This window comes from Paraburkholderia acidipaludis NBRC 101816, from assembly GCF_000684975.1.
Lineage (GTDB): Bacteria > Pseudomonadota > Gammaproteobacteria > Burkholderiales > Burkholderiaceae > Paraburkholderia > Paraburkholderia acidipaludis.
On record NZ_BAXZ01000034.1, the window covers coordinates 1 to 56,036 of the forward strand.

Consider the following 56,036-nt stretch of genomic DNA (forward strand, 5'->3'; position numbering starts at 1 on the left):
GAGCCGGTACGCGCGGCGGGCGCGCGGCGCGTCGGAGGCGCCCGCGCCGCGCACGTCGTATGCGATCACGCGGTAGCGCGTTTCCAGCTCGCGGCGCAGCGGCGTCCAGACCGCCGCCGAGTCGGGGTAGCCGTGCACGAGGATCACGGGCGGCGCGCCGGCGGGACCGCTCGCGTAGACCGCGAGCCGCGCATCGTCGGACTGCACCGCGAAGGTCTCGCACGCTGGGCGCAGGGTGCTGCTCATGCGGGCTTCGCGTTCGCGGCCGGATGCAGCGGCACGCGGCGCGGCGCGGCCTTCGCCGCGTATTGCGCGTTGGTCGCGTCGATCTGCGCGATCAGGCCGTCGAGGCGTGCGAGATGGCGCCGGTTGTCCTGATCCCACGGATGGAAGCCCGGCTTGAAAAAGCGCAGCCATTCCAGCGCGATGCCGGGAAACACGCCATGACGCGGACCGTAGAGGAACTTGATGAGCCGCCACTTGCCGGGCACTTTGCCCTGGCGGCGGCCATGCGCGCGCATCAGCGCCGTGTGGTAGTCGAACACGATGACCCAGAACAGCATCGTGGTCGCGAGCATCGTGCCCGTGCGCATCAGATAGCGCTTCAGGCCCGGCTTGATGGAGGCATTCCAGACATCGAACGAAACGGCCTTGTGCTCGGTTTCTTCGAGCGCGTGCCACAGCCACATCTGCTTGTAGCCTTCCACCGAGCCTTCGATATGGCGCGCCGTATCGCTGAGCAGCATGTCGGCCAGCATGGCCGTGTAGTGCTCGAGCGCCACCGTCTGCGCGAGCTGCAGCGAAGGCGGCAGCACCCTGCGGCCGAAGTTCAGGATGGCCCACAGGCGCTTGTCGAGCTTGTGGGCGGGCAGGCCCGCGGCCTGCAGCAGATCGTTGTATTCGATGTGCTCGCGCGTGTGCATGGCCTCCTGGCCGATGAAGCCCAGCACCTGCTTCTTGAGATCGGGGTCGACGATGCCGTCGCGGTAGTGCCGCACGGCGTCCATGAAAAAGCGCTCGCCCGCCGGAAAGAGGAGCGAAAGCGCATTGAAGAAGTGGGTGACTGCCACGCCCTCGGCGTGCCAGTCACAAGCCCGGTCGGGCGGTAGTGCGAAACGTATGTCGCGCCGTATCGGCATCATGTTGGTTTCTCCCTGATTTGCCTGCGTCGTTATGCGTTGCGTTTTGCGCTGCGATCGTGTGCCATGCCCGCGCCGCCGGCTCTACGCCGCGCCTTCGCGGCCTCGCGGCGCGCGCTCATCACCACCAGCGCCTGGTAGGCCGCGGGCAGCGTGCGCGCGAGCCAGTCGGCGGCGCGCGCATCGCGCCCGATCAGCACGCGCCGGCTGTTGCGGCGCACGCCGCGCAGGATGGTGCGCGCGGCGTCCTCGGCGGTCGTGATGAAGAATTTTTCGAAGTCGTCCTTACCTTGCTGCTCGCTCGCCACCATGAAGCCGACCATGTTCGAAGCGATGCGGCTCGACTGCGCGATGTTCGTGCGGATGCCGCCCGGGTGCACGCAGGTGGCGGAGACGCCGCACCGCATCATGTCGAGCTCCTGGCGCAGCGATTCGGTGAAGCCGCGCACCGCGTACTTGGTGGCGTTGTAGGCGCTCATGCCGGGCTGCGCGAAGATGCCGAAGATGCTCGACGTATTGACGATGTGGCCTTCGCCCGCGGCCTTCAGATGCGGCAGGAAGGCCTTGGTGCCGTGCACGACGCCCCAGAAGTTGATGTTGACGATCCATTCGAGGTCGGCATAGGCCATGCCTTCGATCGTGCTCGAGAGCGCGACGCCGGCGTTGTTGAACACGAGGTTCACGCGGCCGTGCGCGGCGGCGGTTTCGTCGGCCCAGGCGTGTACCGCCTCGCGGTCGGCCACGTCCAGCACGCGTGTCGTCACGCGCACCGCCGGGGCGAGCGTGCGCACGATGCGCTCGGTTTCCGCGAGACCCGTGGCGTTGCGGTCGGCGAGCGAGAGATGGCAGCCGGCCTCGGCGAGCTGCACGGCGAGCGCGCGGCCCATGCCCGAGCCGGCTCCGGTGATGGCGGCGACCTTGTTGTCGAAGTGTTTCATGCAGGGTTCCTCGTGCGGGTGCCGGGCGGCTCAGGCCGGCTCGGTGGATTGCGTCGCCATGGCGATGGGCGCGGCGGCAGGCTCGGGCTGCCGCACGCGATACACCTGGTAGTCGGCGAGCGAGAAGTGCGCCGTCGCCTGCCGGAAGCGCCACGTGAAGCCCGGCCACAGCGTGGTGTTCTTGCCGTTGCGCGGATCGAGATACCAGCTCTTGCAGCCGCCCACCGACCAGATCGCGCGATCGAGCTTCTTCTGGATGCGCTCGTTGTAGCGGGACTCGACGTAAGGGCGCACCTCGATGGCGTCCGCGCCGTCGCGGCGCATGGCGTTCAGCGCGCCGAGGATGTACTCGATCTGCGACTCGATCATGAACACCATCGAGTTGTGGCCGAGCCCCGTGTTCGGGCCGACGATCATGAAAAAGTTGGGATAACCAGGCAAGGACGTGCCGAGGTACGCGTGCGCGCCGTTGCGCCAGGTCTCGATGATATCCACGCCGCCGCGCCCCACGACGGTTCCGGGCGGGAACGGATCGGCCACCTGGAAACCGGTGCCGTAAATGAGGCAGTCCACCTCGTGATGCACGCCGTCGGCGGTGACGACGCCCGTGGCGTCCACACGCTCGATGGCGCTCGTCACGACGCTCACGTTCTTGCGCGAGAGCGCCGGATAGTAGTCGTTCGAGATCAGCACGCGCTTGCAGCCGATCGTGTAGTCGGGCGTGACGGCCGCGCGCAGCGCGGGGTCCGGCACCTGGCGGCGGATATGGCGCAGCGCGAGCTTCTGCACGTTCTTCATCAGCGCAGGATGGATCGCGAAGCCCAGCACGCGCGATTCGAGCATCCAGTAAAGGCCCGCGCGCGCGAGCTTCTGCGTGAACGGCAGCGTGCGGAACATCCACTGCTCGAATGTCGAGAGCGCGCGGTCGGGCTTGGGCATGATCCAGGGCGGCGTGCGCTGGAAGAGCGCGAGGCCGGCCACGCGCGGGGCGATCTGCGGCAGGAACTGGATTGCGCTGGCGCCGGTGCCGATCACGGCCACGCGCTTGCCGTCGAGCGCGTAGCCGTGGTCCCAATGCTGCGAATGGAATGCCTTGCCCGTGAAAGTCTCGACGCCGGGAATGTCGGGCAGGGCCGCGCGCGAGAGGCCGCCCATGCCGGAGACCAGCACGCGCGCGGCAAGCCGCTTGCCGTTGGCGAACGCGAGGCGCCAGCAGTGTGCGTTCTCGTCGTAGGTGGCGCTCGTGAGTGCGTGGCCGAAACGCAGGTAGGGCGCGAGGCGAAAGCGGCTCACGCAATGATCGAGATACGCGCGGATTTCCGGCTGCGGCGCGAACATGCGCGTCCAGCGCGGGTTGGGTGCGAAGGAGAACGAATAGACGTGCGATTGCACGTCGCAGGCGCACCCGGGGTAATGGTTGTCGCGCCAGGTGCCGCCCGCCGAGTCGGCCTTCTCGAACACGGCAAAGCGCGTGTTGCCGGTTTGCAGCAGGCGGATCGCCATGCCGAGGCCGGCGAACCCCGTGCCGATGATGGCGATGTCGATGGCCTCTTGCGCGAGGTCGTCGCCTGCCGGGTCGAAAGACCGGGTGCGTGCGTTCATCCGGAGCGTCTCCCTATGGTTCATTTTTAACTGTGACATTGATGGATGTAAACATAGGGCGGTTCGGGCCGGAACGCAAGTGTCTAGATGTGGCGCTCTAGGGGACGCGTATGGTCGGGGGAAAAGACGGCGCGCAGCGCAGAACCCCCATCTGGCGGGGTGTTCGGGCGTTCTGGCAGAGCCGCGCGAGGGCTCGCGCGGCTAAAGATATGAGGAAAGAGAGGGGCGTGGGCGGCGCGCCTAGGTGGTGCCCGACCTGCGCGTCGTGCGGATCGGCTTGGCTGCGGGCCGCGGCGTTTTGCGGGCCGGAGCGAGCGCAACGGGTGCCTTTTTGGCCGCCTTCGTCGCCGCCGTCTTGCGCGCGGCGCGCGGCGCTTCCTGCGGCTCTTTTGTCGCTTGTCCGCCGAGCTTCTTGTCGAGGATCGTCGCCACGCGGCCGCCCAGGTAGTCGCTCGACTGCTCTTCCAGCGCGCGCAGGATCTCGTTTTCGACGAACACGTTGGAGAGCGGCCGCAGCCGCCAGATCGCATCCACGAGCGCCGGCATGTCGGTGGGCGGCGGCAGCGCGCCCGCGTCGTAGCGGTCCAGATGCCGCACGACCATCTCGACGAGCAGCTTCGCGATGGCGTCGAAGTGCGGCCGTGCTTCCTCCAGCACCTTCAGCAGGTCGCGAGCGGGAATGCCTTCGCGGACCGTCGCCGCCGCGGCGTCGAGCACGGCGGGATTGCGTGCGACGAACGAGAGGCCGCGCCGCTCCAGCAGCCCGAGTTCCCCGAGACGCGTGAGCTGGCCCGGCGCCTGCGGCCCGAACATCTTGACGAGCTGGCGGATCGTAAAGGTCTTCGGGCGGGCGCTGGTCCAGCGCCCGCCAATCGCATTTTCGAGGCCGAGGATCGAGCGCAGGTCGCCGCCGTCGTCGATGGCCTTGATGAGATCCTGAATGTTCGAGAGCGTGTAGCCGCGCGCGAGCAGATGATTGATGAGCTTCAGCCGCGCGACGTGCGAATCGTTGTAGATGCCCACGCGGCCGCGCTTCTCGGGCGGCATGAGCAGGTCCCGGTCCTGATAGGCGCGCACGTTGCGCACCGTGGTCGCGGCCACGCGCGCGAGTTCGTCGACCGTGTATTCGTTCTCGGTCGCGCGGTCGGGCCTGGCTTCGGCGCTGGAGGGTTTGGGCGATTTCGGCATGCGCCGATTTTAACGCGAGCCGCTCGACCGGCGCGAGAAGGGCGTGCTGCAATAGCGTGCGCTCGCCCACGGTCGCACGGCGGATCATGGCCGCGTGTCAGAAGCGGTAAGAGACGGCAAGGAACGAAATGATCGGGTCTGCAGAAAGATCCGATTTGCTCACGGCGAGCTCGGTGCCGTCCGCGGCCTTCACGATCACCGACGAGGTGGTCTTCAGCGGAATGTACGTGATCGAGGCGACGAGCCCGAGATGCGCCGTGATGTTGTATTCCGCGCCGGCGTTGAACACCGGCTGCCACGACGCCGACGCCTTCGCGCTCACCTGTGTCGGTCCCGGCTTGCCGGCGCCGGCGGCGAGCACGGAGCCGAGATCGTTCTGCGTGGCGCTGACGAAGTTCGGATTGAGCTGGACGTCCGAGAACCAGTTGTACGACACGCCCACGCCCAGGAACGGCCGGAATTTCGCGCTGGCGTCGCGGAAGTAGTACTGGAAGAGCAGCGCCGGGCTCCACTGACGCACGCTCGTGACGATCGGATTGGTCGAAGGATCCGAAAGGTTCTGGCTGCCGAGCGCGCCCGCCGGGCCCGGCGGCTTGATCGTGCCGTGGCCGTAGAGCTTGAAGGTGGGCGGCACGCCCGCCACGGTCGTGATCGCTATGTGGTCGGTCAGGAAGTGGCTGAAAGTGAGGCCGACCGTGTCCGCGTTCGTGGTCGAGAGGCCCGTGCCCGGCGACGTGAAGCTGTTCGGCAGGCGCAACGGCGTGTTGATCGGCACGGGCGCGACGTTGGTCGTGAGCGGCGTGCTCGAGCCCTGCGGCGCCACATGGAACCAGCCCAGCACGGCCACGTTGTCGCCCGCCTGCTGCGCGTGGGCGCTCATGGAAAGTCCGGCGGTCAGCGCCGCCATGACGATGCGTCTCATTGTGTCCTCCCAGGTTCGGGTGTGCCTGCCCGCGCGCGGCATGCGGCTCTTTGCCGGCCTGCCAGTCCTTGCGCGCCTTCCGGTACGGCCGCCGCATTGCGCGGCGGCCGTCGGGCGGCCACCTCGTCAGCACGGACCCCGAAGAACCGGGGTCTCTTCTGTACTGCTTATTGAACGAATGCGCCGGCCGTGAAGTACGGCGCAGACGGGGTGTTCATGTCGAGGAAACCGAACACGCCGCCCGTGAAGATCATCTTGCCGGTGGGCGTCGAGCCGGTCGAGGCGCCGACGTGCGTGGTGGTCACGACGCCGGGCACGGTCTCCGTGAAGCTGAGATCGAGTGCCGTGGCGAGCGACGCCTGCGAAGCATTGAACGGGTCGAGCAGCGTGGCCTCGGTGCCTTCGAGCGCCGTGGTGCGATAGTCGAACTGGCTGTCCACGCCGATGTATTCGCCGTCCTGCGAGTCCACCGCGATGGCCGACTGCGGCGCGAGCACCGAGATGCCGGACTCGTCGTCCGCGACCGGGCCCGTCGCGCCGCTTTGCGGATCGGTGCCGATGTACGGATACGCCACGCCCCGGCGCACGAGTACCGGCACGAGCTGGCCGCGCAGTTTGCCGACGATCATGAAGCCCTTCGCGGCCGGTTGTCCCGTGACGAGCGTCGGCTTGGCCTGGCCGAGGAAGTGGTCGGTTTCGAATGCGCCGCTGCCGTCGGCCGATTGCGCGAGGTTCGTGCCGGGCTGCTGGCACGTATTGGCGTTGACGCCGGTGTTGTCGCACTCGGTCCAGCTACCGTCCGCGTTGATGGTGATCTTTGCGTCGACGGGCACCGGCAGGAAGTTCTGCGACGGCACCTGGTGATAGCCGAGCTGATTCCAGACGCCCGCGACGTCGGCAATGTTGGTATCGATCGACGAGAAGCCGATGAACGGGTAGTAGGGGAATTTCGTGTCGGGCACGACGCCCACGCCGCCCGTGCCCGCATAGGCGATCTCGGCGCCGGGAATCGTGCCGCCCGCCACGCCCTCGCCGATGAACACGCGCGCAAGACGGGTGGGGTCGAGGCTCGCGCCGTTGAGCTGGTAGGCGCACTGGTTGAGCTTCTGCGTGGGCAGCCCCGTTTCCTGGGTGAGCGTGCCCGTGGCGACCTGGCCCTGGCGTGTGGGCGTGACCGTGCCGGTGGTTTGCGGGATCGGCGACTCGACGTAGGTGATCTGCCAGGTCATTTTGGTCGTGTCGAGCTGCAGTTTCACGAGTTCGCCGTCGCCGCCGCCGCCGGTGTAGACCGTGCTGTAGTCGAGCGTGGTCGGGCACAGGGCGGCCGCCACCGGCGCCGGGCTGCTGCTGCCGCCCCCACCGCCGCCGCCGCCGCATGCGGCAAAGAGCGGTGCCGAGATGATGAGCGCCGCAAAAATTTTGGTGTCCATACTGCCTCTCCAGATCGTTTTTTGTGTTCGAGGACCGGCCCCCACCGGCCGGTCGTCCTCCCAGGTTCTCTGCCCTCAGTGGCTTCGTAGGCCGAAGCGCATGCTATTGCGGCTGGATCAGCGCACCCACGCCGAAGTAAGGCGAATTCTGGGTGGTGCTGTTCGCGGAACTCGGCGTGACGCCGCCGTTCTCCTCGCCGTTGATGAAGACGCCGTAGAGGCCGCCCACGGCAATGAGACTGCCCGCGTTGCCCTGCGAGTCCGTCACGCCGATCAGGCCCGGATGCGTCTGGGTGTAATCGAGCGCGAAGGTGCTCTCGGTCGTCATCGTCGAGGGCTTGAGGAAGCCGCCTTGCTGATCGTTGATGAGCGCCGCCGTGTAGGCGAAGTTCGAGTCGGCGCCGATGTAGCTGCCGTTGAACGCGCCCGACTTGAGCGCCGTGGCGGGTGCGAGCAGCGCAATGCCCGATTCGTCGTCGATCTGCGGGATGAGGTTGGTGGCGCTGATTTCCGCCACATGGCCCGTGCGGACGACCACCGGCACGACGGCCCCATTCAGCTTGCCGAGAATGAGGTGCGCGCTGGCCGTCGGGCTGCCGAACAGGGCGTTGGACGGCGTTTCGATCTGCGGGGCGTCGGTGCTCGTGAAGTAGCTGCCGTTCGGGTCGGCGGTCCAGGGATTCGCGGCGGTTTCGCAGCTCGTGTTGGTCGCGCCGCTCGGCACGCTGCAGTTTCCGCTGCTGTCATAGGACTCCTGAGCGACCTTGGCAGCGGCGGAAAATTCGCTTGACGGCACGATGTGATAGAGCAGCGTGTTATACGAGCCCGCGAGATCGGTCAGGCTCGTGCTGACCGTGGAAAAGCCGATGAACGGATAGAAGTCGAAAGTGCGCGCGGGCTGGTTCGGGAACAGCAGATTTGCCTGGGAATCCCCATCGATATCGACCGTCGCGCCCGGTATGCCGCCGCCCGCCACGCCGAAACCGACATAGATGGTGGGCGGATTCTGGGCGTTGTACGCGGTCGTATAGCTCGTGCCGTTGAGCGTGCCGGTGCCGGCCTGGAGCTGGAACGCGCAGGCGATCTGCGAAGCCGAGGGCAGCGAGCCCGAAGGCGGATGCTGCACGGCGCCCGTGATGGTGAGGCCGGTGCGCGTGTTCTGCACCGAACTCGACGCGAGCGGTATGGGCGACGCAAGCCACGTGAGCTTGTACGTCATGGTGGTCGGGTTGATGTTGAGGCTCACGACTTCGCCGCTGCCGGCGCCGCCGAGATAGGTGTTGGCCGCGATCTGCGCATCGGTGGGGCACAAGGCCGTGGCGGCCGGCGCGCTCGCAGGCGGCCCCTGGTTGGAACATGTCGAGCCCGAGCATTGCGCGGGCGAGATGGGACCTGGGTTACTCGCGTTGCCACCTCCGCACGCGAGCAGCAAAGGACTGGCGACCATGGCTAGCGCCACGCCGCGGATCTTATCCAACATGCGTTGCCTCCCTGTCTCTTATTTATGCGAAAGAGAGTGAATCATGACATCAGCGGCTGTCAATTGAACGAACCGTCTAAATCCGGGTGCCCTGTCTGAAGGGCTTGTCCCGTCTTGGTTTGCGAACAAGACACCGGGGTTTGTCCCGATGTGCCGCTTCGATATCAAGGAGACCGAAGCGGCGCAGAGCAAACGGTGTTCCCGAGCGCACGAAACGGTGCGAATCGACAGCGAATTGAAAGAAGTTGCGCATTTAATGAGAGGTGCGGCGCAACCTCGTTGGGCCTGCGGGAGCCATCATGCAAAACCTGATTGCAATATCGGCCGTTGGATTGTGCGTGTTGCTGCCGTCGGCCACGGCATACGCGCGAACCGACGTATGCAGGAAGGCCAGCGAGCAGGACATCGCTGCGCTGTTCGACCGCTGGAACGCGTCGCTTCGGACGGGCGATCCGGACAAGGTCGTGGCGAACTACGCGACGCGCTCGATTCTGCTGCCCACGGTGTCGAACGAACCGCGGCTCACGCCGGAAACCAAACGCGATTATTTCGTCGTATTCCTGAAGAAGAAGCCGGTGGGCAAGATCGACTCGAACTGGATCGAGATCGACTGCAATACGGCCATCGACGCCGGGCTCTATACGTTCACGTTCGGCGACGGGTCGATCGTGCATGCGCGATATACGTTCACGTATCGCTGGAACGGCAAGCGCTGGCTGATCACGAGTCATCATTCGTCGGCGATGCCCGAATCGCAGTGACCGGCCCTGCGCATGCAGGGTGAGGACATTCGGGATGCGCCGGCTCACGGTCGGCGAGCCTGGGTGAGAACTTTCGGGAGCCGTTTGTGCAGGCGCACACCGCCTGGCCCGATGCGGTTCGCGTGAAAGCCGGCTCGTCGGCTGCGGCCTTTTCGAATTCTCAAGGTGAGAATCTGCGGGAGCAGTTTCTTCACTGCAGTGCGCGAACGCGCGTTGGACGCCGAACGGTTAGCCATTTTTCGCAATCCACGTCACCTTCGCCGACCTGCCGGAAAATTCAAAGGTGAGCTTTTTCGGGACCAACCCGTGCGATCGCGATCATTCGGCGATTCGCGCTATAGTCGCTCGTGCTGCGACGCAGCAGACGCGTTGCGCGGCGGCCCGATCGCCGTCGTGCCGGCGCGCCCGGTTCCTGGCCGCGCTGCGCGGCCCGCCATGGAGTCCTGAGATGGGCATCTTCGACCGACTTTGGCGTCCACGCGCCAAGGCGCCTCCCGTCACGCCGCAGATTCGCGCGCTGATCGAACGTTTGCTGGTGCTGAGCCCCTCGCTGAAGCTGGCGGACCGTTTTCGCGAGCGCCTGACGCCCGCGCTGGCGTGCTCGGTCGACTACGTGAGCCAGATCGTGCTCGGCCTGCCGCCGGCGCACGAAGCCAGCGCGTCGAACTGGCTCGGCGACCCCTATATTCATGCGTTCTTCGCGGCGCCGGACGAAATCGGGCGCGTGCTGAGCCGTTCGGCGGAACTGCACGCGTGGTTCAAGGCGCATCCGCTTGCGCACGAAACCTGGGCAGTGCTGAGCATGGCGATGACCGAGCGGCGCGTGCTCGGCGTGGAGCAGATGGGCGACACCGTGCATGCGGACGTCGCCCGGACGACGCTGAGTTTCGACGATCATCAGGTGCGCCTGTGCGGCGAAACGGAAAGCGGCCTGCGCGACCAGATCGTGCAGCGTGTGGTCGAGCAGATTGCGCTGGAGGGGCTCGCGCAGATCAGTGCCGACGAGTCGCGCCGCGATGCGCTGGTCGAAGAGCGCGCGCTGCTGAAGACGCGCCTGCAACTGCTCAGGCGCCACGGAGCGGGTACGCACCGGATGCTGGGCGAAGGCGATGCCGGCGATGCCGCGGAATTCGTCAGGCTGGAGGCCGAAATCGCGGAGAACGAGCGCGCGCTGGGCGAACTCGGTTTGAGGACCGATGCGCTCGCGCGCGAACTCGACGTGATTTGCGATGTGCTCGACCATCCCGCGCAGCATACGCATGTCGAGATGAAGCATGTGTGCCTGAATCCGATGAACGTGGTGATCGACGCGAATGCGGCTCCGGGCGGCGCGGAAATCGTGTTCCCGCTTGCGCGCCTGCCGGCCAGCCCGCAGGGCGAGCGCGCGTTTTCGCTCATCCGTTTTGCTCGCATCGACCTCGTGCAGTCGTCCCCCGTGCTGAAGGAAAACAGCCGCTTCGTGATCTGAGGTGAGCTTTTTCGGGGGGCGGTGACGCCGATGGCAAGATGCGCCTGCGCCTGCGCCGGGGCACGATCTTGCCCCGCGATGGGAAGAATTTCCTGGCAGTCCCAGGTTCGTCGAAGGGAATTTTGCCGATCGGGACGCCTGACGGCGAGATTCGTCGCGTCGTGACGTGTCGGCGGCTATAGGTGAGTTTTTTCGGGAGCATGCCCCGCTGCGTCAAAGGTGAGCCTTTTCAGGAACGCCGCATGGCCCATGCCGTCACGCCCTCGCGGTCGATCGAAAAACGCTGCATGTCTTCCGTCGTGCGCGGCGCGTCTTCGTCGGCGAGGTCGAAACGCTCGTTGCCGATCTCGATCGTGACATAGCGGTCGCCATGCCGCAGCGCGTGGCCGGCCGGTGTTCCGGTCCATGCGCCGTCGTTCGCCGTGCGCAGCGCGCGCGGCGACACCCGCCACATCACGCGCGTGCCCACGGCGAGCGAGGCGTCGCCGCACGGCAGGCGCAGGCCCTTGACCGTTTCGATCTCGCCCGGCGCCCGCACGATGCCTTCGCCGACGTTGTGCAGGCCGAGCAGCTCGGCCACGCGCAGCGTAGCGGGTCGGGCGAAGACTTCGTCGATGGGGCCCGCCTGCAGTACGCGGCCTTGTTCGATCACGAGCACTTCGTCGGCAAGCAGCGCGGCTTCGTCGGGATCGTGCGTGACGATCACCGTCACCGCGTCGATCTCGCGCTGCAGCTCGCGCAACGATTGCTGGAGGCGCCGGCGTCGCGGCGTGTCGAGCGCGGCGAACGGCTCGTCGAAGAGCAGCAGCTGGCTGTGGCGCGTGAGCGCGCGAGCAAGCGCGACGCGCTGGCGCTGGCCGAACGAGAGCTCGCGCGGCAAGCGGCCCGTGAGCGTGCCGAGGCCCAGATGCGCGAGCCAGTAGCGCGCGCTGGCGGCGTCCGCGCCCACCGGAAACGCAAGTTGCTGCGCGACCGTCATGTGCGGGAAGAGGCCGTAGTCCTGCGGCATGTAGCCAATCTGGCGGCGCTCGGGCGGCAGCGCGCCCAGGTCGGCGCCGCCCAGCGTGACCGATCCCGCGTCGTTGGGCTCGAGGCCCGCGATGATACGCAGTGCGAGCGATTTGCCCGAGCCCGACGGCCCGATGATGGCGAGCCGCCGCGTGACCGGGCGCCACGCCACGTCGAGACTGAACGCGCCGAGACGCCGCTCCACCTCGAACGCAAGGCGCAGGGCGGCTGCCACGCGCACGGGCGCGGCCGGCGCAAAGCTGGCGGGCTCGTCGCCGTTGTCGGGCGAGGCCGCGAGCGCCGTGCGCACGCCACGGCTATAGACCGAGAGCGCGGCGCAGACGATCGCGATGACGAGCGTCGGCAGCAGCAGCGGCATCATCGCAGGCAGCCCCTGGCCGCCGAACACGACGTAGGTATAAACGGGCAGCGAATAAGGGTGATACGCAACCATCACGGTGGCGCCGAACTCGCCGAATGCGCGCAGCCAGGCGAGCGCGAGCCCGGCGCGAATCGCGGGCCATGCGATGGGCAGCGTGACGCGAAGGAAGCGGCTGCCTGCGTGATGGCCGAGCGTGGCGGCCACGTCGTCGTAGACGGGATCGACGGCCGCGAACGCGGAACGCGCGGCGATGATCAGAAACGGCGCGGCGACGAAAGTTTCGGCGAGCACGATGCCCGTGAAGGAGTCGGTGAGCGTCCCGCCGAAGAGCTGGCCGATCGCGCTATACGGACCGACCAGAAAGAGCAGCAGCACGCCGCTCGTGAGCGGCGGCAGCGCGAGCGGCAACTGCACGACGAAGCCGAGCAGCGCCACCGCACGCGAGCGCGAGCGCGCGAGCCAGTAGCCGAGCGGCACGCCCAGCACGAGGATGACGAGCGCCGCGACGCTCGCGCTCGCCACCGAAACGCCCACCGCCGACCCCATCGTGGGCCAGTCGACGCCCTTCCAGTCGGCCGCGCCGATCTGCGGGAGGCTGGCGACGAAGGGCGCGCAGAGATAGACGGCGAGCAGCGCGCCGAGCCACAGCAACGGCCGCGCGGCGCCTTGTTTCACGGTTGCTGTTGCGCGGCGTCGATCACGGCCTGCACCGAAGGCGGAATGGCCGAGGTGTTGCCCTGCACGGCGGGCTTCGTCACGTCCACGCCGTGCTCCGCGAGCAGCTTGCGACCTTCGGCGCTCAGCAGGAAGTTCACGAAGCGCGCGGCGCCTGCGCTGTTCGGCGCATTGTTGAGGATCGTGAGTGTGTAGTTGGCCTTGATATTCAGTTCGGGCGCGGGATGGACCGAGGGGATCTTGAGGTCGGAGGTCTCGGTCGAGTAGAAGAAGCCCGCGTCGAGCTGACCGGATTGCAGGCGGCCGACCAGCGTTTCTTCCGGCAGGACCTGGTCGGGATTCTCAGGCGTACCGAGCGTTTTTTCGACGAGATCCGGCTGGTGATAGGCCTCGGCGGCCTTGGTCATGAGTTCGACCGTGAAGGCGCCCTTCGGATCGAGCCTGGGATCGGTGCGGCCAAGACGCAGGCCCGGCTCGCGCAGCACGGCGTCCCACTTCTTCGTCTTGAAGTCGGCGGCGAAGCGGCTCTTCGGGCTATAGCCGATCAACAGCGGCGACTCCGCGAAATCGACGTACCACGAAACATAGTTGCCGTTCGCCTCGCCCGTCAGGTTCGCGTTGACCTTGGGGCTCGCGCTGATGAACACGTCGCCGCGGCGCAGCTTGCCCTTGATCTCGTTGGCGATCTTGTTCGAGCCGGCCGCGTAGCCCTTGAAATGCAGGCCCGTTTCCTTTTCGAATGCCGGGCCCACGCTCTTTTCCATGAGGTTCACGAGCGAACCGGCGTACAGCACGTTGACGTCGTCGTTGTCGGCCGCCGTGGCGCTCGCGCTCGCGCCGAGCACGCCGGCGACCACGATCACAGAAGCAATCAGCTTGCGAACCATGTTGGTTTCCCCGCAGCGTTATAAAGGTCGATATATTACGCTGGACTCGCGGCTTCCTGCACCTGGCCGGATGGCCAATTCTCACTATTACGCCTGTGCATGACACGGACGCGCTTGTACACTGAATCTCTTCCGTTCAACCCGAGCTGCGTTCGCGCCTTGCCGCGAGCGCGCGACCCACGAGGGAGAGGCTCATGCGTACCAGTGCCCGTAACCACTTCTCCGGCCAGATCAGCGCGGTCAAGACCGGCGCCGTCAACGACGAAGTGACGCTGCGCGTCGACGGCGGTCTCGAGATCGTCGCGGTCATCACGCACGGCAGCGCCATGTCGCTCGGCCTTGCGGCCGGCAAGCCGGCATTCGCGCTCGTGAAGGCTTCGTCGGTGATCGTCATGGTGGACGGCGATGCCACCCAGGTGTCCACGCGCAACGTGGTGGCGGGCTCGGTTGCCGCGGTCACGAAGGGCGCCGTGAACGCCGAGGTCGTGATCGCCGCGCCCGGCGGCGCGCAGATCGCGGCGATCGTGACCAACGAGAGCGTCGATCGCCTTGGCCTTGCGGCGGGCAAGGCCGTCGCGGCGCTGTTCAAGGCGTCGAGCGTGATCGTGGGAGTGGATGGGTAGGTTCCCCTGTTTGTCCGCGCTTCGACGGCCATGAACGTCGCGCCGGTTCCGCCATCCAGCTTCGAGCATCGCGCTGCGGCGCGCAGTGCCGAACTGCTGGGCATCGACGATAGCGCGCCCGTGCCGCCCGCCTTCGATGCCCGGCTTTTCGCCCGGCTCGTCGCGGCGCGCGAGGCGCGCGGCGAACTCGCGCTGCTCGGGCTGACGGCCGGGCAACTGGCGAGCCTCGCGGAGCGTCATTTCGACTTCGCAGCGGGTGCGGCGCCGCTTGCGCAGTCGGCCGGCAAAGCTCTCGTGAATGTCGTCGACGAAGCGGGCGCCGCCTACGCGGCCTCGATGCGTGCGTTCCTGATCGCTCACGCCGCGCCCGAGGTCGACAGCGAGGACGCTCGCTGCCTCGCGGCGATCGTCGCGAACGCCTGCCTGCGCCCCGATCACCTGTGGCGCGACCTCGGCCTCTCCGGCCGCGGCGACGTCACCGCCATGCTCGAACGCTACTTTCCCGCAATGGTCGCGCGCAATGCCGAAGGATTGCGCTGGAAGAAGCTGCTCGCACGCGAACTCGCGCTTGCCACGGGCGGCACGCCCGGACCGGCGCCGGGCTGCCCGGGCTGCGAGGACTTCGGCTTCTGCTTTCCGCCCGGGCCTTGAGCGTTTTCGCGAAGGCTGGCCGCAGCGACGCGGATGACGCATCGTGTATGCTTGCGCGCATGAGCCAACCCGCAAACGATCGTCCATCGAAAAAGGCGCCCGCAGCGGCGTTACCCGAAACCGGCATCCCGGAGAACGTGGCGCACGGTGATCCGCAGGTGCGTTTTCGCATGCGCATCCTGCAGGAAGGCACGATTGCGCTCGGTCCCGGCAAGGTCTCGTTGCTGGAGGCGGTGCGCGAGCACGGCTCGATTTCCGCGGCGGCGCGCAGCCTCAACATGTCCTACCGCCGCGCCTGGCTGCTGATGGACGAACTCAACCGCGCGCTCACGTCGCCGGCCACCGTGTCCGAGCATGGCGGGCAGAGCGGCGGCGGCAGCACGCTGACGCCGGTTGGCGAGGAAATCATCCGGCTCTACCGCGGGATCGAGGCGCGCGCAGCCGCGGCCTGTGCGCCCGAAATCGAGGCACTCACGCAACTCGTGAAGCGTTAGGCGGCGCCGCGGCCGGTTAGCCGTGACGCAGGCAGAAGCGCGAGACGGGCACGGCGGTCAAGGTGGGCGCCGCATCGGCGTAGAGCCGCATCATCAGTTCGACGAAACTCGCAAGGCTTGCCGTGCGCAGCGCGTGATAGGTCACCTGATGCCGTTCGCACACGCGCTTGAGCGTGTTCATCGAGTCGTGATCGACGCAATCCACCGGAAAGACCGCGAGGTCGGCGCCCGCGAGCGCCGCGGCAAGCAGCCCCTTGCGGTCCTCGATGCCGCCGTCGTGCACGCCCAGCTCGCCGCCCGCCGATTCCACCCAGCGCTTCAATGCCTGGTGCGATCCGGGCCGGCCCCCCACATAGACGATCCGTCTGCCCTTCAACGCGTCCTGCGGCAGCGTGCGAGCGGCGCCGACTGCTTCGTCGGGCTGCGCGGCCAGCTCCATCGCGCGGGCTTCCGCGCGCAGCGCGTCGATCAGCGCGTGGGCTTCGTCGAGTTGCGCGCGCAGCGTGGCGAGCGATGCCTCGTCGGCGGCCGCGCGCTGCTCGGCGGCTTCGCGGCGGCTCGTTTCGAGGGCGAGACGCGCATCGCGCGCGGCAAGGGCCTCGCGCAGCGACGTCAGCTGCGTATGCCGTGCCCCGTCTTCCTCGCGATCCGCACGCGTTGCCGCGCGAACCTGAAGTTCGGCGAGCGCCTCGCGCGCCGTGTCGCGCTCGCGGCTCATCTCGTGAATACGCATCTGCTGGCGCTCGGTTTTCGCCTGTAGCGCCGCGTTTTCCGCTTCGAGCGCGACGAGCCGGCGCAGGTCGGCGCGATTGGCCGCGCCGACCAGATGCGAGAGCATGTGCAGCTCGCCGAAGGCGGCCTGCCGCACGTCCATCGTCGTCGCGGGATGGGTCATGAGCGCCCAGTAGGCGGGCGGGATGTCGCCGTTCGCGAGCGATTCGTTCCAGAGCGCGAGCACGGCTTCGCTGTCACGGGCGGCGGCGAAGCGGCGCAGCGCCCCCGCGTAGCGCGCGTCGAGCGCCTTTTGCAGTGCCTTGCCGCCGGCGCCGCCTTCGATCGCCAGTTCGACGGCCGCATGATGGATCTCGAGATCGCTCGCGCGCTGCGGATCGAGCGGCGTGAATTTCGGCACGAGCTTGCGCAGTTCATGCGTGCTGAGACACGTGCCGATGATCGAGCAATGCAGGTGGTGGTCGAGTTCCGCAAGCCGCGTGCGGTGTCGCGCGCGCGCCAGATCGGTCTGACTCGGGCCGCAGCAGGGGGCGGCGGCGCGCAGGGGTGCGCTCTCGTCCGGCTGCGCAGTGCCCGGCGTGCGGGCGAGGCGAAACGGCGGTGCGTGCGAGGGTGCGTGCATGAGCGATCTCTGATCCGGTGGGACTCCGGGCCCGGCTGAACCCCGGGCAGCGCGGGCACGCCGCGCCATGTCGACGCAATATACCACGGAATATAACGAGGGCCGGGCTACCGGCGGACTCGCTGCGCGAGAACATGCTCGACACCGAGGCCGACGAACAGCGTGTCCAGCCGCTCCAGTTCGGCGAGGGTCCGCCGCATCGCCGGTATGTCGCGGCAGAACGCGGCGGAGAACAGGGCGTCGCGGGTTCTGTCGAGCTGACGCGCATCGCGAATCGCCCGCTTGAGCTCGCGTGGCCGGATGCATCCGGCATCTTCGCCATGGGGGGCGAGCGTGGCGAGGAGCGGCAGCAGCGAAGTGTCCGCCGGGGCGCAATCCGCATCGGGGGCGAACAGGCGGTTCAGGCGGCAAAGGCTGTCGCGCAGGCGCCCAAAGGCGTCGATCACGTCGCGAATCAGCTCCGCGCGTTCGTGACCGGACGCCGGCCGCAGCGCCGTGATGGTCGCTTCAAAGCCGTCCGCCGCACGCGGCCGCGCGCTTGACCAATTCGACCGGTTCGGCCAGGGACTTGCCAACCCACACCTCCATGCATGGTGGAACGCCGGCTGCTTCGGCAATGAACAGCCTTTCGATATATCCACAAGAATACATCGAATGTAAAAGTGGTGAATAGTCCGCTCATGAGCCGGCCAGCCGTTTCCCGGTATGCTTTCACCGAAGCGGCGGCCTGCCCGCCGCCTGTCCGATTTCCGTTCCCGGTTCCAGTCATGCAAACGTCGATTACCGCGAAGAGGCGCATCCGATGCGCGTAGGCCGGCCCGTCAAGGCGCTGCCGCAGCCGCTCTGCGATTACTGCGGCGCGAAGGCGCAGCTCGCGCGTCATGGCGACGAAGCGTATCCGTATCGCGACGACCACGGCCCGCTGTGGCTTTGCGCGGCCTGCGAGGCCTGGATTGGCGTGCCCGCGCGCAGCACGCGCAACGTGCCGCTCGGGCGCCTGGCCGACGCGGCGCTGCGCGACGCGAAGAGCCGCCTGCACGATGCGCTCGAGCCGCTGGTCGCGGCCAAGGTGCGGCGCGACGGCGTGAACGCCTTCGAGGCGCGTGGCCGGGCGATGCGCTGGCTCGCCGGAGAACTCGGCTTCGATCTGCCCAATCCGTCTATTCACCACCTGACACGCGAGCAGTGCGAAGCGGCCATCCGCCATGTGGAGGCCTTCGTCGCGTCGCGGCGCGGCCCGGCGCAAGCCGACGAGCGCTGAGAACCGGCGCTGCCCGTTGCCTTTTGCGCGCGCGAACGACGCGCCTGTCACTGTTAGTTACATTCGCGCGCGCGGATGCCGCTCAACCTTCGGCGCGGCGTGCCGTTATTGCACGAAATCAGTTTATTTAGTGCTCTTTATGGCCAGGACCATCCCCTTCCCGCGTCAGGCGCAAGCGGCTCAGGCCCGCCGCAACAAGGCGATGCTGTTGCCGATCCCGCGTGCGAGCGCCGACGCGCTCGCACTCCAGGTGCATCTGGCGCTCGCATCGCTGCGCGACGGCGGCGCCGACCGCGACGCCCAGGCGCTGCTGCATGCGCACGTGCTCGCGGCGTCGATGGCCGAGGCTGGCTACGGCGCGCTCGCGCAGGCGCAGGTGTCGGCCGCCGATGCGGCGCTGCTCGCGTGCTACGAGCGCGGCCGCACGGGCGCCGGCTGGCGGCTCGACGGCGCGGAGTTCGATGCGCTGGCGGCCATCGTGACGATTTACGACGAGCAGTTGCAGCGCGCGCCGCTGTGGGTGCTCACGGAGGCGAGCGAGCGGCTCGAACGCATGGGCACGGCCGGCGCGACCCAGCCCATGCGCAAGCTGGCTTGAAGCGGTCTGTAACCGGCGTGCAGCGGGCATGCGGCGTGCGGTTCATCGACAGTTGCCGGAAAGCGGCTTGCAAGCGGCGAGAAGCGGGGGCCGTCCGTTTTGCCCCAACGCGTCGCCTGCCCCGCCAGGCCGCGCCGTGGCGGCATTGGCACGGCATTTGACGCGCCGCGCAAATCGTGTTGACTTCCGGTGTGCAGCGTGACTAAAATTCGCCCGTCTTAACAAAAGGGGCTGACGCCTTGGACAGTAGCAGTTGCCGATCTTCGAATAGTTTCGCTGCCTGACCGGCAGGACGTCCGCGCTCCCTTTCTCCAGCCGCCGTCTTGCCAGCAGGCAGATGGTGCGCGTCCAGCAGTAAATCCTCGTGCATCCTTGTTAGCGTCATCCAGACGCCGCTCGCGCTTGTCGCGTTGTTACGCGTCGTTGCGCGCCGCGTCTGGCTGCGTATTTGGCCGATATCGCGCCGCGAGCCGTTCCGGGTTCGCGGCACGGTTCGCGTGTCGCGCCCGTCAGCAAGGGCCGGCCGTGTTCCGTGCCGCCAGTCCGCGCGCGTCGCGCGTTTCGGGGCTAGAGCGAAGCCTGGTGCGCACGGGCGTACCGGGCTTCGCCTTCCATTCAGTTTGTCAGTGCATCAACATGATCCAGTTCAATCGCTCTATGCGAACGACCCGCTGCGCGGTGCGCGCGCGTGGTGTCCAGCGTAAATACGGCACGGGAGGCCAGTAATGGAGTTCGGCTTCAACCTGAACCGCACGGCCAACGCCTCGGCGTGGCGCCTGATGCCCAATCGCTGGGACTTCGTCACGTTCCCGCTCATCATCTGCCTGATCGCGATGGCGGCCATCGGCTTCCATCAGACACTGGCGCCGATGTCGACGCTCAAGACCCAGGTAATCTCCACCGATCCGCGCATGCTGCCCGAGTATGCGATGCGCACCACGCTGCGCATGCTCGCGGCCATGGCGGCCTCGCTGGTCTTCACGCTCGTCTACGGCACGCTCGCGGCCAAGAGCCGCCGCGCCGAAAAAGTGCTGGTGCCGATTCTCGACATCCTGCAGTCGGTGCCGGTCCTGGGCTACATCTCGTTCACGGTCACGTTCTTTCTCGCGCTGTTCCCGGGCCGCGTGCTGGGCGCCGAGCTGGCCGCGATCTTCGCGATCTTCACGAGCCAGGCGTGGAACATGACGTTCAGCTTCTACCAGTCGCTGCGCACGGTGCCGCGCGATCTGGACGAAGTCTCGAAGGGCTTCCACCTCACGGGCTGGCAGCGCTTCTGGAAACTGGAAGTGCCGTTCTCGATGCCGGGCCTCATCTGGAACATGATGATGTCGATGTCGGGCGGGTGGTTCTTCGTGGTGGCTTCGGAAGCCATTACGGTGGGCAACAACACGATCACGCTGCCGGGCATCGGCGCGTATCTGTCCCAGGCCATCTCGGACAAGAACCTTGGCGCGGTGGGCTGGGTGATTCTCGCGATGACGGTCGTGATCGTCGCCTACGACCAGTTGCTGTTCCGCCCGCTCGTTGCGTGGGCCGACAAGTTCCGCATGGAAACGACGAGCTCGGGCAATGCGCCGGAATCCTGGCTGCTCGACCTGATTCGCCGCACGCGCCTGATTCACCGTCTGCTCGTGCCGATGGGCATGGTGCTCGCCACGCTCGCGCGCATTCCCATTCGCGTGCAGTTGCCGAAGGCGATGCCCGTGGTGAGCACGAAGCGCAGCAAGGCTGCGCTTGTTGGCGACATCGTGTGGGGCATCCTGGTGCTCGCGCTCACCGTGTACGTGGTCTGGCGCGTCGTGGCCTACGTGCGCACCGGCGTGACGCTCGACGAGGTGGGCCACGTGCTCGTGCTCGGCCTCATCACGCTCTTGCGGGTGGTGCTGCTGATTGCGATCTCGTCCCTGATCTGGGTGCCCGTTGGCGTGCTGATCGGCCTGCGTCCCGCGCTTGCCGAGAAGATCCAGCCGCTCGCGCAGTTTCTGGCCGCGTTCCCCGCGAACCTGCTGTTCCCGGTGTTCGTGATCGTGATCGTGAAGTTTCACCTGAACCCGGACATCTGGCTCTCGCCGCTGATCGTGCTCGGCACGCAGTGGTACATCCTGTTCAACGTGATCGCCGGCGCGAGCGCCTACCCGAACGACTACCGCGAAGTGGCGACGAACTTCGGCATTCGCGGCTGGCAGTGGTGGCGCAAGGTCATGCTGCCGGGCATCTTCCCGTACTACATCACGGGCGCGATCACGGCGTCGGGCGGCGCGTGGAACGCAAGCATCGTTTCGGAGTTCGTGCAGTGGGGCGACACGAAGGTGCAGGCGCACGGCTTGGGCGCCTATATCGCGCAGACCACGGCCGCCGGCGACTTTCCGAAGATCATTCTGGGCATCGCGGTGATGTCCCTGTTCGTTACGCTGTTCAACCGCACGTTGTGGCGTCCGCTGTACGCCTACGCCGAGTCCAAGCTGCGCCTCGATTGAGAGTAGACCGAAATGCTGAATCCCAAGACTGTTTCTCCCGACCTGATCGCGCCGACCCGTCCCGCCGCCGGTGCGGAGGTCCTCTCCGTGCGCAACGTTTCGCGCGGTTTCGCGAAGACCGAAGACGAACGGCTCGTGCTCGAAGACGTGAACCTCTCGCTGCGCGAGGGTGAGATCGTCGGGTTGCTGGGCCGTTCGGGCTCGGGCAAGTCCACGCTCCTGCGCATCATCTCGGGTCTCATCGAGCCGAGCAGCGGCGACGTGGACTGGCTCGGCAAGCCGCTCGCCGGCCCGGCCGAAGGCGTTTCGATGGTGTTCCAGACCTTCGCGCTGTTTCCGTGGCTCACGGTGCTGCAGAACGTGGAAGCGGGTCTCGAAGCGCAGGGCGTGGCGGCTCGCGAGCGCCGCGAACGTGCGCTGGCCGCCATCGACCTGATCGGTCTGGACGGCTTCGAGAACGCCTACCCGCGCGAGCTCTCGGGCGGCATGCGCCAGCGCGTGGGCTTCGCGCGCGCGCTCGTGGTCGATCCGTCGCTGCTGCTGATGGACGAGCCGTTTTCCGCGCTCGACGTGCTGACCGCCGAAACGCTGCGCACCGACCTGCTCGACCTGTGGACCCAGGGCCGCATGCCGATCAAGTCGATGCTGATCGTCACGCACAACATCGAGGAAGCGGTGTTCATGTGCGACCGCATTCTCGTGCTCTCGTCGAACCCGGGGCGCATCGTGGCCGAGATCAAGGTGCCGTTCAAGCATCCGCGCAACCGTCTCGACCCGGTGTTCCGCAAGCTCGTGGACGAGATCTACGCGAAGATGACGGCGCGCGAGACGGCCGCCTCCACGCCGAGCCAGCTCGAAGTGGGCAGCCGCCTGCCGAACGTCTCGACCAACATCATGGCGGGTCTGATCGAGACGCTCGCGGCCGCGCCGTACCACGGCCGCGCCGACATGCCGGAAGTCGCGCGCACGCTGCATCTGGAGGTGGACGACCTGTTCCCGATTGCCGAAATGATGCAGTTGCTGGGCTTCGCGGACGTGCGCGAGGGCGACCTGCTGCTCACGCCGCCGGGGCGCGTGTTCGCCGAGTTCGGCACGCAGGAGCGCAAGATGATGTTCGCCGACCACCTGCTGCGTAACGTGCCGCTCGCGGCGCGGATCAAGAAGGTGCTCAACGAGCGTCCGGGGCACCGCGCGCCGCGCGTGCGCTTCGAGCAGGAACTGGAAGACGTTCTGTCCGACGGCGCCGCCGAAGAGACGCTCGATACGGTGATCGACTGGGGCCGTTACGGCGAGATCTTCTCGTACAACGACCAGTCGGAGATCTTCAGCCTGGAAGACGTGGAAGGCTGATCGGCTCGATCGCCGCAAGAGCCGGCCGGCTTTTGCTTTTCACGGAAGGCGCCCGCATGGGCGCTTTTTTTTGCGCCTTCTTTCATCGAACGGTGAGCTTTCTCGGGAGACGCGGCGCGGCTTGTGCGCTGCATCCAGGCGCCGCGCGTAGGTCATTGATTGGACTGGAATGTTCGCCACGCCGGGCGATGCGCGAAGTGACCCGCAGCGGCTCTAGGTGAGCGTTTTCGGGAGCGAGGCACCGCGCCGTCACTTCAAACGGCTGTTGCGCCAGCTACGCGGCGTCATGCCGAAGCGCGAACGGAACCAGTCCGTGAAGGAGCCTTGCTGCGTGTAGCCCAGCAGCGCAGCCACGCGCCCGATCGGGTAGCCTGGATTGCTCATGTAGCGCACCGCCAGTTCGCCCCTGACTTCCTCGACGAGACGCGAGAAGCTGGTCTGCGACTGTTCGAGCTGGCGCTGCATGGTGCGCACGCTCAGGCGCAGATGGCCGGCAACTCGCTCGATGGTGGCCCCTTCCAGCGGCAGCAGCAGGTAGACCGCTTTGCGCACTTCCAGCGGGGTCGAGTCGGCGCCGGGCACGTTGAGCGTGTCGGCGAGACTCTCTGCATAACGAACCAGTTCGGGGTCGGCTGCGGGATTCGGATAATCGAGATCGGCGGCCGCGCAAACGAAGCCGTTGAAGTCGCTGCCAAATTCCAGAGGACAACCAAAGAACCGGCGATGGAACGTCAGGTTTTGCGGGCCCCGGTGAACGAAATGGACGGCGCGCGGCTTCCAGTGATCGCCAAGCAGGGCGCTGGAATGGCGCGCGAGCATGCCGACCGCGAGTTCGATCGCCTGATTCGTCGGCGTACCCGATTCGACCACAAGCTCTTCCCGGATGGTGACGGTTTCGCCCGCGTCCTCGACGTATACGGCCAGCGCCTCGTTGAGCAGATGGCGGTATTCGGCCGTGGCCAGCAACACCTCGCGCAGAGTGCGCTTGTGTGCGAGCAGCACGTTGACCACGCCGGTCCCGAACTTGCGCCGGGTCTCGGCCATCTGCAGGGCGAAAGTGGGGCAGCACGCCATCTCGGCCGTGTGCTCCAGCAGCCAGCATGCGGCGGCGGCCGGGATGCGGTCGTCCGGATTCGCGAGCGCTGCGGGATCGAGCCCCGCCTGCTGCGCCAGCTCGACCGGATTCAAGCCGACGCGCCGCGTCACATCGAAGTAGCCGCTCATGGCGACCGCTCGAATCATCGTCTCCATCACCGTGTCTCCGCCCGTGCCGTGCCCACGCCAGCATCGGTGTTAACGCCTGGTGGCGCGCAAACCTAAAACAATGGCGTCTTTTCCGAAAAGTGTAGCGCAGGATTGGCTTATCGTGCGATCTCAACGGTTCAATGGAGAACACAATGCAATTTCTCGACGATTCGCTGCACCCCGAGAACCAGGACAAAGTCGTCGTCACGGTGGCGCCGTATGGGCCGGAATGGATGCCCGAGGATTTTCCCGAGGACATTCCGGTGACGATGGAAGAGCAGGTGCAAAAGGCCGTCGACTGCTACGAAGCCGGCGCGACCGTCCTGCATCTGCATGTGCGCGAGCTGGATGGCAAGGGCTCCAAACGTCTGTCGAAATTCAACGAACTCATTGCTGGCGTGCGCGCGGCCGTGCCCGATATGATCATCCAGGTCGGCGGCTCGATCTCGTTTGCGCCCGAAGACGAAGGGCAGGCGGCCAAATGGCTTTCGGACGACACGCGCCACATGCTGGCCGACCTCGATCCGAAGCCCGACCAGGTCACCGTGGCGATCAACACCACGCAGATGAACATCATGGAGCTGCTCTATCCGGAGTATCTGGCCGGCACGTCGCTGTCGAACCCGGCATTCATGGCGGCCTACAGCGAAATGACGGTTCCCGCCGGTCCGGCCTGGGTGGAGGAACATCTGCGCCGCCTGCAGGCCTCGGGCATCCAGCCGCACTTCCAGCTCACCGGCATCCATGCGCTGGAGACGCTCGAACGCCTCGTGCGCAAGGGCCTCTACAAGGGCCCGCTGAACCTCACGTGGATCGGTATCGGCGGCGGTTTCGACGGGCCGAACCCGTTCAACTTCTTCAACTTCGTGCATCGGGCGCCGGACGGCTGCACGCTTACGGCCGAGTCGCTGCTCAAGAACGTGCTGCCGTTCAACATGATGGCGATGGCCATGGGCCTGCATCCGCGCTGCGGCATCGAGGACACGATCATCGACCAGCACGGCTATCGCATGACTTCGGTGCAGCAGATCGGACAGTGCGTGCGCGTGGCGCACGAACTGGGCCGCGGGATTGCCTCGGGCAAGGAAGCACGCGAGATCTACCGCATCGGCGTGCGGTACGAGACGATAGACGAGACGCTGATGGCCAACGGCATGGCGCCGAACCGTTCGAGCGGCGTGAAGAATCTGCCGCTGCGCGCGGCGTAGCGGGAAGAACCCGGCAGACGCTGCCGCTGGCTGACACAAGCCGCCACGAGCCGCTGCAGGGCTTTCTGGACCGGCTGGAGACGAAGGAGACAATTCATGCTCACGCATGCCGAGCCCGCAACGGGCGATGTTTCGACAACGCAGACCGACGTGCGGTCCTATGCATGGGTCGTGTTCGCGTTGACGGTGGGCCTTTTGCTCTCCGACTACATGTCGCGCCAGGTGCTGAATGCCGTGTTTCCGTTGCTCAAGGCGACGTGGAGTCTCTCCGATACGCGGCTTGGCACGCTCAGCAGCGTGGTCGCCTTGATGGTGGGCGTGCTCACGTTTCCGCTTTCGGTGCTTGCCGACCGCTGGGGCCGGGTCAGGAGCATTGTGCTGATGGCGGCGATGTGGAGTCTCGCCACGTTCGGCTGCGCCATCTCGTCGAACTATGGCGAGATGCTGCTCGCCCGGGCCTTCGTCGGTATTGGTGAAGCGGCCTATGGCAGTGTCGGCATCGCCGTTGTCCTGAGCATTTTTCCGCCGCGCCTGCGCGCCACGATCGCCGCTGCGTTCATGGCCGGCGGTGCGTTCGGCTCGGTGCTGGGCATGGCGCTGGGCGGTGCGGTCGCGGCGCGCCTGGGCTGGCGTGCGGCGTTCGGCGCGATGGCGGCGCTCGGCATCGTCCTGCTCGTTCTGTACCGGTTCGCCGTGACCGAAAAGCGGCTCGCGCCGCTGCATCCGGCGTGCGCGAGCCGGCAGGCGCGGGGCAGCGGCATGCGCATGACCTTCCGTGCGCTGATGAACGGGCTTTTTTCGACAAGATCCGTGGTGTGCGCCTACGTCGGCAGCGGCCTCCATCTGCTGGTTCCGGCGGCCGTATGGGCGTGGATGCCCAGTTTCCTGAACCGCTACTACGGCATGCCGGTGGGCCGCGCGGCCATGGGCTCGGCCGTCTTCGTGCTCGCCACCGCTTGCGGCATGGTGGCGTGCGGAAATCTGACCGACCGGCTCAGCAAGCATGCGCGCGAGCGGAAGTGGAGCACGGCCATTGCCTTCTGCCTGATCTGCTTCGCACTGCTCGCTATCGGATTCCGCATGCCGGCGGGCGGCGCGCAACTCGTCGTGATCGGCGCGGGCATGTTTTTCTGCGCCGGTGCGACCGGCCCCTCGGGGGCGATGGTGGCGAACCTCACGCCGCCGTCGATCCATGCCTCGGCGTTTGCCACGCTGACGCTCGCGAATAACCTGCTGGGCCTCGCACCCGCCGCGGTGTTCACGGGTGTCCTCGCCGATCGCATCGGGCTGCTTGGCGCGTTGCAGTTCGTGCCGTTTGCGCCGCTTGCCGCGGCGGTTGCCTTCTACATCGGCAAACGCAGCTATATAGTCGATCTCGATCGCGTGAGCGCCCTTCAAGAGCGGGCGGTGCGCTGATTGGCGAGGCGGGTTGGCGGGAAGCTGAAATTAGCAGTTCGAAGTTTGAATGAAAGACAGGAGATACGACATGGCGAAAGCCGTACGCTTTCACGAAACCGGTGGTCCGGAAGTGTTGCGCTATGAGAACGTCGAAGTGGGCAGTCCGGGCCCCGGGCAGGTTCGTTTGCGCCATGAGGCCGTGGGCCTGAACTTCGCCGACACCTACTTCCGCACCGGCCTGTACCCCGTGCCGCTGCCTTCCGGCATGGGTGTCGAGGCTGCGGGCGTGGTGGAAACCGTGGGTCCCGATGTGACCAACGTGGCGCCCGGCGACCGCGTGACCTATACCGGCTTCGTCAACACGCTCGGCGCCTACAGCACGGAGCGTCTGATTCCGGCGGCGCCGCTCATCAAGCTGCCCGCGGCAATTGCCTGCGAAACGGCCGCCGGGATGACGATGCGCGGCCTGACGGCGTCCTACCTGCTGCGCCGCATTCGCGACTTCAAGGCGGGCGACACCGTGCTTTTGCACGCCGCTGCGGGTGGCGTGGGCCTGATCGTGTCGCAATGGGCCAAGCTTCTGGGGCTCACGGTGATCGGCACGGTGTCGAGCGAGGCGAAGGGCGAGGTGGCCCGCGCACACGGTTGCGATCACATCGTCGACTACAGTCACGAAGACGTGGCGAAGCGCGTGCGCGAACTGACGGGGGGCGTGGGCGTGGATGCGGTGTTCGACAGTGTCGGCAAGGATACTTTCGAGGCGTCGCTCGACTCGCTGAAGCGCCGCGGCCTGATGGTGTGCGTCGGCACGGCGTCCGGGCCGATTCCGCCGTTCAATCCGCAGATCCTCGCCATGAAGGGCTCGCTTTACCTCACGCGCCCGGCGCTGGCAGACTATATCGCCGACCCGGCCGAGAAGAACGAACTCGCCGGCGAACTGTTCGGCCACGTCGCCGCGGGCCGTATCAAGATCGAGCTCAACCAGCGTTACGCACTGGAAGATGCGGCGCAGGCCCATCGCGATCTCGAAGCGCGCAAGACGACCGGCTCGTCGGTCTTCGTCATCTAAGGAGAAGCCTGTGCGAGTCGAACTCTTGACCTGTGCGATCGGCGCGGAACTGGTCGGCGTCAATCTTGCCGATGCGATTGGCGACGATGGCCTCTTTGCCGAGATTCGCGCGGCGCTGCTGAAGCACCGGGTGCTGTTCCTGCGCGATCAGGAGATTTCGCGCGCCGAGCACGTGGCGTTCGCGCGCCGTTTCGGCGAGCTGGAAGACCATCCGGTTGCGGGCAGCGACCCGGACCACCCCGGCCTCGTGCGCATCTACAAGAACCCGGACCAGCCCAACGACCGCTACGAGAACGCGTGGCACGCGGATGCCACCTGGCGCGAGGCGCCGCAGTTCGGCGCCGTGCTGCGCTGCGTGGAGTGCCCGCCGGTGGGCGGCGACACCATGTGGGCCAACATGGCTCTCGCGTATGAGAACCTGCCGGACTACGTCAAGACCCAGATCGCCGATCTGCGTGCGCGGCACAGCATCGAAGCGAGCTTCGGTGCTGCGATGCCGATCGAAAGGCGCCTTGCGCTGAAGGTGCAGTACCCGGACGCAGAGCATCCTGTTGTGCGCACGCATCCGGAAACAGGCGAGAAAGTGCTGTTCGTGAACGGCTTCACCACGCATTTCACGAACTACCACACGCCGGAGCGCGTGCGCTTCGGGCAGGACGCCAATCCGGGCGCGGGCGATCTGCTGCGCTATCTCGTGAGCCAGGCGTATATCCCCGAGTACCAGGTGCGCTGGCGCTGGCGACCCAACAGCATGGCGATCTGGGACAACCGCAGCACGCAGCACTATGCCGTGATGGACTATCCGCCGTGCCATCGCAAGATGGAGCGCGCCGGCATTGTCGGCGACAAGCCTTACTGATATCGCGGGCAAAAGCATGATGACGATCGAGACGACGCCGACCATTCTGATGGTCCCGGGGCTGCGCGACCACGTCGCGGAGCATTGGCAAACCCTGCTGGAGCACAAACTGCCGAAGGCGGCTTCGGTGCCGCCGCTCGATCACGACAAGCTCGGTTGCGCGGCACGCGTGGCGGCGCTCGATGCCGCGCTCGCGAAAATCGAAGGCTCGGTGATCCTTGTCGCGCACAGCGCGGGCGTGATGATCACGGTGCATTGGGCGCGGCAGCATAGCCGCGAGATTCATGGCGCGCTGCTCGCCGCGCCTGCCGATCTGGAAACGCCGCTGCCGGCCGGCTATCCGGCCTTCGACGCGCTGGCGCAGAACGGCTGGCACCCGACGCCACGTCGGCCCTTGCCGTTTCCGAGCATTGTCGGCGCGAGCCGCAACGATCCGCTCGCGTCTTTCGAGCGGGTGGCGGCCATGGCGAACGACTGGGGCAGCCGCCTCGTCGATCTGGGCGAAGTCGGCCACCTGAATCCCGCGGCCGGTTTCGGCGAATGGGCGATGGCGGAGGTGCTGATTCGTGAACTGCTCTGACTTTCGGGCTCCGGTTCATTCGAGGTGCTTTTTTCGTGCCGGTGATTTTGTAGTACTGAATTAATAGGGCGGCGCATGTCACGTCGAATACCGGTTTGCACCGTAGAGGAACTCGCGCCGGGCGAGCGAAAGCTGGCCTTCGTCGACGGCCGCGGCATCGTCCTGTTCAACCTCGCCGGCGTGATTCACGCGATCGACAACACGTGCCCTCACAACGGGGCCGCAATGGCGGGCGGGCAACTGGAGGGGAACGTGCTGCGCTGCCCGGCGCACGGCCTGCGCTTCGATCTGCGCACCGGCTGTATGCCGGGAGCGGACGGGCCGTGCCTCACGACGTTTCCGGTCCACGCCGTAGACGGGCGGTGGGTCGTGAGCCTCCAGGACTGATACATCGATCCGGCGGCAACGCGGTCTCGCGCAGTGCCACGCAGTTTCATTTATGCAGTGACTCACAAGGCGCCGGGACCACCCGGCCCGCATGCAGATCCGGAGGAGACGCAATGAAATTGAAGTCGAGCAGCCTGGCAGCGTTGGTCATGTTCGCCGCCGCAGCCCATGCCCAATCGTCGATCACTCTGTACGGGGTGATCGATTCGGGCTTTTATTATCAAAGTACTTCGGGGCCGGCGCTGATCACGGCCGGCAACCGGTTCACCAACAACGGCAGCGTGTTGGCCCTCAAGGACGGCGGCATCTATTCGAGCAACTGGGGTCTCAAGGGCACCGAAGACATTGGGGGCGGCTACAAGGTCAATTTCAAGCTGCAGGGCGTGCTCAACAGCAGCAGCGGTGCCCTTGGGCTAGGCGATACCCCCGGCGTCAGCGCTCTCTTCAACCAGTACGCGATGGTGGGCGTATCCGGGCCCTTCGGCAGCATCGATGCCGGACGCCAGATCGTGCCGATGATCTGGGCGATGGCCGATACCGATGCACGCCATGCGCAGTTCTTCGGCAGCATTCTGACCGCGTGGGTGGGCATGAACCAGGCCGCCGGCTGGGTGCCCACGAGCACCAACGCGCCGATCGGCGCGCTCTATGACAGCAATGCGCTGGTCTACCATTCACCGGCCTTTCATGGCGCGACGGTCGAACTGGAGTATGCGCCGGGCGGCGTCGCGGGTCAGCCTCAGGGCGGGACGCGCGAATCCGCTGTGCTAAGGTATGCTTACGATGGCCTGCATCTGGCCGCGGTGTACTACAATGGCCACGACACGAACCCGTTTTCGGCAACCGGCGCGGCCACCCCGGCAACCGGGAACGACAACAACCGCTTCTATTACCTCGGCGCGCGCTACACGCTGGAGGGCTTCACGGTATCGGCCTCCTGGTCGCTCGGCAAGAATCCGTCGAATACCAACCGGACCGACCTGGATCTTCTTTCGGCCGGCCTGGGATACCAGTTCTCGTCGCAGTTCGAGATCACTTCGGGTCTCTACTATCTGCACAGCCGGTCCGACGCTGCTCCAGGGCATTCGACGGAGGTTTCGCTGGGCGCCGATTACAGCCTCTCGAAGCAGACGTCGCTCTATGCCGAAGTCGGGCATGTCGCCAACAGCGGCAACATGAACCAGATGGTGCTCTACGGTTCATTCGTGGCGCCGAATGCCAACACCACGGCCGCCATGGCGGGGGTCCGCCACACCTTCTGATGGTGTCTCTCGCGCCCGGCACCTTGCTTGCGCGTGCCGGGCGGGCTCAGGACCTCAGGACGGCTTGCGGCCCGAGCCGCGGCCGTCGCCCGACGACCCGTTGCGCGACGCTCTTTCTCCTTGTGCCGAGGATTGCGCGCGGCGCGCGCCGCGCCCCATCTCCTCGTGCGGGCCGTCGAGGTCGTCTCCTTCGCCGGCATCGCCGGGTCTGCGGCCTTCGACATCAACGCCGTCCGGCATGCCCACGAGGAAATTACGCTGGGGGTTCGCCAGCTCGATGCCGCGCTCCGTGAAGCGCAGCAGCACGCGGCGATTGAACTCGCGCTGCACGCCCCAGCGCCCCGAGTCCTTGCACTGGATCTGGCCCACGAGCGTCACGCTCGCGCCGTCCACCTGGTCCACGCCCCAATAGGCGAAATCGCTGAGGATGCCTGATTTGTAGGCGTCTTCGCTGCGCAGTTCGGCGCCGATTTCCTTCAGCGTGTCGATGGCGCGCTGCAGGTCCGCGCCATGCGCGATCATCACCTTCACCGCCGCATTGCCGATGCCGCGGTTCGTGTTGTTGACCGTCGTCACCGAACTGAACGGCACCGTGTAGAGCGAGCCGTCGCCGCCGCGCAGGCGCACGGTGCGGATCGAGAGGAACTCGACCGTGCCCGAGACGCCCGCCACCGTGACCCAGTCGCCTACCTGCATGGCGTTTTCGGTGAGCAGGAAGATGCCGGTGATGAAGTCCTGCACGAGCTTTTGTGAGCCGAAGCCGAGCGCGACGCCGAAGATGCTTGCGCCCGCAACGAGCGGCGCCGTATTCACGCCCAGCTGCGAAAGCGCCGTGAGCCCGACGATGACGAAGATCGACACGAAGAGCGAGGTGCGGAACATCGGCAGCAGGGTGCGCAGGCGGGCGGCGCGCACGTAGTCGCCGGCATCGGTCCAGGCTTGCAGGCGGCGGTCGGCGGCAGCGTTCGCGGCCTCCCAGATCACCACGGCGACGACGATCGCCACGAAGATCGTCACGATGGCGGAGCCGAGCAGGCGGCCGATGGGCGCGTTCACGATCAGGCGGCCCGGATGCAGGCCCCAGATGTGCATCAGCACGTCGAGCATGACGAGCCCGATGACGGCCATCGCGAGCCGCCGCAGCGCGGGGTAATAGCGGTAGGCGCGGCGCCGTCCGACCGACATCTCGTCGCGGTTGCCTTGCGGATCGAATACGCGGCCGAGGGCGCCCAGCACGACGATGGCGACCACGCGCCCAATCAGCAGCACGACGAGCGAGATGCCGCCCGCGTGCACGAGTTCGCGATAGCCGCCGCGCAGATCGAGGGCCCAGACGAGCCACAGCGCCATCACGACGAAGATCCCCACGCCGGCCCAGATGTCGGCGAACCAATGCGTGAGGTAGGCGAGCGAGCCATTCTTCGGCGCCCACCGGCGGATGGCGTCGGCCACCGGCCGGTAGCACTGCAGGATCATGACGGCGAGTGCGAGGTGGCCGATCAGCGCGACGATTTTCACGAGGGCGAGATGGGCGTCTTCGGTCATGCCGAGCGGCACCGCGGCGTTCAGTATCCCGCCCAGGCCGCCGATGACGACGATGCGCACGGTCCAGCGCTGCGCGAACGCGGCAGCCGTGTCCGAGAACGGCACGAGCCGCAGCGCTTCGGCGTCGGGTGCGAACAGCAGCGCGCCCACGGCGATCACGATGCGGCAGATCACATAGGTATCGACGAGCTCGCCGACGGCCGACGCCGCGGCCGCATCGTCCGGGCCGAACAGCGAGAGCACGCCCGCCGCGCACAAGCCGAACGCGAGCACCGGCAGCAGCTCGAGCGAGGCGAGCAGGAGCGCCGCGGGCAGACGCTGCAGGCGCTTCCAGTGATGCGCGCTGCGGTGGCGCAAGCGGGCGGTGAGCGACGTGGCCTCGGCCGTCGCGTCCTCGGTGGCGGCGGTTGCGGCGAGCGTGGCGCGGGCAGCGGCGTTCGCGTCTGCATTCGCGTTCGGGCCCGCATCCGGATCGCCGCCGGCAGCGGCCGTCGGGTCGGCGGGCTCCATGCCGGCGGCGGTGCGCAGGGCGCTCTCCTGAGCTTCCTGAGCTTCCTGGGCCTCCTCAGCATCTTGCGCGGCGTCCGGTGGGGGCGCCGCGCGCGTGGCGGCGAGGCTGCCGCCGGGCCCGTTTCGCGTGGCCGCGGCCTCGGCGTGCGCAATGATCGCGCGATGCGGCCTGCCGATGAAGCGGCGCACGAGGGCATCCACGAGCAGTGCGGGCACGAGTGTGAGCAGCAGCACGCGCAGCAGGCCGAGCAGCATGGCGTGGCCTTCCGGCGTGCCGAGCCGTTCGGTCCACCACGAGCGCGCCGACCCGACATCGAAGAGCGCCTTGCGCGCATGGATCAGGCGTTCGCCCAGCATCTGCGCGCCGTGTGCGGCGTGCTTCGCGATCTGCAGCACGAGGCCGTTTGAACGCAAGGCGTTGTCGAGCGCGGCGGAGGCCCCTTTGGGTGCGGAGGCGGTCGGGGTGGCGCTGGCCGCCGCGGCTGCCGGCGCGGGGGCCGAAGCGGGCGTGGCCAGCGCACCCGCCGCCGCGATGGCGCGCAGCGTGTCTTCCACGCGGCCGCGCTGCGCGGGGTCGTCGAGCACCTGCAGCGCGGCGTGCGCCTGGGCAGGGGTCAGAACGACAGGGGCGGCGGGGTTGGTGGGCCTGGCGGCGGCGGGCGGGGCACCAGGCCCCGGAGCGGCCACGGCGGCACTCGTCCATAACGGACATGCGAACGCCGCGAGGGACAGGATGCATAAGGCGCACAGGGCGCGCAGACTGGAAAAATGGGAGGTCCTTTGCATGGGGGAAACGGGTCGGGCGTCGAAGACATCGGAGGCATGCGGTGGGCACGGCCGCGCCGTAGGCCATTCCGCACGGTCATTTGACCTGGAGTTGCAAATATCGTGCCCCGGGATTCGGGGCATCGGGGCGCGGAAATAGTAACTGTGGGTAACTGCGCACAACCGCGCACGCGTGCGAGTGAGTGTGCACTCACTTTAACGCATCCGTAGCGCGGTCGGCAGTTAGCTTGCCTCGCTCTCGCGCCAGGCCGCAAGTTGGCCGCTTCGAGTGCCATCCACGTCTGGGCGAGCGGATGCTGGATCGCCTGGTTCTGCCCGATCGGGCGGCCGAACATGACACGCTCCTTCGCGTATTGCGTCGCGCGCCGCAACGCGGCCTGGCCAAGCCCCGCGGCCTCCGACGCAATCAGGCTCGGTGACCGGACTTCCTCTGAAAGCGCTCTCAAAGCGTCGACCGTTTCGAGCAATGCGAGCAGGCGCTTGTGTTTGGCGTGTTAGTGCAACTAACAGTCAGCTTATTGGTTTCCCGCCCAAGCGGCCGCGCCGCGGGAATGAAAGCGGCTTCAAGACTGGTCAGTTTTTCTTGTGTGTGAATGGATATTTATATGCAGGAAATTGTGCGTCAAGATGGGGCGATTGGAGGCTCAAAAACTTCCCGGACTTGGTGCGCCCGGGTCCAACGCTGGATTGGGGCGCGATGGTGCGGCAGGCGCTGCGGTGTTGGCGGAACCGTGCAGCCTTGACGCGTCGATTGCGATCGTTCTTGGGGCGAAGCGAGTCGCCTGCAATGACGAATCGCTGGCGGAAATGTATGCGGCTTTCGAGCGATGGATTCAACGCGAGCCGGCAATTGACTGGCGGCGTTCGAGGCGCGAATTTTCAGCCTGGTTACTTTCCGCTTGAAGTCGTCTTATGCCCTCCTGCGAGAGGCGAATGGCCATATTCAATTCATGCTTTACGTTTCAGCCGATCTTCAGCACCCGATTGAGCTTCACATAATGCAGTCCGCATTGCTCAAGTTATCGCCGAGTTTGCCGATATGACAATGTGCGGGCCGATCTCGATGGTTGCGCGGGTGCGCCCGGTTCGCGGCCAGCGGGTAGATAGCATCATCGGGGCGGCATAATTCGACTGGAATGAAGGCAGTGACGAAAACACAAAAATCCTGGGCAATTGCGGGCTTATGCTGCCTTGTTGCTGCCGCAACATCTGCTTACGTCAACCTCGTCAGTTGCAGGACATATGGCGGTGTGCCGCAACCCAGGCTGGTTGCCGAGGTGCACGTCATGGCGGCTCTGTTAGGAACCGGCTTGCTAGTGAGATTCGTGCAGGGAAGCCGGGCCGTGATGAATGAACCCGCGCCGGGAACGGTATGGGGCACGACCTACATTGCAAGGGTGGGCGAATACGCTCAACGCGTACGGGGTAAGAGTGCGTTCTTTTCAACCCGGCGGACGGCCCAGTTGCTTGGGTTTGTTCTTTGTCTGATGTGCCAGTTTGTATTCGTTGGGGCGCCCGCTCAGCCGGATGGCGGTCAGCCGACGGCCCGTGCTGTCGCAGCTTGACTGGGTTGCGCAATTCGGACTGCGGCATCACGAGCAAACGTGCAGCAAGCGGTTTTCCAATAAAGAACTTAAAAATGAAGCGACCGATTTTGTCAATTTTGCTGATCAATGTGGGAAATGTTTTCTTTGCATTGGGAATCTTTAGTCTGACGCGGGCATTTCAGATGTTCGAGTTTAATGCGTACTTCTGGCTTGCTTTTGGAACAACGCTAGTGAGTCTTCTGCTCGGCACCGCCAGCGTGCAATTTGGAACACGGTGGCTCGGCCTGGAACAGTAATCGTATTTTCGAAGTACTGAGCTTCGGCGGTATCCCCAAGAGCTGCGATTCGTGCTTTCATGAGTCAAAGGCGCACCGCAGGCCCGCTCTGTGCGGGACTGGCTGTCTCGACCCGGTACGCAATAATGCGTGGTCAGGCAAGCACAACCTCTGCAAGGAACGTTGCGAAGTAATCGTCGTCCAGCCATCCTGAAACATGCTTCGACGCTTCGATGCGCTGGATTTCTCTCTGCCCTTTATCCGTCAGGATGGCAATCTGGAGCGTGGGGAGATACTTCGTACTGGGGGGAGGTTTCTGGTCTATGGTCTGGATCAAGCCCTGCGAGCGAAGCAGCGTGAAAATTGCCGGCCGCTTGTGCCACGGTATTTGCCGATACAAAGCAAGTCGAAGAGCTTCAAGTACGGCGCCATTGTTGAATTCCATGAGCATCCTTCTGGTGTTCGACTCAAACGTCCTGCTGGCTCTGGGCAACTACGCTAGCACATGAAATGCTTCTGTACGATGACACACCCAAAACCTTTCGTGCCCGGCGATGACAACACGCAGAAGCCACTTGTGCCCGTCGTCCAGCTTGCCGGCGCGGCGAGATCAACGCGGCAACCGCTAGAATTGCCGTTTTAGCCCGGAATACGCCCATGTCTTTTGCCTCGCTTGGCCTGATCGCTCCGCTGCTGCGTAATGTGGAGGATCTCAATTACCAGACACCTACGCCGGTGCAGGCCAAGGCGATTCCTGCTGTGCTCGGCGGCAAGGACGTCATGGCTGCGGCACAGACCGGCACGGGCAAAACGGCAGGTTTTGCGCTGCCGCTGTTGCAGCGGCTGGTGCAACACGGTCCGGCGGTGTCCAGCAATCGCGCGCGCGTCCTGGTGCTGGTGCCCACGCGTGAACTGGCTGAACAAGTGCTGCAAAGCTTTATCGGTTACGGCAAAGGTCTCGATCTACGATTTCTGGCTGCCTACGGCGGTGTGAGTATCAATCCGCAGATGATGAAGTTGCGCAAAGGCGTGGACGTGCTCGTTGCCACGCCGGGCCGTTTGCTGGATCTCAATCGCCAGAACGCAGTGCAGTTTGATCAAGTACAAACGCTAGTGCTGGATGAAGCCGACCGCATGCTGGATCTGGGCTTTGCGCGCGAACTCAACGCCGTTTTTGCCGCCTTGCCCGCCCAGCGCCAGACCCTGCTGTTCTCCGCCACGTTCACCGACGATATCCGCGCCATGGCGGCGCGCATTCTGCACGGCCCGGTCAATATCAGCGTCAGCCCGCCCAATGCCACGGCCAGCAAGATCAAGCAGTGGGTGGTGACGGTGGATAAAAAGAACAAGCCCGACCTCTTCATGCACCTTGTGGCTGAGAACAACTGGGAGCACGCACTGGTGTTCGTCAAAACCCGCAGTGGCGTGGATTACCTGGCGGCCATGCTGGACGAGGCGGGCTATGCGGTCGACACCATCCACGGCGACAAACCGCAACCCGCGCGCCTGCGTGCGCTGGAGCGCTTCAAGACGGGCGAAGTGCATATGCTGGTGGCCACCGACGTGGCTGCGCGCGGGCTGGATATCGACGACCTGCCGCTGGTGATCAACGTCGATCTGCCGATCGTGGCGCAAGACTATGTGCACCGTATTGGCCGTACCGGCCGCGCGGGCGCCAGCGGCGTGGCGGTGTCCCTTGTGTGTGCCGATGAGGCGCCGCAACTGGCCGCGATTGAAGCGCTGATCAGGCAAACGCTGCGTCGTGAAGAAGAGCCGGGTTTTGAGGCCGAACACCGTGTACCGCAAACCAGCGCGACGGGCCAGATCATCAAGAAACCCAAAAAGCCCAAGCAGGCCAAAGTGCCGCAAGCCGAGCCGGGCGCCATGCCCGTGCGCAGCAAAAAGCCGCGCCCGCAAAGTGGCGAAAACAAAGGCAAGCCCGCGGTGCAGCGCGCTGTGGCTGCGGGTAAAGGCACAAGCTTTTCCAGCGGCAGCCCATTCAGCGTGCAAAAACCACGCAGCAAACCCGCCAGCAAATCCGTTGCGGGTTCACGTAAGCCGGCCGGCAAACCCGCTGGCGGCCGCGGCAAACGCCAACCCTGATCCGTGGGGAGGTGCAACGCCAGCCCCGGAACAGGCTGGCGGATACCGCCCGCTGCTGACTTCGGCCGGTACGATGTCTGGCGACGCGTCCGCGACAGAAAACCAGCGCGGAATGACCGTTACCTTTCGGTGACCCGCTTCGCCGCCGGCAGTCGCCGCAACGACAAACGACAATTGAGGAACCCTTATTATCGGCGGTCCGGCCTTTTGTCGAAGCGAAGGATTGCATCGCGTATTTTTTCCAGTGACCGCTGCACCTGCGTTCTCGGGCATGCGAGATTGAGCCGGATTCGACAAGCGCCGTTCTCGACGAACATCTCGCCACCTTCGAGGATGACACCGGCTTTCTCAAGGAAGAAGCGGGTGAGGTTGACCGACTCGTCGAAATAGGCCCGCAGGTCGACCCATGCGAGATAGGTCGCATCCGGGATGCGGAACCTGGCCTTGGGCAAGTGCTCGTTCAGAAACCTTTGGGTCCACGCGAAGTTGGCGTCGAGATACGAGCGCAGTTCGTCGAGCCACGGCGCGCCGTTCCGATACGCGCCAGCGGCAGCCGCGAGACTGAGCGGGTTCACGAACGGGTAGTGTCGCCGTTTCCATTCCGAGCGCAACGCCGGGTCGGGAACGATCACGGTCGCGATCATCATTCCCGCCAGGTTGAAGGTCTTGCTGACGGCCATGCAGGTGATGATGTCCCGGCTTCCCGGGAACAGCCTGGCCAACGGTGTGTGCCGTGTCCCCGTTCTGAGCAGATCGCAATGGATCTCGTCGGAGACGATCTTGACGCCGTTGGCAATGCAGAGTTCACCCATGCGGCGCAGTTCGTCATCCGTCCAGACCCGGCCGGTCGGGTTGTGCGGATGGCAAAGGAAAAAGAGCTTCACGGCCGGATCGCTCACTTTCGTCTCGAAGTCGTCGAAGTCGATCGCGTAGCCGCCATCGTCCGAGGCGAGCAGGCGCGACGTCACGAATTCCCGATCTCGCTGAACCGTCGCATGCTTGAAGTATCCATAGGCTGGCGTCAGGCTGAGCACTTTGTCGCCGGGCCGGCAGACGTATTCGACGAGCCCGAAGAGTGCCGGTATGACACCCAGCGCGACCAGCATGTCCTCCCGCGCGAATCGCCAGTCGTAGCGCTCAGCACACCAGGCGTGGAAAGCCTGGTAGAGCTGATCGTCGAAGTTCATCGTGTAGCCGAAAACCGGGTGTTTCAGGCGTTCGGAGATCGCGTCGATGGCGGCGTCCGGCGCGGCGAACTGCATGTCCGCCACCCACATCGAGATCAATTCCTCTCTCGGCACATCGAGCTCGGGCGCGGGCGCATCGGCACCGAACAGATAGTTTTCGAAGCCGTCCTCGGCCAGGGCATTGGTGCCGCGACGGGAAATCAGGCGATCAAAATCGTAATTCATATGCATTCAGTCATTCAATGGAAAAGCCGCCGGGATCGATACCCCGGGCGATTTCCTGAACATCAGTTGAGGAGTGAGCGTTGCCGTGCGTATGTGAAATACACGACGAGCCCGATCGCGAGCCAGACCAGAAACGCAATCCAGGTCGTGGCTTGAAGGAACAGGGTCAGCGTGATGCAGAACGCGATCGCCAGCAGAGGCACCAGCGGCACGGCCGGGCAGCGGAATGCGCGCGGCAGATCGGGGCGCGTTTTTCGCAGGATGATGACGGCGACGGAAATCAGGCTGAACGCCGCCAACGTGCCGAGGTTGATAAGTTCGGTCAGCACGTTGAGCGGAACGACGGCCGCGACCAGGCCAAACACGACCCCGACGATCCAGGTCGCGAAAAACGGCGTGCCGAGACTCGAATGAACGCGTGACAGTTTCTTCGGCAAAAGGCCGTCGCGCGACATCGCGAAGACGATGCGTGTTTGCCCATAGGTCATCACGAGAATGACGGTGGTCATGCCGAGAATCGCGCCGAGATCGACAAAGCCCGCAACCCAGTTCTCCCATCGTGGCGTAGCTGTAGGTGTATATCGAGCCCGCAACCGGCACCGACGAGGCGAATTCTGCATAGCACAGGGCTGCAAATCCGCAGGCCAGGGCGGCGATGACGAACGATACGGTCAACGCCGGGCCGGCGGTCAGCGCGCCGGTTCCCGTCAATACGAAAATGCCCGTGCCGACGATCGCTCCGATCCCCATCAGGATCAGATCGAAGGGTCCAGGCACCTTCTTCAGGCCGTGCGGTGCATGACTCGCGGCAACCATCGCCGCGAGATCCTTGGTTCGAAACAAACTCATCCGACTCCTCCAGTTTTTATGTAGATCGCAAGGGCGCATTTCTGCGCGCCCGCCGTTCAGACATCGCAGACCGCATGGGGCCGCCGCCGACCGCGGCACGCCCCTCACTCATCTGTCCTTGTTTGGTTAATGATCGTCGATAGTCTGGTTAAGAGGATTTCGCGCGGACAAGATTTTCGACGTACACAGTGAATATAATTAACCTATTCGGGCTTGCCGCCGGTCAGTCCAAGACCGTGGGCGAATGGGTTTCGGCGCACCGCGCATCGCAACGCCGTGAGGCAAGGGAGAGGAGTGGAAATGACGGATCTGGACGACACGGACAGGAAGATCCTGGAGCTGCTGCAAGTCGATGGCCGATTGTCCAATGCGGACATCGCGGAGAAGGTTGGCTTATCGGCTCCCGCCTGCTGGAAAAGACTGAAGCGGCTGGAGAAGCAGGTGATTCAGGGTTATCACGCGACGCTGAATCAGCGGGAACTCGGGCTTGGTCTCTTTGCCTTCATCAATATCATGCTCGACAGTCACTCGGAGAAAGCCATGCGAGCGTTCGAGTCGGGCGTGATGGCGCTGCCGAATGTAGTGGCTTGCCACAACGTGTCCGGCAAGTACGACTATCTGCTTCAGGTCGTCGTGCGGGATATGGAGTCATTCCATCAGCTCGCGATGCACCGGATCCGCAATCTCGGCAACATCAAGGAGATGTACACGGGCTTCTCATTGAAGGAGATCAAGCGCTCGACGAGCCTTCCGCTGTGAGATCGGAGCCCAAGCCCCCCTACCGGACTTTCGCCGCCGCCGCGAGTGCGCGAATCCCCTGACTGGAATCCTCGTCGGAGTTCATGAACTTCGTGACCGCATCGGTAATGCCCCCCTCCGTGGCGGCGGACTGCACCATGCCGAACGCCAGCGACGGTACGAAGCCGCCCGACTTGATGGTCGCCACGGCATCCGCGGAAGACTTTTTCGCACAGGCATCGAACTTGTCCATGGGAACGTTCAGGCGGACGGGGATTGAGCCTTTATAGAGGCTGAAATCACGCCGAAGCCCATTTGGGAACGGCCGAGCTCAGTGAGATCTTCTGCTGTCGCACGGCCGACGAAGTCCACCTCGAAATGATCCGTGGGGAAATCCGGCGGACTCTTTCCGTCGAGGAAGCTTGGCAGTTGCCGCTTCAGATAGGCATCGTTCTTCGCGCAGGCCGGCAGCGAGGCGATATACATCACGTTGCTGTAGCCTTTGCCGCGATGCGCATCCTCGACCGCGTGGATGACGTCGCTGTGCCAGAACACCGTGTCCCCAGCCTGCATCAGCGGAATTGAAGAGAGCGCGTGGAACAGGGGTGCGTGATATTCGGGCTTGATGGACAGTGCGCGGCCCGGCATCGCACCGCAAAGGTCGTCTTCCGCAACATCGTCCTGCAGCGCGCGCAAGAGAATGTAGGCCATCGAATTCGCAATCGGCACCAGTTGCAAGGTGCCGTCGCCCGGGCCTTGCGGTGTCAGGGCTGTCCATCCCTGAAATGTGCGGAACATCGAGCAGACGGCCGGCGAAGGAATCTCCTCGACTTCCGTGCGCCACGCCGCGTCGAAGGGATCGTAGTCACGCCAGCGGCCGGAGAAAACGTGGCGATAGACCTTGCGGAAGTTCGATTCGATCCAGCGCTCGACCGAACCCCCGTCGCAGTGCGCCGACAAACCCAAGGACTCCGAACCAGGCGGCCTGCGACGCAAGCGGTCTGCATAGACCGGAACGTGGTTCGGGTCGAAATGCACCCGGCCTTCGCTTTGCGTGCGCCAGAGACGGTTGAGGAACACGCGCGCCTGCGTGAGTTCGGCCGACTGACGCGCGAGCACCTGCGGTTTCGACCAGTACACCCCGTAGATCTGGGGCTTGCTCGACGCGAGCTGGCCGAAGTATTTGTCTTCGGCGCGATTGAGCAATTTTGCGTCCAGGTTGTTGTGCTCGACATAGTCGGCAATGTCGTTGTCCCATTGCTCCACGAGCGAACGGTCGAAGACCTTGCGGATAACACAGGCACCGCGCGCCTTGACGAGCGCAATCTGCTCTTCGGCGACCCGGTTCGCCACGATGTCCGCGAACTGGATTTCCGGGATGACGGGCTCGCCGCGGTCGCGGAGCGCTGCGATGTGCTGCGCCTCCCTGATCATCGCCGCTTCGACCTCGGCGAACACTTCCCGGTAGTTGGGCAGCATGTCCCGCAACGCTCGCTTCGCGCTGCGGATGGCTGCCGGTAGATCGTCAATTTGCAATGCCATGACATCGTCTCCCTGTGATGTTTCTGATACACGGAGCGTACGCGAGCGATGAGCGGTTGCGTGATACTATCCGGTCAAAGTTTTATTGATTTGGGACATGAAAGCGGCTTATGAATATGTCGACTTTGGCCAGGACTGCTCGGTAAGGGTTTACCATCGGCGGTTGCGCCGCATACCTTTCGAGTGGCACCACCATCCCGAGTACGAGCTGACACTGACCATGAACAGTCAGGGCAAGCGGTACATCGGCGATTCGGTTGCCTCCTACGGCGCCGACGATCTGGTGCTGGTGCCGCCTAATCTGCCGCATACCTGGGCGTCGAACCGCTCGATTGACGACGGGGAGTCGGAGGTCGCAATCGTCATCTGGTTCGACGGTGCGTGGGTGCGCCGGTTAGCCGATGTGTGCCCGGAATATAACGGCCTGTGCGATCTTCTGCGGCGTGCGGCCTGCGGGCTGGCGTTCGAAGACGGAGCCGGAACGCACATGCGAGCGCATCTCGAGCATCTGCTGTCCGACAAGCCGCGGGTGCGACTGCAGGCTGTCCTCGATGTCCTCGATTTCCTCTCGGCGCTTCCCGCAATGCCGCTCGCGTCGCCCAGTGCATTTGACGCTCGCACCGGCACGCCGACCGGCCACGAACCCGACCAGATCAATCGCGTGCTTGCGTTGATAGAAACGCAATTCTCGCGGCCCCTGCGCCTTTCGACGCTCGCCAAGGCCTCTGGCCTTTCCGAGCGTTCCCTGACGCGGCATTTCACGCAGCACCTTGGCGAGAGCGTGGGTCGATACATCACCCGTGTTCGAATCGGACACGCCTGCCGAATGCTGACCGATACGCAAACGCCCATCTCGGTGATTGCAACGCGGTCGGGCTTTTCCAACGCGGCGAATTTCAATCGCCAGTTCAAGGCGTCGAAGAGCATGACGCCGGTCGAATTCAGACAGCAGTTCACGGGTGCGCGGCATGCCGACGGAGAAACGGCAGCAAGACTTACCGAGCGCTCGCCGTCGCTGCAGCGGCTCGAACAAAAGGGGGATGGCACGCGCCGCCGGAGATCGACGCACGTCGATTGAGCGAGGACTTCGGCGCAGGCGCCGCTCACTCGGCGGCCGTCGCTGCGCGGCCCCGCCCGGCAGGCGCCGCAAGGGGGAGGGCGGTGCCGGGAGGGGCTGCGGAATTTACTGGTTCTGGATCAGCCGGCCGAGCGGGACCAGCGGGCCGACCGGCATCAGTTCGTAGGCCATGAGGCCGTCGGCCACCAGCGGCAGTGCGTCCAGCGTTGCTCTGGCCTGCTCGACCGACTCGACGTTCATCAGAAAGATCGGGCCGGCTTTTTCACGAAACCAGAACTGCTCGACCTTGCCCTCGAGATACAGCCTGAGCGTGGCCGGAACTTCGTTGGGCATGTGCTGCTGCAGCTTCTCGGGAGTGAGGGTCGGCTGCGCGGAGGCGATGGCAAAAACTTTCATGGGTGATCTCCTGGATCGAGCTTCATTGCAAGGAACAACGGGGATCACTGTAGCCGTCGGACATAAAAAGTTGTATCGTCGTAAATGACAACTTTAAGGTCATTTACGCCATGCGTATTTCGATACTCGTGCTGGAGGGGCTGTTCGACACCGGGCTCTCCGTCTTGCTCGACGCATTCGCGCTCGCAAACCGGTTTTCGGCGGCAAACATGGGCGGAACGCCGCATTTCGACGTGTCGATCGTCGGCATGCGCAAGAAAGTTCGATCCGGTCAGGGGATGGCCATACCCGTGCGGCCCGTGACGGACGATCTGAAGCCGGACTGGGTGGTCGTTCCGGCGTTGAATACCGGCACGCCGGAGCGGCTGATTCCCGCGCTCGGGCGGCCGGATGTGCGTCAGGCCAAGGCGCAGCTGCTGAAATGGCATACCCAGGGCGCGCTGGTCGCGGCGTCCTGTATCGGGACGTTTCTGGTGGCGGAAACGGGGCTGCTCGATGATCGGGAAGCAACGACAACCTGGTGGCTCGGCCCGTTGTTTCGGCAGCGCTACCCGAAGGTTCGGCTCGACGAGTCGCGCATGCTCGTGCCGTCGTCCGCGGGCGTGACGGCCGGCGCGGCGATGGGGCATCTCGATCTCGCCCTCTGGCTGATACGCCGGGCCAGCCCGTCACTGGCCGCGCTCGTCTCGCGTTATCTGCTCGCCGACATCCGCTCCTCGCAAGCGCCGTACATCATTCCCAATCATCTGGCCCAGACCGATCCGCTCATTCAGCGCTTCGAGTTGTGGGCGCGCGACCATCTGAAGGCGGGGTTCTCGCTGCAGGAGGCCGCGAAGGCGTTGGCGACGAGCGCGCGCACGCTGCAGCGGCGTTGCCAGGATGTGCTCGGCAAATCGCCGCTTGCCTACTTTCAGGACCTGCGCGTCGAGCATGCGCAGTCGCTGCTTCATGGCAGCGGTCTCGGGCTCGACGCGATCGCCGCCGAAGTGGGCTACGTCGACGGAGCCACGCTGCGCACGCTCCTGCGCCAGCGGCTTGGAAGAGGCGTGCGCGATCTTCGTGCCGATCTGCGCTGATGGCATGAGACGCGCATCACGATGCCGGTGGAGAACTTGAGTGTCGTGACCACGGCCATGGCCTGGAGAACGGCTCGCGAGAATCCGTTGATCGAGGCCGTTGTCGCGCTGGTCGGCAACTCGGGACTCCAGCAGAAAATTCCGCGACGCAAACAAAATTTCGCAATCAGGCGGCTCGCCCCACAATATCCTCCTTCCCGAATCGTCATCACGGGTATGGAAACGCCGCACACCCCGAGCCCGCTGACCGAGCAGGACCGCGCAATCGCCGACGCCGTCGCCCGCGAGCGCCCGAGGCTGCGCAATTTCATCCGCCGCCGCGTGATCGATCAGGACGAAGCCGAGGACATTCTTCAGGACGTTTTCGAAGAACTGGTCGAGGCCTGGCGGCTGCCGGACCCTATCGAGCAGGTGGGCGCGTGGCTGTTTCGCGTCGCGAGAAACCGGATCATCGACCGCTTCCGCAAGAAGAAGGAAGCGCCGCTGGCCGATGCCGTCGAGACGGAAGAAGCTGAAGGCGAGTACCGCCTCGACCTCGCGCTGCCCTCGCCGGACGCCGGACCCGAGGCGGCTTATGCGCGCGCGGCGCTGCTCGATACGCTGCGCGCCGCGCTCGAAGAGCTGCCCGAGAACCAGCGCGAAGTCTTTGTCGCCCACGAACTGGACGGGTGCAGCTTCAAGGAGATGGCGGCCGCCACCGGCGTAGGCGTCAGCACGCTGCTGGCGCGCAAGCGCTACGCCGTGCTGCATTTGCGCAAACGACTGCAGTCGTCCTACGACGGCCTCGAGATTTGAACCGAAGGAGAAGGGAATGAGTTTTCGCCGGAAATTATTGGCCAAGGCGCTGCTGATCGTGCTGATCATCGCGCTGCTGGGCTGGATCGTCATGCGCTTGTGGAACTGGATCGTGCCGACCCTCATTGTCGATGCCCACATGATCGACTATCCGCACGCGGTCGGCCTGCTGGTGCTCTGCCGGATCCTGTTCGGCGGATTCCGCGGGCATGGCGGCTGCCACAAGCGCAGGCACTGGGAGCAGTGGCAGCACTGGCAGCGCATGACGCCGCAGGAGCGCGAGCAGCTCCGCAACGAGCGAACGTCGGGGTCGCGCCCGAGCGGGGAGAGCGGCGCATGAACGGGCGCGCGACTGCGGCCTGCAAACAGCCGCCCGGCGTCATTGCGCCTTCCGTCGATTTCGCCCGCTGCGAGGGCAAAGCGGATTGCGTGACCGTTTGCCCCGAGAACGTATTCGAAATCCGCCGTATCGAGGCTTCCGACTACCAGGCGCTCCGGCCGCTGCAGCGCTTCAAGCTGCGCGTGCACGGCATGAAGGTGGCCTACGTGCCGAACGCGGATGCCTGCCGTGCCTGCGGCCTGTGCGTGTCGGCCTGCCCCGAGCACGCCATCACGCTCGTCAGGACGCGCTGAACAGCCGTTCCCCATGGAGTTCGAGGAAATGACCATGCTGAGCCCACATGAACTGGCCACGCTGATGCTGATCCGCAGCGCGCCCGACCAGATCGACATGACACGTGTCGAACTCGATACCCTGCTCGATTGCGATCTCATTTCGCTGGAGCCGCGCGCCGGAGCGCGTCTTCCGATGCTGACCGCCGCCGGCGCGCACGTGCTGGAGGTCGCCGCGCGGCTGGACGGCCCGCGATCGTGGGACAGCGTGCAGTAACGCCAAGGTCTTTCGATGCCCGATACCGCCGCCCGCTCGCCCCGTGTCGCCCCGCTCTTCGCGCTGCTTCCCTTCCTGCGCCCTTACGCGGGGCGCTGGGCGCTCGCGTTCCTCGCGCTCGTCACGTCCGCTGGCGCGACGCTGGTGTTGCCGGTGGCGTTCAAATATCTGATCGACCGCGGCTTCGCGAGCGGCGACCGCACGCATATCGATCGCTATTTCATCGCGCTTTTCGTGGTCTCGCTGATCCTTGCCGCCGCGACGGCGCTGCGCTTCTATTGGGTCTCGTGGCTCGGCGAACGGGTGACGGCCGATCTGCGGCGCGCCGTCTACGACCACGTGATGCGGATGAGCCCGCAGTTCTTCGAGACCACGCAGACGGGCGAGGTGCTTTCGCGGCTCACCACCGACACGACGCTGATCCAGGCCGTGGTCGGCACGAGCCTGTCGCTCGGACTCCGTAATTTCCTGCTGACGGTCGGCGGCGTGACGATGCTGATCGCGACGAGCCCGGTGCTCTCCGGCTATATCATCGCGACGCTCGTGGTGGTGGTCGCGCCCATCGTGATCTTCGGGCGGCGCGTGCGCCGGCTCTCGCGCGCGAGCCAGGACAAGGTCGCGAACGCCAGCGCGCTGGCGGGCGAGGTGCTCAACGCGATGCCGACCGTGCAGTCGTATACGCAGGAGGGTTTCGAGGCGCGGCGTTTCGGCGGCGCAGTGGAAACGGCTTTCGAGACCGCGCTGAGACGCATCCGCGCACGCGCCTCGTTGACTGCCGTGGTGATCGTGTTCGTTTTTGCCGCGATAGTGTTCGTGCTCTGGCTCGGCGCACAGGCGGTATTGGCCGGGCACATGACGGCCGGCCAGCTGTCCCAGTTCATTCTCTATGCGGTGTTCACGGCGGGGGCCGTGGGAGCCGTTGCCGAGGTATGGGGCGATCTGCAGCGGGCGGCGGGCGCCACGGAGCGGCTGCTGCAACTGCTGGCAGCGCGCTCGCCGGTGGCGCAAGCCGAAACGACCGTGCCGCTGCCGACGCGGGGCGAAGGCATCCGCTTCGACAACGTCGGCTTCTCGTATCCGTCGCGTCCTGGCATTGCCGCGCTTGCGGGGTTCTCGCTCGACGTGCGCCCCGGCGAGCATGTCGCGCTGGTCGGGCCGTCCGGGGCCGGCAAGACCACGCTGTTTCAACTGCTGCTGCGCTTCTACGATCCGCAGTCGGGCAGCATCCTGATCAACGGTGTGCCGACGAACCGGGTCTCGCTCGTCGCGTTGCGCCAGGCGATCGGCGTCGTGCTGCAGGAATCGGTGATCTTTTCGGGCAGCGTGCTCGACAACATTCGCTACGGCATGCCCGAAGCCACGCTCGCCCAGGTGCAACGCGCCGCGGAGATGGCGGCGGCCGCCGGCTTTATCGAGGAACTGCCGCAAGGCTACGACACGTTCCTCGGCGAGCGCGGCGTGCGGTTGTCCGGCGGCCAGCGCCAGCGCCTGGCGATCGCGCGCGCGATTCTCAAGAATCCGCCCATCCTGCTGCTCGACGAAGCCACCAGCGCGCTCGATGCCGCAAGCGAACGGCTCGTGCAAACGGCGCTGGACAACGCCGCGCTGAACCGCACGACGCTCGTCATCGCGCATCGTCTTGCCACCGTGCAGCAGGCGGACCGCATTGTCGTTCTGGATCAGGGCCGCATTGTTGCGCAAGGCACTCACGCAGCGCTTTTGCGGAGTTCGCCGCTGTATGCGCAGCTTGCGGCCATGCAGTTCGGCGAACCGCAGGGCAAGGCCGTGGAGCGCGGCGCCGCGCGCGCCAGCCTGGATTTGCAGTGACCGGGGCCCGAGCGTGCCCGCCGCGCCAGGGCGAACGCGCCCAGGCGCCGGCCGGACTGGCATCCAGGGTTCACGAGACCTGGTATTGCGCGGATCCCATCGAAGCGCCGGATTGGCGCAGTCAATGGGTCGAGAAGATCGCGTCACACGGAGCGACGGCGTCCCGCGAGTAGCCAGATCGCGGCGGAGATCGCGAGCGCAAGCAAGCCGGCAACGCTCAGCGCAGACGCAAACCCGCTCGCGAAACTGGCCGGCGCGATGGATTTCATCGCCAGCTGGAGGTCGGGCGCGAGGCGCGCGACGGCGTGGCCCAAATCGCCGGCGAGCAGGTCCGACATGAACGATGCATCCACGCATGCGTTGCCCGACGTATGACATGGCGTTGCCGCATCGATCGCGGATCGGGCGCGCGAGGCGAGCACCGCGCCGAGTACGCCGATCGACGTGACGATCGCCGTGAAGCGGGTGGTCGTGCTGATTCCGGAGGCCATTCCGGTCCGATGCGGCGGAACGCACGCCATGATCGCCTTCTGGGTGTCGCCGTTCAGCACGCCGGCACCCAGGCCGGTGACGATCATCCCCAACGCAACCCAGCCGTATTCGCCCGATGGCGCGGCCGCGGCGGTGAGCAGATTGCCAAGGCCGACCAGAGCCAGCCCGGCGGACAGCGTCGACGTAGGCCTTGCCACGTACCGTCCAATTCGTGCACCTAAATAGGGGCCGACGATCATCGAGAGCGCGAACGGAAGCATTCCGATGCCCGCATGAATGGGCGTCCATTCGAACGCGTTCTGCAGATAGAGCGGCAGGAACGTCATCATCACCTGAGCGCACGCGGCGTAGCCGAACATCGCGAGCACCGCGGCCACGAAGCGCGCTTGCGAGAACAGTGTCAGGTCGATGACCGCGTGCCCGATACGCCGCTCGATCGCGACGAAACCGGCCAGCATCAGCACGCACGCGGCAAAGCGCGATTCGGTGGCCACGCTGCGCCAGCCGTCGTCCTGGGCGCCGATCAGCGCCCAGATGCCGCACGCGAGCCCGACGCCGAAGAAAAGACTACCCGCAAAGTCGATGCGTCCCGCGCGCGGATTGCGCGAGTCGGTCACCACGCGCAGGATGCAGAAGATCAGCACCGCGCAGACCGGCAGGTTCAGCAGGAAGATCCAGCGCCAGCCGACCCATTGCGTGATCAAGCCGCCGACAAGCGGCGCGACGGTTGTCGCGATCCCCATCGTCATGCCCCAGATTGCCCACGCGCGCGTCCGCTCGCGCGGGCCGGGGAAGGCGTGCGCGATCACGGCCAGCGCCGACGTGAGCAGCATCGCCGCGCCAAAGCCCTTCGCGGCGCGGGAGAGATTCAGGAACGTGACGCTCGGCGCGAGCCCGCACCCGAGCGACGCGATCGCGAAGATCAGCAGACCGAACAACATCGTCTTCTTGCGGCCGTAGCGGTCCGCAAGCCCGCCCATCGGCAGCAGGCACGACGCGAACGAGACCATGTACGCGCTGACGACCCATTCGACATCGGCGAATCCCGCATGAAACGAGCGGGCGATCGACGGCAGCGACACGGCGACGATATTCGTGTCGAGCACGATCAGCGCGCACGTTGCGGATGCCGTTGCGAGCACGGCGCCGGCCGGGCGCGGCAGCGCGGGGGAGGCCGTCGCGCGCGAGGGCTCGACGACGGGCGTATCAATACTGGCTTCTTCCAACATGGGCGATGGCTCCAACCTACGGACGAACGTCATCTTAGCGCCGGTCGTATTGCCGATCGATAGCAGATAAAATCACATTTATTCATGCCTGGATGAATAATCATGGAACTGGAACTGCGCCATCTACGCTGCATTCTGGCGGTCGCGAAGCGTCTGCATTTCGCGCGCGCCGCCGACGATCTGGGGCTCGCGCCGCCATCCCTGACGAAGCAGATTCAGGATGCGGAGCGCCTGCTGCAATTCCGGCTGTTTCACCGGACCCGGCGCTCCGTCTCGCTGACGGCGGCTGGCGAAGCCTATATTCCGGAAGCCGCCGCCGTGCTGGCGCAACTCGAACAGGCTCGCGAACTGGGGCTGCTTGCCGAACGCGGGCAGTTGGGGCAGGTACGGGTCGGCTACGTCGCATCGGCTGCGTATGCTGGCGTGATGCGCAAGACGGTGACGGAATTCCGGCGCTTGCACCCACAGATCGACGTGCAGTTGCTGGAGGTTCCGATGGACGAGATTCCGCTGCAGCTCGTCGACCGGCAGCTCGACGCGGCTTATGTCAGGCCGCCGATGGCGTACCCGGAAGGGTTGCAGGCCGCGCGCGTGCATCGGGACGAGTTCGTCGTCGCGCTGCCGGAGGACTCCGCCCTCGCGGCGCAGAGCGCAATTACGCCCAGGCAGCTGCGCGGCGCGCAGTTCGTCGTACCCGAGCAGGAGTCCGGCACGATGGAGCTCGCGAGACGCGGGCGCTTCTCGCCGCAAATCGTGCAGCGTCCCGGGCCGCTCGTCGCCGTGCTCGCGAGCGTTTCGCTTGGCGGCACGGTGGCAATCGTCCCCGGGACGCTGTGCGACTGCGTTTCGCTGCCCGGCGTGATCTACCGTCCGCTGGCCGGCAAGCCGATCCCGTCGGAGATCGCGCTGCTGCACCGCCGGCACGAGCGCTCGCGCGTGGTGAGCGCATTTCTGCAGTACGCTCGCAGCCAGGCGGCATCCGTTCAGGAAGGTGAGCGGCACGCAGGCCGGCCATAAGAATCGCAGCCGGGCGGCGCTGCCGGTATCGGTCAAATGACCGACCCGGCCATCCCCGCCGGGTGGATTATATTGGCCCGGGAGCAGGCATCATTGACCGGTGGAAAACGTGGACGGAAACGAAAACTCATCGAGCGAAGGCGCGGCGGTTCGTGTTTATGACGCAGTCAGGGCGCTTGCCTTCATCGGCGACCTGAGCATGGGCCAGCCCACCGACCATTCGCTGCGCACGGCCTGGCTCGCCGCGCAACTGGCGAGAACGGCGGGCGACGGAGAGGCGGGCGCCGCGACCGCCGCCGAGGTTTCGCTACTGCGATGGTCGGGCTGCACGGCCAATGCGTCCGAATTTGCCGACCTGCTTGGCGACGACATTGCGAGCCGGGCCGCGATGCTTGCGGCGCGGCCGGACTGGGAGAAGCCCCTCGATTCGCACGGCGGCGTCAAGACCGTGATCGGCCCGCTCGCGCAGATTCATTGCGAGGTCTCCGGCGAGGTCGCGCGCATGCTGCGCTTCACCGCCGACTCCGAAGCCGCGCTGCGGCATATCTTCGAGGCGTGGGACGGCACGGGATTCCCCGAGCGACTCGCGGGCGCATCGGTGCCGCGGACCGTGCTGGTCGTGTCGCTGGCGGGCGATCTGGAAATCTTCAGCCGGGTCTACGGCCTGCCGCGCGCCCTCGCGTTGATTGCCGAGCGGGCCGGCAGGCGCTATCCGGCTGAATGGTCCGCGCTCGTTGCGAGCGAGGCGCAACATTGGCTAGGCGCGCTGGAGCGCATGGAGCCTGCCCGGCTCGACGAGACGATCATCACGCCACAGATGGGCGAGACCACGTCGATAGAGCTGATCGCCGACGTGATCGACCTGAAGCTGCCGTGGATGACGGGCTATTCGCGCAGCGTCGCTCGCATGGCGAGTGCGTGTCATGCGCAGCTTGGCGGTGCGAAGGAGAAGGGGCCGTATCTGTACGCCGCCGGATTGATACATGGCATCGGACGCGCGGCGGTGCCGAACGCGATCTGGAACTCGCCGGGGCGCCTCACCGCCGCGGCGTGGGAGCAGGTTCGGCTGGTGCCTTACTGGACGTCGCGCGCCGGCAAGCAAACCGGTACGCTGGCTTCGGCGGCGGAGCTGGCCTCCTGCGCGTACGAGCGGCTGGACGGCTCCGGCTATTTCCGCGGCGCCGGCGGATCGGCTTTGTCGTTCGACGCTCGCGTGCTGAGCGCCGCTGTCGCCTATGTGGCGCTGGGTTCGCCGCGGCCCTGGCGCCCGGCCTTGGCGCCGGCCGAAGTCGCCCAACGATTGCGCCTCGAAGCGGCAGAGGGACGTTTCGACGCCGAGGTGGTGGAGGCGTTGATCGAGTTGAAGGACGCGCCGCCGCGCGGCGCGCGTTCGCGGCACAAGGCGGGACTGTCCGCGCGCGAAATCGACGTGCTGCGTTCGATCAGCCGCGGCGCGAGCAACAAGGAAGCGGCGCGCGAGCTCGATCTGAGTCCGAGCACCGTTCGCACGCATGTGGAAAGCGCGTTTCGCAAGCTCGAATGCTCGACCCGCGCGGCGGCGACGTTGAAGGCTTCGGCGCTTGGATTGATCTAGCCCTTAGCCACTTTACTCACCCCGTCGCGCCGCTTCGAGATTCGCATCGAGCTGGCGGGCGAGCCCGTACAGCATGCCGAGCGAGGGCGCTGCCACGCCGGTGCGCAGCGCAAGCTCGTATGGCGCGCCCAACAGCGCCTCGACTTCGAGCGAACGTCCGCCCTCCACGTCCTGCAGCATCGAGGTCTTGAACGCCCCGAGCTTGCGCGTAACGGCATTGCGCTCCTCGAGCGTCATCGCAAGGCGTATGCCGATGGCTTCGCCTATCGCGCGAGCCTCCGACATCACGGCCGCGACGAGGCCCGCCGTGAGCGGGTCGTCGAGGATCACGTCGGCCGTCGAACGCGTGAGCGCGCTGATGGGGTTCATCGTCATGTTGCCCCACAGCTTCGCCCAGATTTCGCCCTGAATCGATGCGGGCGCCACGACGTCGAAGCCCGCGCTCGCGAGCAGCGCGCGCGCTTCGTCGGCGCGTTGCGCGAGATGCGGTGCACAGGGACCGACGATCAGGCGATTGCCGTTGCCCTTGCGGATCACGCCGGGCCCGGCGATCGACGACGAGAGATGCACGACGCAGCCCGACGCCTGCCCCGGCGGCAGCGCGGCCGAAACGGCGCCGCCCGGATCGACCGCTTCGAGCCGGCCATTGGCGTGCGCGCCGCCGAAGCCGTTGAGGAACCACCACGGCACGCCGTTCATGGCGGAGACGATGTGCGTACCGGGTCCGACGAGCGGCGCGAGCGATGCCGCCGCCTGCACGAGCGCCTGCCCTTTCAGGCAGATGAGGAGCAGGTTCTGCGGGCCGAACGATGACGGGTTGTCGGTGGCGTTCACGCGTACCGTATAGCGCGTGTCGCCTTCGACGACCGTAAGCCCGTCGCGGCGGATCGCTTCGAGCTGCGCGCCGCGCGCCAGCACGTTGACGGCTATGCCTGCGTGCGCGAGCCGGGCCGCGATGAGTCCGCCGATGGCGCCCGAGCCGACGACGGTGATGCCGGGGTGAGAGGTAGCCAACGCTTACTCCTTGTATGAAGGGTCGAGCCGCTCGGCGCGGCGGATCAGCGCCGCGAGCACGTTCTCGCCGCCGCCGTGTTCGGGCGAGAACTGCAGGGCGTCGCGCGTGGCCTGCGCCGTGACGGCCGGGTCGATCGCGAGCGGCTTGCCGCGCATCGAATGGGTGAGCACCTGGACTTCGCAGGCACGATTGAGCGTCCACAGCAGGGCGAAGGCGTGCGCGAGGCTCACGCCATGCGCGAGCAGGCCATGATTGCGCAGGATGAGGAGCCGCTTGTCGCCCATCGACTTCAGGAGGCGCGCCTTCTCCTCGTCGTGCACCGTAATACCTTCGAAATCATGATACGCGACCATGTCGTGCAGCTGGGCGGAGTAGAAGTTGGTGTACGAGAGCCCGTCTTCCATGCATGCCACGGCCAGCCCGGCTGTGGTGTGCGTGTGCATCACGCAGTGCGCGTCTTCGACATTCGCGTGGATCGCGCTGTGGATCACGAAGCCGGCCGGGTTGATGGGCCATGCGCCCGGGCTCAGGATATGGCCGTCCAGATCGATCTTCACGAGATTCGAGGCCTTGATTTCGTCATACGTAAGGCCGAACGGATTGATCAGGAAATGCTTCTGCGGTCCCGGCACGCGCAGCGTGATGTGGTTGAAGATCAGCTCGGTCCAGCCCAGCAGATGAAACACGCGGTACATGGCGGCAAGGCGCACGCGCGCATCCCATTCCTGCGCATCGCACCAGTCGGGGCGCGCGTGCCGTTGTGTCTCGCTCATGGTCGTCTCCTTGTCGGGCTGTCACGGGGTCGATGTTAGCGCCGAATAAATGCGTGTGCAAGCATCAATCTAAGGGCGGGACCGCCGTCGAAAAGGCCGTGTGCCGATGGTATGCTAACGCCGTTGCCTGGAGCGGTGCGGCTGCGCCGCCGCGGCGGGACAACGGGAGAAGAGACGAATCATGACGACAAAAAACGGGATCGAGGAACTGTTCACCTACCGGCTGCATGTGCTGAAGAAGCACACGGACCGCGCATTGGCCGAGGCGTTCGATTCGGCGCTCGGGCTTTCGTTGACCGAGGCGCGGCTTCTGATCAGCGTGGGGGCCTTCGGGCCGATTTCGGTGTCGGATCTGGGGCGCGCGTCGAATCTCGACCGCAGTCAGGCGAGCCGCGCGACCGACGTGCTCGAACGCAAGGGTCTGCTGGCAAAGAAGTCCAACGAGGCGGACGCGCGCGGCGTGCTCGTCGCGCTCACACCGAAGGGCCGCGGCACCTGGCGGCGCGCCACGGCCATTTCGAAGGCGGGCAACGACGAGTTTCTTGCCGGGCTGAGCGAGCACGAACGCGACGTGCTGGGCACGGTGCTCGCGAAGCTCGTCGAGCAGTGCGGTGAGGCCGAATAAGGGCCGAATAACGGCGGACTGAGCGCGCCGGCCCGGTTTTTATCGAGGGCTTACGCGGCGCGTTCGCGAAAGCGCGCGGCCAGGTCGCTGGCGCCGCGCGCGAGCAGCGCCACGTCGCTGCCCACCGCGACAAAAGTTGCGCCCGCATCGATATATTCGGCGGCAATGGCGGGGTCGGCGGCCAGCACGCCCGCGCCCAGCCCGCGCGCGCGCACGGCGCGTATGCCCTTGCAGATCGCCTCGCGCACGGCCGGCGCGCCCGGCTGCCCGATCAGACCCATCGAGGCGCTGAGATCCGCCGGGCCGAAGAACACCCCGTCCACGCCTTCCACCGCGGCAATCGCCTCGAGCTGCGCGAGCGCGTGTGCGGTCTCCACCTGGACCAGCACGCACAGTTCGTCGGCGGCGCCATGAAGATAGTCGGACGAACCGTTCCAGCGCGACGCGCGAGCCAACGCGCTGCCCACGCCGCGAATGCCTAGCGGCGGATAGCGCGTGGCCGCCACGGCATTGCGCGCGTCGTCGGCGTTTTCGATCATCGGGATCAGCAGCGTCTGCGCGCCGATGTCGAGCAGTTGCTTGATGATCGCGCTGTCGTTGCGCACGGGCCGCACGATTGGATGCGTGGGATACGGCGCGACGGCCTGGAGTTGCGCGAGCGTGCTGCGCAGGTCGTTGGGCGCGTGTTCGCCGTCGATGAGCAGCCAGTCGAAGCCCGTGCCGGCGAGCAATTCGGTGACATAGGAGTCGGCGAGCGCGGCCCACAGGCCGATCTGCCGGCGCTGCTCGGCGAGCGCGCGCTTGAAGGGATTCGCGGGAGCGGTCATGGCACTGTCGAAATGGCGGGATCAGATGAAGTTGAAGCCGATGCCGCCAAGCGGGCCGTAATCGGCATGGAACGTGTCGCCCGCGCGCGCGGGAATGGGCGCGGTGAACGACCCGCTCAGGATCACGTCGCCCGCTTCGAGCCGCTCGTCGTGGCGCGCGATCTTGTTGGCGAGCCAGGCCACCCCCGTTGCCGGATGATTGAGCACCGCCGCGGCGAGCCCGCTTTCCTCCACCGCGCCGTTCTTGTAGAGCAGCGCGCCCACCCAGCGCAGATCGACGTCGAGCGGCTTCACCGGGCGGCCGCCCAGCACGACGCCCGCGTTCGCGGCGAAGTCGGAGATCGTGTCGAACACCTTGCGCGGCGTCTTCGTTTCGCGGTCGAACTGCTCGATGCGGGCG

51 protein-coding genes and 4 pseudogenes (1 of these 55 running past the window's edge) are annotated in these 56,036 nt (G+C 65.8%); 29 read left to right on the top strand and 26 right to left on the bottom strand.

What is annotated here, in order from left to right; genetic code table 11:
• The 8 genes and pseudogenes from BAC01S_RS32875 to BAC01S_RS27720 all read right to left on the bottom strand — a co-directional run.
• Positions 1-246 (bottom strand): alpha/beta fold hydrolase (locus BAC01S_RS32875; RefSeq protein WP_043203935.1); only part of this gene is annotated, 246 nt, incomplete at its 3' end.
• Positions 243-1,142, bottom strand: coding sequence for a metal-dependent hydrolase (locus tag BAC01S_RS27690; RefSeq protein WP_027797674.1), 900 nt, complete (start codon positions 1,140-1,142; stop codon positions 243-245). The genes BAC01S_RS27690 and BAC01S_RS32875, both read right to left, overlap by 4 nt.
• Positions 1,087-2,077: pseudogene (locus BAC01S_RS32880) on the bottom strand (SDR family NAD(P)-dependent oxidoreductase). Before BAC01S_RS32880 ends, BAC01S_RS27690 begins: the two are co-directional and overlap by 56 nt.
• A 30-nt stretch (positions 2,078-2,107) precedes the next feature.
• Positions 2,108-3,679 (bottom strand): flavin-containing monooxygenase, encoded by a 1,572-nt coding sequence (locus tag BAC01S_RS27700; RefSeq protein ID WP_027797675.1) that lies wholly within the window; start codon positions 3,677-3,679, stop codon positions 2,108-2,110.
• A 240-nt stretch (positions 3,680-3,919) separates the two neighbouring features.
• Positions 3,920-4,867: a MerR family transcriptional regulator gene (locus BAC01S_RS32885; RefSeq protein ID WP_084168930.1), complete on the bottom strand. Its 948-nt coding sequence runs from the start codon at positions 4,865-4,867 to the stop codon at positions 3,920-3,922.
• 97 nt (positions 4,868-4,964) lie between these two features.
• Positions 4,965-5,789, bottom strand: a complete 825-nt coding sequence (locus tag BAC01S_RS27710) for an OmpW/AlkL family protein (protein ID WP_027797676.1) — start codon at positions 5,787-5,789, stop codon at positions 4,965-4,967.
• 167 nt (positions 5,790-5,956) lie between these two features.
• Positions 5,957-7,219 carry a DUF2957 domain-containing protein gene (locus tag BAC01S_RS27715; RefSeq protein ID WP_027797677.1) on the bottom strand — a complete coding sequence of 421 codons (1,263 nt, stop codon included), beginning with the start codon at positions 7,217-7,219 and terminating at the stop codon, positions 5,957-5,959.
• Positions 7,220-7,322: 103 nt separating this feature from the next.
• The gene (locus BAC01S_RS27720; protein ID WP_043203939.1) at positions 7,323-8,699 is read right to left on the bottom strand and encodes a DUF2957 domain-containing protein; all 1,377 of its coding nucleotides are present in this window, start codon (positions 8,697-8,699) and stop codon (positions 7,323-7,325) included.
• 299 nt (positions 8,700-8,998) lie between these two features.
• Between BAC01S_RS27720 and BAC01S_RS27725 the strand changes: the two genes are divergently transcribed.
• Together BAC01S_RS27725 and BAC01S_RS32890 are read left to right on the top strand one after the other, a co-directional pair.
• On the top strand, positions 8,999-9,460 hold the full coding sequence (locus BAC01S_RS27725) for an SgcJ/EcaC family oxidoreductase (protein ID WP_027797679.1): 462 nt from the start codon (positions 8,999-9,001) through the stop codon (positions 9,458-9,460).
• A 448-nt stretch (positions 9,461-9,908) separates the two neighbouring features.
• Positions 9,909-10,928 (top strand): hypothetical protein, encoded by a 1,020-nt coding sequence (locus BAC01S_RS32890; protein ID WP_043203941.1) that lies wholly within the window; start codon positions 9,909-9,911, stop codon positions 10,926-10,928.
• Between the two features lie 229 nt (positions 10,929-11,157).
• On the opposite strand, the gene BAC01S_RS27735 is transcribed toward BAC01S_RS32890, so the two are convergent.
• Positions 11,158-12,993 (bottom strand): ABC transporter ATP-binding protein/permease, encoded by a 1,836-nt coding sequence (locus tag BAC01S_RS27735; protein ID WP_027797680.1) that lies wholly within the window; start codon positions 12,991-12,993, stop codon positions 11,158-11,160.
• Complete coding sequence (locus BAC01S_RS27740) at positions 12,990-13,880, bottom strand: extracellular solute-binding protein (protein WP_027797681.1); 891 nt, start codon at positions 13,878-13,880, stop codon at positions 12,990-12,992. Before BAC01S_RS27740 ends, BAC01S_RS27735 begins: the two co-directional genes overlap by 4 nt.
• 194 nt (positions 13,881-14,074) lie before the next feature.
• Here BAC01S_RS27740 and BAC01S_RS27745 point away from each other — a divergent pair, with 194 nt between their 5' ends.
• Genes BAC01S_RS27745 through BAC01S_RS27755 form a run of 3 tightly spaced genes read left to right on the top strand, consistent with a single transcriptional unit; the run spans position 14,075 to position 15,648 of the window.
• Positions 14,075-14,503, top strand: a complete 429-nt coding sequence (locus BAC01S_RS27745) for a TOBE domain-containing protein (RefSeq protein WP_027797682.1) — start codon at positions 14,075-14,077, stop codon at positions 14,501-14,503.
• A gap of 30 nt (positions 14,504-14,533) precedes the next feature.
• Positions 14,534-15,154 (top strand): nitrogen fixation protein NifQ, encoded by a 621-nt coding sequence (locus tag BAC01S_RS32895; RefSeq protein WP_052408856.1) that lies wholly within the window; start codon positions 14,534-14,536, stop codon positions 15,152-15,154.
• Positions 15,155-15,213: 59 nt separating this feature from the next.
• Positions 15,214-15,648 carry a winged helix-turn-helix domain-containing protein gene (locus BAC01S_RS27755; protein WP_407667969.1) on the top strand — a complete coding sequence of 145 codons (435 nt, stop codon included), beginning with the start codon at positions 15,214-15,216 and terminating at the stop codon, positions 15,646-15,648.
• Between the two features lie 16 nt (positions 15,649-15,664).
• Here BAC01S_RS27755 and BAC01S_RS27760 read toward each other — a convergent pair whose 3' ends face one another.
• Positions 15,665-17,002 (bottom strand): DUF2325 domain-containing protein, encoded by a 1,338-nt coding sequence (locus BAC01S_RS27760; protein WP_027797684.1) that lies wholly within the window; start codon positions 17,000-17,002, stop codon positions 15,665-15,667.
• A 107-nt stretch (positions 17,003-17,109) separates the two neighbouring features.
• Positions 17,110-17,577, bottom strand: a complete 468-nt coding sequence (locus tag BAC01S_RS32900) for a hypothetical protein (protein ID WP_052408857.1) — start codon at positions 17,575-17,577, stop codon at positions 17,110-17,112.
• A gap of 227 nt (positions 17,578-17,804) precedes the next feature.
• On the opposite strand from BAC01S_RS32900, the gene BAC01S_RS27770 reads away from it, so the two are divergent.
• From BAC01S_RS27770 to BAC01S_RS27785, 4 genes are all read left to right on the top strand, one after another.
• Positions 17,805-18,263 carry a zinc-finger-containing protein gene (locus BAC01S_RS27770; RefSeq protein WP_027797685.1) on the top strand — a complete coding sequence of 153 codons (459 nt, stop codon included), beginning with the start codon at positions 17,805-17,807 and terminating at the stop codon, positions 18,261-18,263.
• A gap of 139 nt (positions 18,264-18,402) precedes the next feature.
• Positions 18,403-18,861 (top strand): hypothetical protein, encoded by a 459-nt coding sequence (locus BAC01S_RS27775; protein WP_027797686.1) that lies wholly within the window; start codon positions 18,403-18,405, stop codon positions 18,859-18,861.
• A gap of 725 nt (positions 18,862-19,586) precedes the next feature.
• Complete coding sequence (locus tag BAC01S_RS27780; RefSeq protein ID WP_027797687.1) at positions 19,587-21,338, top strand: ABC transporter permease; 1,752 nt, start codon at positions 19,587-19,589, stop codon at positions 21,336-21,338.
• A gap of 12 nt (positions 21,339-21,350) precedes the next feature.
• Positions 21,351-22,688, top strand: a complete 1,338-nt coding sequence (locus BAC01S_RS27785; protein WP_027797688.1) for an ABC transporter ATP-binding protein — start codon at positions 21,351-21,353, stop codon at positions 22,686-22,688.
• Between the two features lie 249 nt (positions 22,689-22,937).
• On the opposite strand, the gene BAC01S_RS27790 is transcribed toward BAC01S_RS27785, so the two are convergent.
• Entirely contained in the window at positions 22,938-23,939 is a 1,002-nt protein-coding gene (locus BAC01S_RS27790) for an AraC family transcriptional regulator (protein ID WP_027797689.1), read from the bottom strand.
• A 146-nt stretch (positions 23,940-24,085) separates the two neighbouring features.
• Here BAC01S_RS27790 and BAC01S_RS27795 point away from each other — a divergent pair, with 146 nt between their 5' ends.
• The 7 genes from BAC01S_RS27795 to BAC01S_RS27825 all read left to right on the top strand — a co-directional run bounded on the left by BAC01S_RS27795 (position 24,086) and on the right by BAC01S_RS27825 (position 30,696).
• Positions 24,086-25,141, top strand: coding sequence for a BKACE family enzyme (locus BAC01S_RS27795; RefSeq protein WP_027797690.1), 1,056 nt, complete (start codon positions 24,086-24,088; stop codon positions 25,139-25,141).
• A gap of 96 nt (positions 25,142-25,237) precedes the next feature.
• Positions 25,238-26,557 carry an MFS transporter gene (locus tag BAC01S_RS27800; protein WP_027797691.1) on the top strand — a complete coding sequence of 440 codons (1,320 nt, stop codon included), beginning with the start codon at positions 25,238-25,240 and terminating at the stop codon, positions 26,555-26,557.
• Positions 26,558-26,627: 70 nt separating this feature from the next.
• Positions 26,628-27,608: a quinone oxidoreductase family protein gene (locus BAC01S_RS27805; RefSeq protein ID WP_027797692.1), complete on the top strand. Its 981-nt coding sequence runs from the start codon at positions 26,628-26,630 to the stop codon at positions 27,606-27,608.
• Positions 27,609-27,618: 10 nt separating this feature from the next.
• Positions 27,619-28,467 carry a TauD/TfdA dioxygenase family protein gene (locus tag BAC01S_RS27810; RefSeq protein ID WP_027797693.1) on the top strand — a complete coding sequence of 283 codons (849 nt, stop codon included), beginning with the start codon at positions 27,619-27,621 and terminating at the stop codon, positions 28,465-28,467.
• A gap of 19 nt (positions 28,468-28,486) precedes the next feature.
• Entirely contained in the window at positions 28,487-29,047 is a 561-nt protein-coding gene (locus BAC01S_RS27815; RefSeq protein ID WP_027797694.1) for an RBBP9/YdeN family alpha/beta hydrolase, read from the top strand.
• Positions 29,048-29,122: 75 nt separating this feature from the next.
• Positions 29,123-29,434 carry a Rieske (2Fe-2S) protein gene (locus BAC01S_RS27820; protein ID WP_027797695.1) on the top strand — a complete coding sequence of 104 codons (312 nt, stop codon included), beginning with the start codon at positions 29,123-29,125 and terminating at the stop codon, positions 29,432-29,434.
• A gap of 113 nt (positions 29,435-29,547) precedes the next feature.
• Positions 29,548-30,696: a porin gene (locus BAC01S_RS27825; RefSeq protein WP_027797696.1), complete on the top strand. Its 1,149-nt coding sequence runs from the start codon at positions 29,548-29,550 to the stop codon at positions 30,694-30,696.
• A gap of 54 nt (positions 30,697-30,750) precedes the next feature.
• Here the strand turns inward: BAC01S_RS27825 and BAC01S_RS32905 are convergent, their stop codons facing one another.
• Together BAC01S_RS32905 and BAC01S_RS34180 are read right to left on the bottom strand one after the other, a co-directional pair.
• Complete coding sequence (locus BAC01S_RS32905; protein WP_156954560.1) at positions 30,751-33,438, bottom strand: mechanosensitive ion channel domain-containing protein; 2,688 nt, start codon at positions 33,436-33,438, stop codon at positions 30,751-30,753.
• A gap of 356 nt (positions 33,439-33,794) precedes the next feature.
• Positions 33,795-33,947, bottom strand: a pseudogene (locus BAC01S_RS34180) (acyl-CoA dehydrogenase family protein); the annotation flags it as partial.
• 1,229 nt (positions 33,948-35,176) lie between these two features.
• Here BAC01S_RS34180 and BAC01S_RS27835 point away from each other — a divergent pair.
• Entirely contained in the window at positions 35,177-35,380 is a 204-nt protein-coding gene (locus tag BAC01S_RS27835) for a hypothetical protein (RefSeq protein ID WP_027797697.1), read from the top strand.
• Positions 35,381-35,513: 133 nt separating this feature from the next.
• Here BAC01S_RS27835 and BAC01S_RS32910 read toward each other — a convergent pair whose 3' ends face one another.
• A complete protein-coding gene (locus BAC01S_RS32910) occupies positions 35,514-35,804 on the bottom strand; it encodes a hypothetical protein (RefSeq protein ID WP_043203959.1) in 291 nt (96 codons plus the stop codon).
• A 212-nt stretch (positions 35,805-36,016) separates the two neighbouring features.
• Here BAC01S_RS32910 and BAC01S_RS27845 point away from each other — a divergent pair, with 212 nt between their 5' ends.
• The gene (locus tag BAC01S_RS27845; protein WP_027797698.1) at positions 36,017-37,462 is read left to right on the top strand and encodes a DEAD/DEAH box helicase; all 1,446 of its coding nucleotides are present in this window, start codon (positions 36,017-36,019) and stop codon (positions 37,460-37,462) included.
• A 188-nt stretch (positions 37,463-37,650) separates the two neighbouring features.
• Here the strand turns inward: BAC01S_RS27845 and BAC01S_RS27850 are convergent, their stop codons facing one another.
• Positions 37,651-38,874 carry a MalY/PatB family protein gene (locus BAC01S_RS27850; RefSeq protein WP_027797699.1) on the bottom strand — a complete coding sequence of 408 codons (1,224 nt, stop codon included), beginning with the start codon at positions 38,872-38,874 and terminating at the stop codon, positions 37,651-37,653.
• 62 nt (positions 38,875-38,936) lie between these two features.
• A pseudogene (locus BAC01S_RS34185) lies at positions 38,937-39,723 on the bottom strand (amino acid permease).
• 300 nt (positions 39,724-40,023) lie between these two features.
• Here BAC01S_RS34185 and BAC01S_RS27860 point away from each other — a divergent pair.
• Positions 40,024-40,482, top strand: a complete 459-nt coding sequence (locus tag BAC01S_RS27860) for an Lrp/AsnC family transcriptional regulator (protein WP_027797701.1) — start codon at positions 40,024-40,026, stop codon at positions 40,480-40,482.
• Between the two features lie 19 nt (positions 40,483-40,501).
• Here the strand turns inward: BAC01S_RS27860 and BAC01S_RS27865 are convergent.
• Together BAC01S_RS27865 and BAC01S_RS32920 are read right to left on the bottom strand one after the other, a co-directional pair.
• A pseudogene (locus BAC01S_RS27865) lies at positions 40,502-40,768 on the bottom strand (sugar ABC transporter substrate-binding protein); the annotation flags it as partial.
• Entirely contained in the window at positions 40,723-42,003 is a 1,281-nt protein-coding gene (locus BAC01S_RS32920) for a DUF1479 domain-containing protein (protein WP_043203946.1), read from the bottom strand. The pseudogene BAC01S_RS27865 and the gene BAC01S_RS32920, both read right to left, overlap by 46 nt.
• Positions 42,004-42,100: 97 nt before the next feature.
• On the opposite strand from BAC01S_RS32920, the gene BAC01S_RS27875 reads away from it, so the two are divergent.
• Positions 42,101-43,081 (top strand): helix-turn-helix domain-containing protein, encoded by a 981-nt coding sequence (locus tag BAC01S_RS27875; RefSeq protein WP_027797703.1) that lies wholly within the window; start codon positions 42,101-42,103, stop codon positions 43,079-43,081.
• 105 nt (positions 43,082-43,186) lie between these two features.
• Here BAC01S_RS27875 and BAC01S_RS27880 read toward each other — a convergent pair whose 3' ends face one another.
• Complete coding sequence (locus BAC01S_RS27880; protein ID WP_027797704.1) at positions 43,187-43,477, bottom strand: hypothetical protein; 291 nt, start codon at positions 43,475-43,477, stop codon at positions 43,187-43,189.
• A 110-nt stretch (positions 43,478-43,587) separates the two neighbouring features.
• Between BAC01S_RS27880 and BAC01S_RS27885 the strand changes: the two genes are divergently transcribed.
• From BAC01S_RS27885 to BAC01S_RS27910, 6 genes are all read left to right on the top strand, one after another.
• Positions 43,588-44,553: a GlxA family transcriptional regulator gene (locus BAC01S_RS27885; RefSeq protein WP_027797705.1), complete on the top strand. Its 966-nt coding sequence runs from the start codon at positions 43,588-43,590 to the stop codon at positions 44,551-44,553.
• Between the two features lie 216 nt (positions 44,554-44,769).
• Complete coding sequence (locus BAC01S_RS27890) at positions 44,770-45,348, top strand: RNA polymerase sigma factor (protein WP_027797706.1); 579 nt, start codon at positions 44,770-44,772, stop codon at positions 45,346-45,348.
• 16 nt (positions 45,349-45,364) lie between these two features.
• Positions 45,365-45,688 carry a hypothetical protein gene (locus tag BAC01S_RS27895; protein WP_027797707.1) on the top strand — a complete coding sequence of 108 codons (324 nt, stop codon included), beginning with the start codon at positions 45,365-45,367 and terminating at the stop codon, positions 45,686-45,688.
• Positions 45,685-45,981, top strand: a complete 297-nt coding sequence (locus BAC01S_RS27900; RefSeq protein ID WP_027797708.1) for a 4Fe-4S dicluster domain-containing protein — start codon at positions 45,685-45,687, stop codon at positions 45,979-45,981. Before BAC01S_RS27895 ends, BAC01S_RS27900 begins: the two co-directional genes overlap by 4 nt.
• A gap of 34 nt (positions 45,982-46,015) precedes the next feature.
• The gene (locus tag BAC01S_RS27905; RefSeq protein WP_027797709.1) at positions 46,016-46,237 is read left to right on the top strand and encodes a hypothetical protein; all 222 of its coding nucleotides are present in this window, start codon (positions 46,016-46,018) and stop codon (positions 46,235-46,237) included.
• Between the two features lie 15 nt (positions 46,238-46,252).
• The gene (locus BAC01S_RS27910) at positions 46,253-48,064 is read left to right on the top strand and encodes an ABC transporter transmembrane domain-containing protein (protein WP_027797710.1); all 1,812 of its coding nucleotides are present in this window, start codon (positions 46,253-46,255) and stop codon (positions 48,062-48,064) included.
• 143 nt (positions 48,065-48,207) lie between these two features.
• Here BAC01S_RS27910 and BAC01S_RS32925 read toward each other — a convergent pair whose 3' ends face one another.
• Entirely contained in the window at positions 48,208-49,785 is a 1,578-nt protein-coding gene (locus BAC01S_RS32925) for an MFS transporter (RefSeq protein ID WP_156954561.1), read from the bottom strand.
• Between the two features lie 99 nt (positions 49,786-49,884).
• Between BAC01S_RS32925 and BAC01S_RS32930 the strand changes: the two genes are divergently transcribed.
• Both BAC01S_RS32930 and BAC01S_RS27925 read left to right on the top strand, forming a co-directional pair.
• Positions 49,885-50,802, top strand: a complete 918-nt coding sequence (locus BAC01S_RS32930) for a LysR family transcriptional regulator (protein WP_169740158.1) — start codon at positions 49,885-49,887, stop codon at positions 50,800-50,802.
• Positions 50,803-50,911: 109 nt separating this feature from the next.
• The gene (locus BAC01S_RS27925) at positions 50,912-52,396 is read left to right on the top strand and encodes an HD domain-containing phosphohydrolase (RefSeq protein ID WP_027797711.1); all 1,485 of its coding nucleotides are present in this window, start codon (positions 50,912-50,914) and stop codon (positions 52,394-52,396) included.
• Between the two features lie 12 nt (positions 52,397-52,408).
• Here the strand turns inward: BAC01S_RS27925 and BAC01S_RS27930 are convergent, their stop codons facing one another.
• Both BAC01S_RS27930 and BAC01S_RS27935 read right to left on the bottom strand, forming a co-directional pair.
• On the bottom strand, positions 52,409-53,410 hold the full coding sequence (locus BAC01S_RS27930; RefSeq protein WP_027797712.1) for a ketopantoate reductase family protein: 1,002 nt from the start codon (positions 53,408-53,410) through the stop codon (positions 52,409-52,411).
• 3 nt (positions 53,411-53,413) lie between these two features.
• Complete coding sequence (locus tag BAC01S_RS27935) at positions 53,414-54,184, bottom strand: class II aldolase/adducin family protein (protein ID WP_027797713.1); 771 nt, start codon at positions 54,182-54,184, stop codon at positions 53,414-53,416.
• 181 nt (positions 54,185-54,365) lie between these two features.
• On the opposite strand from BAC01S_RS27935, the gene BAC01S_RS27940 reads away from it, so the two are divergent.
• Entirely contained in the window at positions 54,366-54,809 is a 444-nt protein-coding gene (locus tag BAC01S_RS27940; protein ID WP_043203951.1) for a MarR family winged helix-turn-helix transcriptional regulator, read from the top strand.
• Positions 54,810-54,859: 50 nt separating this feature from the next.
• Here BAC01S_RS27940 and hpaI read toward each other — a convergent pair whose 3' ends face one another.
• Together hpaI and hpaH are read right to left on the bottom strand one after the other, a co-directional pair.
• Positions 54,860-55,636 (bottom strand): 4-hydroxy-2-oxoheptanedioate aldolase, encoded by a 777-nt coding sequence (gene hpaI / locus BAC01S_RS27945; protein ID WP_027797715.1) that lies wholly within the window; start codon positions 55,634-55,636, stop codon positions 54,860-54,862.
• Between the two features lie 21 nt (positions 55,637-55,657).
• Positions 55,658-56,036, bottom strand: partial view of a 2-oxo-hept-4-ene-1,7-dioate hydratase gene (gene hpaH, locus BAC01S_RS27950; RefSeq protein WP_027797716.1) — the 3' end only. 425 nt of this gene lie beyond the right edge of the window; only the last 379 of its 804 coding nucleotides appear in the window; its start codon lies beyond the right edge, outside the window — the gene reads right to left on this strand; the stop codon is at positions 55,658-55,660.

Excerpts from the sequence above, each read along its gene's own strand:
- BAC01S_RS27690 (WP_027797674.1), bottom strand. The coding sequence starts at position 1,142 with ATGATGCCGATACGGCGCGACATACGTTTCGCACTACCGCCCGACCGG.
- BAC01S_RS27745 (WP_027797682.1), top strand. The coding sequence starts at position 14,075 with ATGCGTACCAGTGCCCGTAACCACTTCTCCGGCCAGATCAGCGCGGTC.
- BAC01S_RS27885 (WP_027797705.1), top strand. The coding sequence starts at position 43,588 with ATGCGTATTTCGATACTCGTGCTGGAGGGGCTGTTCGACACCGGGCTC.
- hpaI (WP_027797715.1), bottom strand. The coding sequence starts at position 55,636 with ATGACCGCTCCCGCGAATCCCTTCAAGCGCGCGCTCGCCGAGCAGCGC.
- BAC01S_RS27790 (WP_027797689.1), bottom strand. The coding sequence starts at position 23,939 with ATGGAGACGATGATTCGAGCGGTCGCCATGAGCGGCTACTTCGATGTG.
- BAC01S_RS27940 (WP_043203951.1), top strand. The coding sequence starts at position 54,366 with ATGACGACAAAAAACGGGATCGAGGAACTGTTCACCTACCGGCTGCAT.
- BAC01S_RS27795 (WP_027797690.1), top strand. The coding sequence starts at position 24,086 with ATGCAATTTCTCGACGATTCGCTGCACCCCGAGAACCAGGACAAAGTC.
- BAC01S_RS27845 (WP_027797698.1), top strand. The coding sequence starts at position 36,017 with ATGTCTTTTGCCTCGCTTGGCCTGATCGCTCCGCTGCTGCGTAATGTG.
- BAC01S_RS27825 (WP_027797696.1), top strand. The coding sequence starts at position 29,548 with ATGAAATTGAAGTCGAGCAGCCTGGCAGCGTTGGTCATGTTCGCCGCC.
- BAC01S_RS27820 (WP_027797695.1), top strand. The coding sequence starts at position 29,123 with ATGTCACGTCGAATACCGGTTTGCACCGTAGAGGAACTCGCGCCGGGC.
- BAC01S_RS27850 (WP_027797699.1), bottom strand. The coding sequence starts at position 38,874 with ATGAATTACGATTTTGATCGCCTGATTTCCCGTCGCGGCACCAATGCC.
- BAC01S_RS27895 (WP_027797707.1), top strand. The coding sequence starts at position 45,365 with ATGAGTTTTCGCCGGAAATTATTGGCCAAGGCGCTGCTGATCGTGCTG.
- BAC01S_RS27905 (WP_027797709.1), top strand. The coding sequence starts at position 46,016 with ATGCTGAGCCCACATGAACTGGCCACGCTGATGCTGATCCGCAGCGCG.
- BAC01S_RS27880 (WP_027797704.1), bottom strand. The coding sequence starts at position 43,477 with ATGAAAGTTTTTGCCATCGCCTCCGCGCAGCCGACCCTCACTCCCGAG.
- BAC01S_RS27800 (WP_027797691.1), top strand. The coding sequence starts at position 25,238 with ATGCTCACGCATGCCGAGCCCGCAACGGGCGATGTTTCGACAACGCAG.
- BAC01S_RS27725 (WP_027797679.1), top strand. The coding sequence starts at position 8,999 with ATGCAAAACCTGATTGCAATATCGGCCGTTGGATTGTGCGTGTTGCTG.
- BAC01S_RS27740 (WP_027797681.1), bottom strand. The coding sequence starts at position 13,880 with ATGGTTCGCAAGCTGATTGCTTCTGTGATCGTGGTCGCCGGCGTGCTC.
- BAC01S_RS32890 (WP_043203941.1), top strand. The coding sequence starts at position 9,909 with ATGGGCATCTTCGACCGACTTTGGCGTCCACGCGCCAAGGCGCCTCCC.
- BAC01S_RS27715 (WP_027797677.1), bottom strand. The coding sequence starts at position 7,219 with ATGGACACCAAAATTTTTGCGGCGCTCATCATCTCGGCACCGCTCTTT.
- BAC01S_RS27900 (WP_027797708.1), top strand. The coding sequence starts at position 45,685 with ATGAACGGGCGCGCGACTGCGGCCTGCAAACAGCCGCCCGGCGTCATT.
- BAC01S_RS27710 (WP_027797676.1), bottom strand. The coding sequence starts at position 5,789 with ATGAGACGCATCGTCATGGCGGCGCTGACCGCCGGACTTTCCATGAGC.
- BAC01S_RS32920 (WP_043203946.1), bottom strand. The coding sequence starts at position 42,003 with ATGGCATTGCAAATTGACGATCTACCGGCAGCCATCCGCAGCGCGAAG.
- BAC01S_RS27700 (WP_027797675.1), bottom strand. The coding sequence starts at position 3,679 with ATGAACGCACGCACCCGGTCTTTCGACCCGGCAGGCGACGACCTCGCG.
- BAC01S_RS27775 (WP_027797686.1), top strand. The coding sequence starts at position 18,403 with ATGGCCAGGACCATCCCCTTCCCGCGTCAGGCGCAAGCGGCTCAGGCC.
- BAC01S_RS32895 (WP_052408856.1), top strand. The coding sequence starts at position 14,534 with ATGAACGTCGCGCCGGTTCCGCCATCCAGCTTCGAGCATCGCGCTGCG.
- BAC01S_RS27935 (WP_027797713.1), bottom strand. The coding sequence starts at position 54,184 with ATGAGCGAGACACAACGGCACGCGCGCCCCGACTGGTGCGATGCGCAG.
- BAC01S_RS27785 (WP_027797688.1), top strand. The coding sequence starts at position 21,351 with ATGCTGAATCCCAAGACTGTTTCTCCCGACCTGATCGCGCCGACCCGT.
- BAC01S_RS27720 (WP_043203939.1), bottom strand. The coding sequence starts at position 8,699 with ATGTTGGATAAGATCCGCGGCGTGGCGCTAGCCATGGTCGCCAGTCCT.
- BAC01S_RS27780 (WP_027797687.1), top strand. The coding sequence starts at position 19,587 with ATGGAGTTCGGCTTCAACCTGAACCGCACGGCCAACGCCTCGGCGTGG.
- BAC01S_RS27860 (WP_027797701.1), top strand. The coding sequence starts at position 40,024 with ATGACGGATCTGGACGACACGGACAGGAAGATCCTGGAGCTGCTGCAA.
- BAC01S_RS27760 (WP_027797684.1), bottom strand. The coding sequence starts at position 17,002 with ATGCACGCACCCTCGCACGCACCGCCGTTTCGCCTCGCCCGCACGCCG.
- BAC01S_RS27770 (WP_027797685.1), top strand. The coding sequence starts at position 17,805 with ATGCGCGTAGGCCGGCCCGTCAAGGCGCTGCCGCAGCCGCTCTGCGAT.
- BAC01S_RS27755 (WP_407667969.1), top strand. The coding sequence starts at position 15,214 with ATGAGCCAACCCGCAAACGATCGTCCATCGAAAAAGGCGCCCGCAGCG.
- BAC01S_RS27815 (WP_027797694.1), top strand. The coding sequence starts at position 28,487 with ATGACGATCGAGACGACGCCGACCATTCTGATGGTCCCGGGGCTGCGC.
- BAC01S_RS32925 (WP_156954561.1), bottom strand. The coding sequence starts at position 49,785 with ATGTTGGAAGAAGCCAGTATTGATACGCCCGTCGTCGAGCCCTCGCGC.
- BAC01S_RS32910 (WP_043203959.1), bottom strand. The coding sequence starts at position 35,804 with ATGGAATTCAACAATGGCGCCGTACTTGAAGCTCTTCGACTTGCTTTG.
- BAC01S_RS27835 (WP_027797697.1), top strand. The coding sequence starts at position 35,177 with ATGAAGCGACCGATTTTGTCAATTTTGCTGATCAATGTGGGAAATGTT.
- BAC01S_RS27890 (WP_027797706.1), top strand. The coding sequence starts at position 44,770 with ATGGAAACGCCGCACACCCCGAGCCCGCTGACCGAGCAGGACCGCGCA.
- BAC01S_RS27910 (WP_027797710.1), top strand. The coding sequence starts at position 46,253 with ATGCCCGATACCGCCGCCCGCTCGCCCCGTGTCGCCCCGCTCTTCGCG.
- BAC01S_RS32885 (WP_084168930.1), bottom strand. The coding sequence starts at position 4,867 with ATGCCGAAATCGCCCAAACCCTCCAGCGCCGAAGCCAGGCCCGACCGC.
- BAC01S_RS27875 (WP_027797703.1), top strand. The coding sequence starts at position 42,101 with ATGAAAGCGGCTTATGAATATGTCGACTTTGGCCAGGACTGCTCGGTA.
- BAC01S_RS27805 (WP_027797692.1), top strand. The coding sequence starts at position 26,628 with ATGGCGAAAGCCGTACGCTTTCACGAAACCGGTGGTCCGGAAGTGTTG.